Source organism: Pseudomonas sp. MDT1-16, from assembly GCF_054898115.1.
Map to the genome: position 1 here is coordinate 1,794,965 of NZ_CM142717.1, position 55,631 is coordinate 1,850,595.

The following is a 55,631-nucleotide window of genomic DNA, read 5'->3' on the forward strand; positions in this document are numbered from 1 at the left end:
CCGGCCCGAACCTGGCCCGAGAAATCGCCGAACACGCGCTGACCGCCACGGTGGTCGCCAGCGAAGACGAAGAACTCTGCCAGCGGGTCCAGGAGGCGTTGCATGGCCGGACCTTTCGCGTGTACGCCAGCGCCGACCGTTTTGGCGTGGAGTTGGGCGGCGCGTTGAAAAACGTCTACGCGATCATTGCCGGGATGGCGGTGGCGCTGGGCATGGGCGAAAACACCAAAAGCATGCTGATCACCCGGGCGTTGGCGGAAATGACCCGCTTTGCAGTGAATCAGGGCGCCAACCCGATGACCTTCCTCGGTTTGGCGGGCGTCGGCGATCTGATCGTCACGTGCTCGTCGCCGAAAAGCCGTAACTACCAGGTCGGGTTCGCCCTCGGCCAGGGCTTGAGTCTGGAAGATGCCGTGACGCGGCTGGGCGAAGTTGCCGAAGGGGTGAACACCCTCAAGGTGCTCAAGGCCAAGGCTCAGGAAGTGGGCGTGTATATGCCGCTGGTCGCCGGGCTCCACGCCATCCTGTTCGAAGGGCGCACGCTGGAGCAGGTGATCGGTCTATTGATGCGTGCCGAGCCTAAAACCGACGTCGACTTTATTTCCACCAGTGGTTTCAACTGAACACTCAATTGACAGGGGCAGGGAGCGAGACATGAACGATCCGAAAGAAGAAGCCAAGTACGAATCCATCCTGCTGCGTGTGTTGTGGATGATTGTCTACGTGCTGGTCTGGCAAGTGGCGCAATTCATCCTCGGCGCCGTGGTGCTGGTGCAGTTGATCTATCGTTTGATCTATGGTGCCCCAAGCGCCAGCCTGATGAATTTCGGCGACAGCCTGAGCCAGTTTCTGGCGCAGATCGGTCGTTTCGGCAGTTTCCACAGCGACCAGAAACCCTGGCCGTTCGCCGACTGGCCGACGCCGCGTACACCGGAAGGTGAAGCGCCGCATGTCGTGGCGCCAGCCCCGCACCCGGCACGAGATGAGGAGCCCAAGCTATGAAACTCTGGGTATTGCGTCATGGTGAAGCTGAACCACACGGCAAACGTCCTGATTCCGAGCGGACACTGACGGTCCATGGTCGTGAAGAAGTGCTGCGCACTGCCGCCGAGTTGATCGGCCAGCCGCTTACCGCGATCTATGCCAGTCCTTTCCTGCGGGCGCAGGAGACCGCGATGCTGGTACGTGAAGCCCTGGGCTTCCAACCGGAGATTCGCACCGTCGAGTGGCTGACCCCGGACAATCGGCCGCAAGCGGTGGCAGAGCAGTTGGTGTCTGTCGATCACGCGCTGCTGGTCAGTCATAACCCGCTGGTGGGCAATCTGCTGGGTTACCTTCAGCACGGTCATGTGCAGGGCCCGGAAGCGGTCCCCACCGCCGGCCTTGCCGAGCTTGAAGGCGAAGGGCCGTTGGCCGGCGCGATGAAGCTCAAGGGCATCAAACACCCATAAAAATAGTCAACCGAGCAACTGCTTGGTTGACTACGCTTGCTCCAGACCAAAAATAAAGGAGCGAGTCGCATGCCTGCTGCTTTTCGTTTGCCGCTGGACGTTTTTTACGAGCGTGAAGCGCGCCATCCCCGCCAGCGCTTTTTGGTCCAGCCCACGGGCGGCGGCCAGGTCGAAACGCTGACTTGGGAAGACGTCGGGCATCAGGCCCGTTGCGCCGCACACTGGTTGCGCGCGCGCGAACTGCCACAAGGCAGCCACATCGCCCTGATCTCGAAAAACTGCGCGCACTGGATCATCGCCGACCTGGCGATCTGGATGGCCGGCCATGTGTCGGTGCCGCTCTACCCGAACCTCACCGCCGAGACCGTGGCCCAGGTTCTTGAGCATTCGGAAGCGGCGCTGGTGTTTATCGGTAAACTCGATGACTGGCCTGGCATGTCTCGCGGGGTCAGCGCTGATCTGCCGACGATCAGCCTGCCGTTGCATCCGCCCGGCACGTTCGATTTCAGTTGGGCCGACCTGCAAAAGAGCTCACCGATCCAGGACGATCCCAAGCCGTCCGCCGACCAGTTGGCGACCATCATTTACACCTCCGGCACCACCGGCATGCCCAAGGGCGTGATGCACAGCTTCGCCAATCTGGGGTTTGCCACCACGCGCGGCACGCAGTTGTTCGGCCTGAATGAGTCGGATCGGCTGCTGTCCTACTTGCCGCTGTGCCATGTCGCTGAGCGGATGTTCGTCGAGCTGGCGTCGATCTACACCGGGCAAACGGTATTTTTTGCCGAGAGCCTGGACACCTTCCTGACCGATTTGCGCCGTGCACGACCGACTGCGCTGTTCGGCGTGCCGAGGATCTGGACCAAATTCCAGATGGGCGTGTACAGCAAGATCCCGGCAAAGCGTCTCGACTTCCTGCTCGGTCTGCCGATCATCGGCAAGCGGGTCGGGCACAAAGTCCTCGTCGGGCTCGGGCTGGATGCCTTGCGCATCGCCTTGTCCGGCGCCGCGCCAGTGCCGCAAACCTTGCTGTTGTGGTACCGCAAACTGGGCCTGGATGTGCTGGAGGTCTACGGCATGACCGAAAGCTGCGGCTATTCGCACGTGTGCCTGCCGGGCCAGAACAAACCCGGCTGGATCGGCAAGCCATGCCCGGAGGTCGAGGTGCGGATCGCCGAGTCGGGGGAGGTCATGGTGCGCAGCGGCGCAACCATGCTCGGGTATTTCAAGGAGCCTGAGAAAACCGCCGAAACCATCACCGAGGACGGCTTCCTGCGCACCGGCGACAAGGGTGAGGAGGACGCCGAAGGCAACCTGCGCCTGACCGGGCGCCTGAAAGAGATTTTCAAGACTAGCAAAGGCAAATACGTCGCCCCGGCACCGATCGAAAATCGTCTGGCGGAGCATTCGCGGATCGAGCAGGTGTGCGTGGTCGGCGATGGCCTGAGTGCGCCGCTGGGGTTGTGCGTGCTTTCGGCGGTCGGTCAGCAGGACGCCAGCGGAACGGCGCGCGCAGGTCTGCATTCAAGCCTGGAAAAACTTCTGGAGGAGGTCAACGGCGTCCTCGATAAACACGAACGCTTGCGTCGATTGGTGGTGGTCAAGGACAGTTGGGCGGTGGAAAACGGCTTCCTGACGCCGACCCTGAAGATCAAGCGCAACGTGATCGAAGCCGCGTACGGTGCCCGTTTCGAAGAATGGAGCGAGCGCAGTGAAGTGGTGCTGTGGCAGGATTGAGCCACGAATAACACTAACCAAGGAAAGCAACGATGAGTCTGTGGCGTACCACTCCCAACGTCGAGCAGCTGAACGCAATCCAGAAAAACACCATTGGCGAAGTGCTGGATATTCGCTTCGAAGCCTTCGACGAAGAGTCCCTGACCGCGAGCATGGCCATCGACCACCGCACTCACCAGCCTTACGGATTGCTACACGGAGGCGCCTCGGTGGTGCTGGCCGAAACCGTCGGCTCGATGGCCAGCTACCTGTGCATCGATGCCAGCAAGTTTTACTGCGTAGGCCTGGAAATCAACGCTAACCATTTGCGCGGCTTGCGCAGTGGGCGGGTCACGGCGGTGGCCAAGCCGATTCACATTGGCCGCACGACGCATGTTTGGGACATTCGGCTGAGCAGCGATGAAGGCAAAGCCAGTTGTGTGTCGCGGTTGACCATGGCGGTGGTGCCGTTGGGTGAGAATCCGCCAACCCGCTGAAACGCAATTCCTTGTAGCAGCTGGCGCAGCCTGCGTTCGGCTGCGCAGCAGTCGTAAAACCATTCACCGCGGTGTCTCAGGCAAATCGAGGTGGCAGGATTTACGACTGCTTCGCAGCCGAACGCAGGCTTCGCCAGCTGCTACAAGGATCGACATCACCCTGACCGGACTGTCATCATTCCTGGCACTTACGGTCATTGCGGTTCGCGACTGGCTTACAGACAATCAACCCCTGTTCTAGCTCATGGATCGACCGGTATGTCGCAGCAGATTTTTTTCGCCCACGCCAACGGTTTCCCCTCGGGCACCTATGGCAAGTTGTTCGCGGCGCTGGCGCCCGAGTATCAGGTGACGCATCTGGAGCAGCACGCCCACGACCCGCGTTTTCCGGCGGACGACAACTGGTACAACCTGGTGGACGAGCTGATTCATCACCTCAAGCAGCAACCGGAACCAGTCTGGGGCGTCGGCCATTCCTTCGGTGGCGTGCTGCACTTGCACGCGGCGTTGCGGTGCCCCGAGCTCTATCGCGGCGTGGTGATGCTTGATTCGCCGGTGCTGACCCGTGCCGATCAATGGGTGATCCGTGCGGCCAAACGCTTTGGTTTCATCGATCGCCTGACTCCGGCCGGTCGTACGTTGGGGCGGCGCGAAGAGTTCGCCGATCTGGAAGCGGCTCGACGGTATTTCGCTGGCAAAACCCTGTTCCGTGGCTTCGATCCGGAATGCTTCGACGCCTACCTGCAACACGGCTTGCACAAGGTGGGCGACACGCTGCGTTTGCGCTTCGACCCGGCGACGGAAATCAGCATCTACCGTGGCGTGCCGCACACCAGTCCGGGTCGCGCACGGCAGCTGAAAGTGCCCCTCGCCGTCGTTCGAGGGCACAAAAGCCGCGTGGTGATGCGTCATCACGCAAGCGCTGTGGGGCGCATGCCGCTGGGCGAGTCGCTGACCCTGCCCGGCGGCCACATGTTTCCCCTCGAGCGTCCCCAGGACACGGCCACGCTGCTGAAAAATCTGTTCAGCCGCTGGGAAGGTCGCCGCCTACGGGATTGCGCATGAGCAACGTCGTTGAGGAAGTCCGCCTTAGCCTGCCGCACATAGAGCTGGCAGCGCACCTGTTCGGTCCCGAAGACGGCATGCCGGTGATCGCTTTGCATGGCTGGCTGGACAACGCCAACAGCTTTGCCCGACTGGCGCCGAAGCTCAAAGGCTTGCGCATCGTTGCGCTGGACATGGCCGGTCACGGTCATTCCGGGCATCGTCCGACCGGTGCCGGTTACGCGCTGTGGGACTACGCCCATGACGTGCTGCAAGTCGCCGAACAACTGGGCTGGAAACGCTTCGCACTGCTGGGGCATTCCATGGGCGCGATTGTTTCGCTGGTGCTGGCCGGTTCGTTGCCGGAGCGAGTGACCCATCTGGCGTTGATCGACGGCATCATTCCTCCTACAGACAAAGGCGAAAACGCTGCCGAGCGGATGGGCATGGCCCTGCAAGCGCAGCTGGATTTGCGGGAGAAGCGCAAACCGGTCTACAAAACGCTCGACCGGGCCATCGAGGCGCGCATGAAAGGCTTGGTAGCGGTCAGTCGCGAAGCCGCGGAACTACTGGCCCAACGTGGATTGATGCCGGTGCCGGGTGGTTACACCTGGCGCACCGATAACCGCCTTACGTTACCGTCGCCGCTGCGTCTGACCACCGAACAGGCGATGGCCTTCGTCCTGCGGGTCAGTTGTCCTGCAAAACTGGTGGTGGCTGCCGACGGCATGCTAGCCAAACATCCCGAGTTGCTGGAGCGTCTACCCTTTAGCCGTGAACAGCTGCCTGGCGGCCATCATTTGCACCTGAATGACGAACCCGGCGCCGACCTTGTCGCAGACTGTTTCAATAGGTTCTTCGCCGTTCCTTGACTTGCGCCGGGCAACTGTCGAGGCTGGGCGGGTTGAAATGGGAGACAACCATGATAGATCTCTACACCGCTGCGACCCCGAATGGCCACAAGGTCTCTATCGTGCTCGAGGAACTCGGCTTGCCCTACACGGTGCACGCCCTGAGTTTCGATAAAAAGGAACAGAAGTCCAAGGACTTCCTCAAGATCAATCCCAATGGCCGGATACCGGCGATTGTCGACCGCGCCAACGGCGATTTTGCCGTGTTCGAATCCGGCGCCATCCTGATTTACCTCGCTGAACTGAGCGGCAAACTGTTACCCAAAGACCCCAAGGGGCGTTCGGTGGTCCTGCAATGGCTGATGTTCCAGATGGGTGGGATCGGCCCGATGCAAGGCCAGGCCAACGTGTTTTTCCGTTATTTCCCGGAGAAACTCCAGGGCGCCATCGACCGTTATCAGCATGAAACCCGTCGCCTCTATGAAGTACTCGACACGCGCCTGCAAGCCGTGGAGTTTCTGGCCGGTGAGTACAGCATTGCCGACATCGCCACTTTTCCGTGGGTTCGTGGTCACGAGTGGTCCGGTGTCGCGGTGGACGGCTTGCCAGCCTTGCAACGCTGGATGGCAGCCCTGGAGGCGCGTCCGGCGGTGCAGCGTGGTTTGCTGGTTCCCGAGCGCATCGATGACGCCAGTGTCGTCAAAGGTGCCCAGGCCATGCTGATCCGATGAGTCTATCCATGCGTTCACTCAGTCTGCTCACGCTGTGTTGTTTCAGTCCCCTGTTGTTTGCCGCCGATGTCCCGGGCAGCCAGGACCTGCCGATCGTGCCGCGTATGGCCGATGCGCAGATCGTCGACTATCGTCCGGTCGCCGAACTTGAGCGGATCTATCCACTGGGTTCGATCCGCAAAATCAGCGGCCAGTTGCGCTTCGATGGTCAGGTCAGCGCCGGTGGAACGGCCACCTCGGTAACCTACGAATTACCGCCGGAGCATTCGTCAACCGACGCCTTCACCGCCGCTCGTGAAACCTTGCAGAAGCAGGGCGCCCAACTGCTGTTCTGGTGCCAGGCCCGTGATTGCGGCGAAAGCAGCCTGTGGGCTAACGATGTCTTCGGCAATGCCAAGCTCTATGGCGCTGATGATCAGCAAGCGTATTTGCTGTTGCGCCTGGCGGCTCCGCAGGACAACACGCTGGTGGCGCTTTACAGCATCACGCGCGGCAATCGCAAAGCCTATTTGCACGTCGAACAGTTCGACGCCGCTGCGCCGCTGGGCGATTTGTTGCCGACGTCTGCCACCTTGCTTCGGGAGCTCAAAAGCACCGGTGAGCTCGATTTCCCCAAGCTGACCGGCGATCCTGACGATGCCTGGCTGCGCCTGATCTCCCGTGGATTGAATCTGGACACCACGTTGCGGGTCAGTGTTTCCGGGGCGAAGGCCGAAGCCTGGCGTCAGGCACTGATCGGGCAGGGTGTGCGTACCGCCAGGATGGAAGCCGGCAGCGTCGAGGGCGCAGGCTTGCACATCGAACTGTTGCGATAAGCTTTATCAGGCGAACGTGCAAGCCGCGTTCGCCTACTCTTTTGCGGACTGACTTTTTTCGAGATTTAGATGATCAATAACGATCGGCTGTTGGTGCAGATCCTGCTCCTGGTGCTGTTTGGCGCGAGCTTCTGGGTGATGGCACCGTTCTGGTCGGCGCTGTTCTGGGGCGCGGTGCTGGCGTTTGCCAGTTGGCCGCTGATGCGTTTGCTGACGCGTTGGCTCAATGGTCGCGAGTCGTTGGCGGCGGCATTGCTGACGCTGGGCTGGATGTTGCTGGTGGCGGTGCCGTTGGTGTGGCTGGGGTTCAACCTCGCGGACCATGTGCGCGATGCCACGGCGTTCATCAAGGATGTGCAGGTCGATGGGCTGCCGGAAGCGCCGACCTGGCTGGGCAGTGTTCCCCTGGTGGGCGAGCGGCTGGTGGGGATCTGGAACAGCATCGATCAGCAGGGCGCGGCGATGATGCTGGCGGTCAAACCTTATCTGGGCCAGGTCGGCAACTGGTTGCTGGCGCGCAGTGCGCAAATTGGCGGCGGGATTCTCGAGCTGACATTGAGTATCGTCTTCGTGTTCTTTTTCTACCGTGACGGGCCGCGTCTGGCGGCGTTTGTTCATGGGCTGCTGGAACGGCTGATTGGTGACCGTGCCGGGTATTACATCGAATTGGTGGCGGGCACGGTGCAGCGGGTGGTGAACGGTGTAATCGGGACGGCGGCGGCCCAGGCGGTTCTGGCGTTGATCGGGTTCTTGATTGCCGGGGTCCCAGGGGCACTGGTGCTAGGGATTGTTACATTTTTGCTGAGCCTGATTCCGATGGGCCCGCCACTGGTGTGGATTCCGGCCACGGCGTGGTTGGCGTGGAAGGGTGAGTACGGGATGGCGGTGTTTCTCGGAAGTTGGGGGACGTTCATCATCAGTGGCGTCGACAACGTGCTCAAACCGTACCTGATCAGCCGGGGCGGAAATTTGCCGTTGGTGATAGTGCTGCTCGGGGTGTTTGGCGGGCTGATTGCCTTTGGGTTTATTGGCTTGTTCATCGGCCCGACATTGTTGGCGGTGGCCTACAGCCTGCTGACCGACTGGAGCAAGAGCCAGTCTCGGGTTGAAGATCGGCGCCCTTGATCGTTCCCACTGAACCGGTGAAGGTCAGTGGGCTTTTGACTTAAGTGGCCACGTTCAGGTACTTGCCACGGTCGCCACATTGTCGAGCGAGTACTGCTTGCTCAGGTTAGCGATCATTTTGTTCAGGGCTTCGGTCACGTTCGACTGATCGGTGGAGCTGTCCGTATTCTCTCCCTGCTGACGCTACCGATCATTGGGCTCACTCCTTGGAATGGGTAACCGGTGGGTGCACCGGCTTATGCAGCCTCAAGGGGCAAGTTGTCGTGGGTATATGGGGTTTGTACCGAACGGTACACAGAGTTGTGATCAGGCTCGGGCCAGGCGAATCACTGCTGTCAGGCCACCACCGGGCGTTTCTTCCAGGCTCAACTGTCCACCCCTGTAGTCGTCGGCGCCCAGTTCCAGGCCGATGATCCGGTCGGTCGGTTCGCAACGGGCAGTGAGCATCAGGATAGGGATGTGGAAGTGCTGTAAGGACGTGTTGCGGCTGCCGAAGGTAACGTTGAAGGGTGTTGCAGGCGTGTCATGTGTGTATCTGACTCGACACAATTGACGCAAGGGCTAGTCTTGATTGAGCCGCCTCGACGAATTACCGATCATCGGGTCCCGTAGAGGCGCTGGTTCCGCTACAATGCGCGCCGATTTCGACCTGCCTGAGAGCCCACTCATGTCCGCCTGCCAGACTCCTATCATCGTCGCCCTGGATTTCCCCACCCGTGACGCCGCACTGAAGCTGGCCGATCAGTTGGACCCGAAGCTGTGCCGGGTCAAAGTCGGTAAAGAATTGTTCACCAGCTGCGCTTCGGAAATCGTTGGCACCTTGCGTGACAAAGGTTTCGAAGTATTCCTGGACCTCAAGTTCCATGACATCCCGAACACCACCGCCATGGCCGTCAAGGCGGCTGCGGAAATGGGCGTGTGGATGGTCAATGTGCACTGCTCCGGTGGTTTGCGCATGATGGCCGCGTGCCGCGAAGTGCTCGACCAGCGTACCGGTCCGAAACCATTGCTGATCGGCGTGACCGTGCTGACCAGCATGGAACGTGAGGATCTGGCGGGGATCGGTCTGGATATCGAGCCGCAGGAGCAAGTGTTGCGTCTGGCCGCGTTGGCGGAAAAAGCCGGGATGGATGGTCTGGTTTGCTCGGCTCTGGAAGCCCGGGCCCTGAAATCGGCACACCCGTCGCTGCAACTGGTCACTCCGGGGATTCGTCCAGCGGGCAGCGCCCAGGACGATCAGCGCCGCATTCTGACGCCGCGTCAGGCGCTGGATGCCGGTTCCGATTATCTGGTGATCGGCCGTCCGATCAGCCAGGCCGCGGATCCGGCCAAGGCGTTGGCGGCCGTAGTCGCCGAACTGGCTTAAGCAGCGCCTCCAAAATCATTCGCGGGCAAGCCTCGCTCCTACAAGTCATGGGTCGACCGACCCATGACTTGTAGGAGCGAGGCTTGCCCGCGAAGCTTTTAAACCTTCAACACTAACTTCCCAAAATTCTCGCCGCTGAACAACTTCATCAGCGTCTCCGGGAACGTCTCCAGTCCTTCAACAATATCTTCCTTGCTCTTGAGCTGCCCCTTGGCCATCCAGCCGGCCATTTCTTGCCCGGCGGCGGCGAACTGTGCGGCGTAGTCCATTACCACAAAGCCTTCCATCCGCGCGCGGTTGACCAGCAACGACAAGTAGTTGGCCGGGCCTTTGACCGCTTCCTTGTTGTTGTACTGGCTGATGGCGCCGCAAATCACCACCCGCGCCTTCATGTTCAGACGGCTCAATACCGCGTCGAGGATATCGCCGCCGACGTTATCGAAATACACGTCCACGCCTTTCGGGCATTCACGCTTGAGGCCGGCGTGGACGTCTTCGTTTTTGTAATCGATGGCACCGTCAAAACCCAGTTCGTCGATCAGGAATTTGCACTTGTCCGCGCCGCCCGCGATGCCGATCACGCGGCAACCTTTGATCTTGGCGATCTGCCCGGCAATGCTGCCCACCGCACCCGCAGCACCTGACAACACCACGGTGTCACCCGCCTTTGGCGCGCCGACATCGAGCAGGGCGAAATAAGCGGTCATCCCGGTCATGCCCAGCGCCGACAGATAACGCGGCAGAGGCGCGAGTTTCGGATCGACCTTGTAGAAACCGCGTGGCTCGCCGAGGAAGTAATCCTGCACACCCAGGGCACCGTTGACGTAGTCCCCGGCCGCAAAGCCCGGATTATTCGAGGCAACGACTTTGCCTACACCCAATGCGCGCATCACTTCGCCGATACCGACGGGTGGAATGTAGGACTTGCCCTCGTTCATCCAGCCACGCATGGCCGGGTCCAGGGACAGGTATTCGTTTTTGACCAGTATCTGACCCGCGGCCGGTTCGCCGACCGGTACTTCTTGATAGGTGAAGGTCTCACGGGTCGCCGCGCCCACCGGACGCTTGGCAAGCAGGAACTGGCGATTGGTCTGGGTAGTCATGACAGGCACTCAAGATGAATGAAGACTTGTTGATAGACCTTCATGATCGATGCCGCAAGTTTGGCTGATGCGGCGAATGCATATCGATCCAGTGCAGTGATAGTCAAACCGCCGGTTTTATCACTGTCACTCATGGGCGCCCAACCGGCCTTCTGATAGTGCTGCCGTGCCGCAGGCCCCTGTGGCTAGATTGCGAACACGCGATCCCCCGCATCTTCTCTTCGAGGACATAACAATGAGCATGACGTTTTCTGGCCAGGTCGCCGTTGTGACAGGCGCGGCCAATGGCATTGGCCGCGCGACCGCCCAGGCTTTCGCCGCTGAAGGCTTGAAAGTGGTAGTGGCCGACATGGACACGGCCGGGGGTGAAGGCACTGTGGCACTGATTCGTACGGCGGGCGGCGAAGCGACCTTCGTGCGTTGCAATGTCACGCTGGAAAGCGATGTAAAAAATCTGATGGACGAAGTGGTCAATACCTACGGCCGTCTCGACTATGCCTTCAACAACGCCGGCATCGAGATTGAGAAAGGCAAGCTGGCCGAAGGCACGGTCGATGAGTTCGACGCGATCATGGGCGTCAACGTCAAAGGCGTCTGGTTGTGCATGAAGTACCAGTTGCCATTGCTGCTGGCCCAAGGCGGCGGTGCGATCGTCAACACCGCTTCGGTAGCCGGCCTTGGGGCTGCGCCGAAGATGAGCATTTACGCGGCGTCGAAACACGCGGTGATCGGCCTGACCAAATCGGCGGCCATCGAATACGCCAAGAAAAAGATTCGGGTGAACGCAGTGTGTCCGGCCGTGATCGACACCGACATGTTCCGCCGTGCCTATGAAGCCGACCCGAAGAAAGGCGAGTTCGCCAATGCCATGCACCCGGTCGGGCGCATCGGCAAGGTCGAGGAAATTGCCAGTGCGGTGCTGTACCTGTGCAGCGATGGCGCAGCGTTCACCACGGGGCATTCACTGGCGGTAGACGGTGGCGTGACAGCGTTCTGAAACCAGGCGCTGCAACGTAGGAAAAAACCCGCATTTGTGCGGGTTTTTTTTCGGTTCCTTAAAGGGGCCGGCCAATGTGTTTCAAATGGTTAGAACCGAGGGTTTTGGCGGCGTTGTCGCACAGCTCATCGACCGCTCCTGTGATTAACTGTTTCCCGCAAAACGGACAGGAGTTTGCTTGCTCATGGAGTTGAGAATCGATCGACGGGCATTGGTGCCGGTCGTACAGCAAATCGTCGACGCGTTAGCCTGCTGGCTTCGCCGTGGCGAGGTGCCGCCGGGGACGCGTTTGCCTTCCGTGCGGCAAATCGCCCGGATCAATTTGCTTAGTCAGTCCTGCGTCTTTGAAGCCTGTGAGCGTCTGGTGGCTCAAGGGGTGCTGGCGTCGCGTCATGGCGCCGGTTTCATTGTCGCCATTCCAGCGCTGGCCACTCAGGTGCAACAGGATTGCCCCTGGTTCGAGGGGGCAGAAGTGAAGCAGGGCGGCACCTCGGGCGAACTTAAATTGGGGTGTGGTGGACTGCCCGAGAGCTGGCGCGAAACTGACGACCTTAGCTACGCGATCTGTCAGGTCAGCCGCACCGACATGGCTGGCTTGTTCAACTACAGCACGCCGCTGGGCCTGCCAGCCTTGCGCCAGCAGATCCACAAACGCCTGAAACAGCTGGATATCGTGGTGGAGGAAAGCCGGATCCTGACAACGGCGGGTGCCAGTCAGGGGCTTGACCTGATTGTGCGGACCTTGTTCAAGCCAGGTGATTGCGTGGTGGTAGAGAATCCCGGTTATTCCTTGCTGTTCGATCTGCTCAGGCTGCACGGTGTCAGCATGATCGAGGTGCCGCGAACCCCGCGCGGGCCGGACATTGAAGCGCTTGAGGCGCTGCTGGTGAAGGACCGACCTCGCGGGATATTCATCAATAGCTTCTATCACAATCCGACGGGCAGCAGCTTGGCGCCGGCGGTGGCGCAGCGGGTTCTGCAATTGGCCAAAACCTATGGCCTTCTGGTTATCGAAGACGACGTCTATGCGGATTTGCACAGCGGCCTCGGTACGCGGCTCGCCGCGCTCGATATTGATGACAACGTGATCTACGTCGGCAGCTATTCCAAAACCCTCAGCAGTTCGTTGCGGGTCGGTTTTGTCGTGGCCGGCGCCGGGGTTATTTCGCGTCTGGCCGAGGTCAAGATGATCAGCAGCATGGGTGCTTCACGGTTCTGCGAGTCGGTGCTGGCAAGCCTGTTGGCCAACGGTGCCTACCGCAAATTGGTACAGCGCCAGCGCCAGCGTTTGAGCAATGACAGGGAGGCGGCGTTGCAAGTGCTTGAAGACGCCGAGTGGGAGGTCTTTGGCAAGCCGGTCGGAGGCCTGTTCATCTGGGCGCGATCACGTAAGTCCGACTACGCTCAGGTGCGGACTCAGGCACAGCGCTTCGGTGTTCTGTTGTCTTCTGCGACGGCATTCAGTCCCACCGGAGAGGCCAATGACTGGCAGCGCATCAATGTGGCCTATGCCTGTGATCCGCGAGCCCGGGCATTTTTTCGAGCCACCTCTCTGGATCGACCTCAAGCGTTCTGAAAACGACGTGAGCGTAGCTTTTTGCCATTATTCAGACGCTAGAGACTTGTGTTGATACAGGCCCGTTGCGAATCTGCGTCAACAGACTATGTCAGGGGACTAAGTGCAATGAATTCGGCCGTGCAAGGACGTTTTGCCAACCTCGGTATGGCTAAAAAACTGAGTGTCGGGTTTGTATTGGTGCTGCTGTTGACAGCCTTGGTGGCGGCCATCGGCGTATGGTCGCTGCAAACCATCAGCCAGCGCTTCGACGGGCTCAAGCAGATGTCGTCGCTCAACAGCGGTTTGCTCAAGGTGAGACTGCTCGAGCAGGAATACGCCTTGCACGGTAATCCCAAAACCGCCGATGCCTTGCGCGAGGGCGTTGACGGCCTGATCGCTCTAGCAACCCAACTGAAAGCGGCGTCTGCGGCCAACGTGCCGGTGATGAATGACGTCGAGCAATCCCTGGGGGCCTACCGCAAGGCCTTTGATGAGTTCGTCTCGCTCAGCCAGGCCAAGGACCTGGCGCTGGAGATGGCCAGTTGGTCGGTGTCCAGCGTGGCCAATAACCTCGACGTGCTGCAGGCCGGGCTGGCCGATGACGGTGCTTATACCTTGAAAGAATCCGAAGGCAAGGACGGAGGGCAGTTCATCGAACAAGCCAATCAGGTCAGCCAGGTGTCGCGGTTGATGTTGCAAGCCATGAACGAAGCACGTGTGCGCCTGGACCTGAGCCGCAAGGGCGACGACAGCGCAGGGCAGGGCAAGATTGAGCAGGCCGATCAGGCCCTGAGCCAGGCCGGGCAACTGAAAACCACGGTCAAGGATGAGGGTTACCAAACTGTCCTCAATGAAGTGGTCGGGCACATTGGTGGATTCAGCGAAAAACTCGCCGAGTACACCGGCCTGTTGGCGCAGGAAAAGACTGTCTATCAACAACTGCATCAGCGCGCTGCGCAGGTGGTGGAACGGGTGGATCAGGCCTATGTCGCCGAAGATCAGTCGATGCAGACGGAGCTGAAAAAGAACTCGCTGCTGATCATCGGTTCCTCGGCGCTAGCGTTGCTGGTCGGGCTGATTGCGGCCTGGGTGATTACCCGTTTGATCGTGGCACCGCTGCGCAGTGTGATCCGTGTTGCTCAACAGATTGCCTCTGGCGATTTGAGTGCGACGGTCGAAGTGACCCGCCGTGACGAGATCGGGCAGTTGATGCAGGCCATGCAGCAGATGGGCGCTGGGCTGAGCAGTATTGTCAGCGGTTTGCAGGCGGGCATCGAACAGTTGGCCAGTTCGGCGCAGTCGCTGTCGGCGGTGACTGAGCAGACGAATCTTGAAGTCAGCAGCCAGAAGGAAGAAACCGAACAGGTCGCTACCGCGATGAATCAGATGACCGCCACCGTGCATGACGTTGCACGTAACGCGGAGGAGGCTGCCCAGGCGGCGCAAACGGCTGACGGTAAGGTTGAAAGTGGTCAGCAGGTGGTGCGCCAGAGCATGGCGCGGATCGAGCAGTTGGCGGATTCAGCCACCTCGGCCAGTTCGAGCATCGAAAGTTTGAGTGCGCAAATCCAGAACATCGGTACGGTGCTGAGCGTCATCAAGAGTGTGGCCGAGCAGACCAATCTGTTGGCCCTCAACGCCGCCATTGAAGCGGCTCGAGCCGGCGAGCAGGGCAGGGGCTTTGCGGTGGTGGCCGATGAAGTGCGGGCACTGGCCAAGCGCACTCAGCAATCGACCGAGGAGATCGAACGACTGGTGAGTGCCTTGCGCTCGGCGGCTCAGTCTTCTGTTCAGCAGATTCAGAACAGTGGGGAGTTGGTGAAGCTTGCGGTGAGTGATGCGTTGCAGACTGAGAGTGCGCTGGGGAGTATTGCGGCGGCAGTGTCATTGATTCAGCAGATGAACCAGCAGATTGCAGCGGCTGCCGAGGAGCAGAGTTCAGTGGCTGAGGAGATTAATCGCAGTGTCACGAGTATTCGGGCCAGTGCGGATCAGTCTTCGTTGGCGATGCAGGGGAATGCGGCTTCCAGTATTGAATTGGCGCAGTTGGGGGTTGAGTTGAAGGGGATGGTGGGGCACTTCAGGCTCTAGATGTACATGGACGAAGGCGGCCTGACGGCTGACCTAACTTTCCTGGGTGTACACGCCAAACTCAACGCAAAAACAAAGCCACCTGTTTAGGTGGCTTTGTTTTCTGCTTTCACTGATCAGTCGTAGATCACTTTTTTCTTCCAGTCCGCATCGGCCTCGACGTCTTTGAGGCCTTCGGTCAGTTGGTTCACTTCGCCTTCTACCGGGGCGATGTTGTCCATGACTTGTGCGTTGGCGCGAGCCAGGAGTTTTTCCAGGTATTCCAGCTGTTCGGCGTAGACCTGGGGTTCCTGTTGTTTGCGCAGGTATTGCACGCCGCGTTCGAACGCCAGGCGGGCCTGGCCGGGCTGGTTCTGTTGCAGGGCGTGCTGGCCGAGGTTGTTGAAGAATTCGATGTGCAGCAGGACAAGGATGTGGCGAACTTCGCGGATCCAGCGTTTGGCTTCGTTGGTCGGCAAGAAGCCGTCATGTGCGGCGCGGGTGATTTGGCCGTGCAGGGCTTCGAGCAGGAAGCGTACGTCCTTGGCTTTGGCTTCGGTCTGGATCGGTGCCGGCGGGTTGTTGACCGGGATCGATTCGCCCTGAGCGACCAAGGCGTTCAATTCGCCAATCCGTGCCTTAAGGTTGGAACTGGTTTTTTCCAGATGGAGCAGGCGTTGGCAGACGTTCAGTTCCAGGCGGGTCAACAGCAGCTTGAGTGCCGGTGTCATCAACTGGCCGGGAAAGGTTTCAGTGATTTCGCCGCAACGACGCAGACGATCGTTGAGCTCAACCTTGGTGCGGGCCTTTTCCAGCTTATTGTTTTCCACCACATGGTTCATGTAGCCAATGGTGATCAATAGTGCGATCCCGGCTACGACTAGCAGGGTGATCATGAGTGGTGTCACCGGTAAGACCTCTTTATGGGGTTCGCGTGCGAGTGTAGTGGCTTGGCATTGGGACGCATAGCGCCGCTTGGCGAGTTGAATCGGCTACTGCACTGCCTGTATCGGCCGCGTTCCTGCTTATATAAGTAATAGCGTGCGAGGTGCACATTGCCATCATCGTTGGCGTGGGTGGACTATAACGCCTTGGCGGATGTCAGAATATAGGCGTCAAACGCCGGGCGGCGGAAAAGCCGGATTAGGGTCTTAAAGCAGGGCGAAGTCATTGATTTAAATAAATTTATATCTGGGGGTTGACGACCCCTCAATCCATCCATAGAATGCGCGCCACTTACAGCGTAAAGCACACAGCGAAACGCGGTAGGGAGTGAACGTTGTACGTGTGTCCCCTTCGTCTAGTGGCCTAGGACACCGCCCTTTCACGGCGGTAACAGGGGTTCGAGTCCCCTAGGGGACGCCAATGCGGGAATAGCTCAGTTGGTAGAGCACGACCTTGCCAAGGTCGGGGTCGCGAGTTCGAGTCTCGTTTCCCGCTCCAATTTTAAACAGCGTTGCTTTTGGGCAGGGCTGAGTGAAACCAGAACCAGCATCTTCGGATGCGGATTTGGGCACTGAAATACACACCATGTGTTTCAGTTAGCGTGTCCCCTTCGTCTAGTGGCCTAGGACACCGCCCTTTCACGGCGGTAACAGGGGTTCGAGTCCCCTAGGGGACGCCATTTGCGGGAATAGCTCAGTTGGTAGAGCACGACCTTGCCAAGGTCGGGGTCGCGAGTTCGAGTCTCGTTTCCCGCTCCATATTTAACGAAAACGCCGCTCATTGAGCGGCGTTTTTGTTTGTGCGTCATCCATAAAAAAGGACCTTAAGGTCCTTTTTTTGTTTGTATTGGAATCAAGACGATCAACGCGTCGGACCCGCCTGAACAGCGGGTCCGAAGGAGAATCAGAGTTTCGGCAACTGCCCGATGCGCCCCATCATCTCGGTCACGATCTGCAGATCCAGCAGGAACTGGTCGACGGTCTTGAACTCGCTGTCGGTGTGGCCGGTGTACTTGACCTCGGGACGCGCCAAGCCGAATTGCACGCCATTGGGCAGTTCATGCACCGAGGTAGCGCCGGCGGAGGTGCCGAACTCTTGTTTCATACCGAGGTTTTCGCTGGCCACAGCCAGCAGCGCCTTGACCCATTCACCCTCAGGGTTGCGGTACATCGGCTCGGCGATCGAGTAGTCAAAGGTCGCGGCAACATGGGTTTTCTTGCTCCAGGCAGCAATCTTCTCGGCTATTTCCGCCTTGAGCGCTTCCGGCGATTTGCCTTTCGGCACCCGCAGGTTGACCGCGAGTTTGAAGGCTTTTTCATCCATCCCGACGTAGGTCAGGGACGTGGTCAGCGGGCCCATGAACGCATCGGAAAAACCGACGGCCAACTTGCCACCCTTGTAGTCCAGGCCCCAGTTGTCGGTGGCGTAGCGGGCCGCGTCCGTGATGTGGTTGTGCTTGAGCGCGACCTTGCCGTCCAGACCGTGGATGAAGTCCAGCATCCGAGCCACCGGGTTGACGCCTGATTCAGGTTCGGACGAGTGGGCGGAAACGCCGGTGACGGTCAGTTTGACGTCTTTGCCGTCGACCTTGGCGCTTACTTCGAAGTCGCCGCCATTGCGTTTGGCATAATCAGCGCCGGCCTTTTGCAGGCTGGCGGCCAGTTCGACGGGTTTGTCAGTCAGCAAGGTGACGACGGAAGCCGACGGAATCTGGTTGGTGGCCAGGCCGCCGGTCATCGAAATGATTTCCGCGCCCTTGCCCTCGGCTTTGCGTTTGGGGAAGTCCGCCATCACCGTGCCGTAGCCCTTCTCGGCAATCACCACCGGGTAGCCGCCATCCAGTGCCATGTTGTAGTTGGGGGTCGGGTTGTGTTCGAAGTAATAAGGAATGGCGTCGCCAGTGGTTTCTTCGGTGGTATCCACCAGCAGCTTGAAATTGCGCGCCAGCGGCAGCTTCTCTTCCTTGATCACCTTCATCGCGTACAGCGCCACGACGATGCCGTTCTTGTCATCTTCGGTGCCCCGGCCATACATGCGGTCGCCGATCAGGGTTATCTTGAATGGATCGAGTTTGGTGCCATCCTTCAGCACCCAGTTCTCCGGCGTCACCGGCACCACATCAGCGTGAGCATGGATGCCCACGACTTCATCGCTGCTGCCCTCAAGGGAGATTTCATAGACGCGATTGTCGATGTTGCGGAAGTTCAGGTTGAAAGCCTGGGCCAGGCCCTTGATCTTGTCGGCGATCTTGATGAATTCCGGATTGTCGTGCTGGTCAACGCCGTCCACACGAAAGGTCGGGATTGCCACCAGTTCACGCAGGGTCTCGGTGGCAGCGGCGCCGTACTTCACACGTGCGTAGAGGCCAAGCAGGCGATGGATTTCGTTCTGCTGTTCAGCGGAAAGCGGCTTGTTGTCGAGGAAGGCACTGATGGCCGGGCCGAGATCGTCGGTTTTGGCGAGGTCGCTCTTGGCCAGGCCTCCCAGGAACTGCCTGAAATCCGTTACCGATGCATCACTGAAGGTATTGAGGATGATCGCGCTCTGTTGCGGGGTGATGTTGGCGTGCGCTGTCAGGGTGAACGACGAAAAGCTGGCCAGTATCAGGGTTGACGCAGCCAGGTGCTTGAGTGAGAAATTCATTGCTGGGGGCATTCCTTTGCAGGCAGTTTGTGAGAAGTTTTTGATCGATGAGACAGAAACATTTCCAAGCTAACACCACGAGGGAGCGGTAGGGAGTCCCTGAAGTGGGATCTGTCGCACAGAAATGCAAAAGCGCCGCAGAAACGAAAAAGGCCCGCCAGTTTGATTGAGCGGGCCTTTTCCATTGGCGCAGGTGTTACATCGACAGAATCAAGCGTCCAGCGAACAAAATCAGAATCACCCCCATCGTCCGCTCGAACCAGTGCCCCATGCGCATGAACAGCAATCGTACCCGGGCGCTGGAAAAGAACAGCGCGACGATCACGAACCACAGCGCGTTCACAAAACACATCCACACTCCATACAGCGCCTGGATCTTCAGAGGTGTCGTGGCGCTGATGAGCGTGGTGAAAATCGCAAGGAAAAACAGCGTGGCCTTGGGGTTAGTAGCGTTGGTCAGGAAACCCGTGGTAAAGGCCTTCAGCAACGTTTGCTCGATAACCGGCTCGTCTGCGCCCTTGTCGCCCTCCAGTACGGTTTTGGGTTTGCTGCGCACCAGGCTGACGCCGAGGTACAGAATGTAGGCACCGCCCACCACCTTGGCTACCGTCAATAGCCAGGGCGTCGTGTGCATCAACGCGCCGACCCCGAGCAGGGTGTAAAGCACATGCACCGAAATGCCTGCGCCGATGCCCAGTGCCGTGCAAATCCCGACCAATCGACCGAAGCGCACGCTCTGACGGATGGTCACTGCGAAGTCTGGTCCGGGTGCGACCACGGCCAGAAAGTGGATAGTTGCCAGCGCCAGAAACTCGCCCAGGTAATTCGAAAGCATCTCAACTCCAGAAAGTAAGGGGTGAAGCATTGCCGCGATAGCCGACAAAGAACGAAAGGCTCAAGCGCGGATCGGCCACACCCGGTGTCACTGAGTGCATGCAGCGCGAATTGAACATGATGAAATCACCGGGTTCGGGAAGAATCTCCAGGGCCGGAGTGCCGAGCAGAGCCGGATCGATGCCGTAACTGTCGCCACGCATTTCGTCGAACTGATCCGGAGAAAGTCCGTGGTCCCACATCTGCAGTGCCCCCCCCTCGGTGGGCATGTTCAGGTAAACATTGCAGGCGAACTGCGCTTCCAGGCTTCTGGCCTGGTAACTGTCCGGCGCGTCCTTGGCGAAAATATCGTGGTGGGCCAGAAAACAGATCCCGGGTTTCACCACCCGAGACAACCCGACATACATCTTGCGACCGTAGAGGTTTTCCAGGTGCGCACCCGCCGGCCACGACTCATCGAGCATGCAGCGCAGGGTGTCGACAGGGGACGAATAAGGCGCACACCGGTTGCGCAGTTCCGCAATGTTGCGGGTAGCGCGTTCGAAATAATCTTCGATCAGCAGCGGCTGGTTTTCCGCTTCATAAAACGCCATGCCGATACGGCCGATGCTCGGCGCATTGACATAGCCTTCGAAGCCGGGGGCGAGGATCTTGTCGCCAATCTGAATCGCCAGCGGCTTGGGCAACAAGCCTTTGACGCGGATGGCGAGGACTTCTTCGTTGACCAGTTTTTTTATGCACGTCTCATCGAGACGCTCGACGTCAAGCATCATGTCTTAGGTCCATCTATCAGATAGTCAACAGAACCCGCGAACGCGGGCTCCCCCGGCTTAGGCGATGACGAAAGCGGCATCGCCCAAATGCTCAATCCACGCTGTAGTGGACTGACAGCGTGCCTTTCTTCTGCGAAAGGGACGCGATCGTGACCGTGCCCAAATCCTTCAGACTACGGACATGGGTGCCGCCGCAACCGTAGGCGGGCAGTTCACCGAAACCGATTTCCCGGGCGCCTTCGCGCAGTGACGTCAGACGCGGCAGGTCGTGGGCGATCCATTGCTCAATGCCGTACTGAAGGGTCTGGGCATCAACGTCCTGTGCTGAATCCGCCGGTTTGAACTGCACACGTCCTTCGCCCGGCCAGTGATGAGCCTTGATCGGCATCCAGCCCATGGCCTGGACGAAGTGGCCGATCAGATGGCCGGCAGAATGCATGTGGGTGTTTAACTGGCGGCGTTGTTCGTCGACCCGAATCTGGGTCATGCCGAGTTTTACCGGGTGGTCGACGAAATGGATGATCCGGTCCGGATCCTGAACCACGCGCAGCACCCGGCTTTCGCCGATCCAGCCGGTGTCAAAGGGCTGTCCTCCGCCTTGGGGGTGAAACAACGTGGCGCGAAGCACCACAGCAAATTCGTTCTCGTAGGGCGTGCAATCCAGGACTTCCACATTGGCCTTGAGGTCATCACTATGGAAAAAGAGGCGAAGCGTCATATTCCATGCCCTTATTAACAATTCTATTTTTATTATATGAAGCGTGGAATTGCGTGATAATCCGTTCAAACATCAAAGGACTGTTGCGTTGTGAGCATAAATCTTCCACTGCCGCTGCTCGGTGAAATGGCGACTTTCGTCAAGGTTGTCGAGACCGGCAGCTTCTCCGAGGCCGCTCGCCAGTTGGGTGCTTCACCCTCGGCGGTCAGTCGCAGCATTTCGCGTCTGGAGAAGGCGCTCGCCACTCGTTTGCTGCAACGAACCACGCGCAAGTTGCGCTTGAGCGACGGTGGCGAAGAGGTGTTCAAGCGTTGCCAGGAGATGGTCAGTGCAGCCAAGTCGGTGATGGAAATCAGCGGTCAGTTCACCCATGAAGCGCAAGGACTGGTGCGAGTCAGCGTGCCGAAGGCGGTGGGGCGGTTCGTGATTCATCCGCATATGCCGGAATTTTTGCGGCGTTATCCCAAAGTGGATGTGGAGTTGTTACTTGAAGACCGCCAGGTGGATTTGATCGACGACAACGTTGATCTGGCGATTCGTATTACTGATCGGCCACCCGCTGGACTGGTAGGGCGGCAATTGCTGACCATCGATCATTTACTCTGTGCAACCCCGCAATACCTGGCCGAACACGGCACACCGACTCATCCTCACGACTTGCTCAACCACAGCTGCATCTACCTGGGCGAAACCCCGAGCGATGCGCGCTGGAAATTCAAGAAAGGCACCAAGGCTGTAACCGTTGGTGTACGCGGACGTTATGCGGCCAATCACACCGGCGTGCGGTTAGGCGCGGTGTTGCAGCACATCGGGATTGGCAGCCTGCCGTACTTCACCGCGCGTTATGCGCTGGAGCAGGGGCTGATCGTGCAGGTGCTGCCGGACTGGACCTTTCTGGCGTCTTACCACGGCGGTGCCTGGTTGCTGCATTCGCCAACCCGCTATCTGCCACCGAAGTTACGGGTGCTGATCGACTATCTGGTGGAGTGCCTGGAAAAGGAACCGACCCTGAGCAAGCCAGGCAAGTTGAGTGATTCGGGCAAGGTCGCGGCGGAGTATGAGTTGCCGGAGAGTGATGGGTTGCTCTGAAGCGAAGGTCAAAAAAAGGCCCGCATGTTCAACCATACGGGCCTTTTGCATTTCTGACCGTGGATCAGTGCTTGCTGTCCTGGTTCGACATCGCCAGCAGCTGTTTTTCCTGGTTCCAGTCAAACGGTTCGTCGTTTTGTTCGGCTTCGAAGCGACGTTCTTCCAGCGCCTGGTACAGGTCGATTTCATCGTCGGGCATGTAATGCAGGCAGTCACCGGCGAAGTACCACAACAGGTCGCGAGGGACCAGGTGGGCAATTTGCGGATAGCGGGTGATCACCTGGCACAGAATGTCCTGGCCCAGGTATTGGCTTTCGATCGGGTCGACCGGCAGCAGCGCACGCAGTTCGTCGAAGCGCTCCAGGAACAAGGCATGGCTTTCTTCGGGAACCTGTTCGGCCTCACCCACGGCGACCAGGATGCTGCGCAAGTGGTCAAGCAAGACGAGATGGTCGGCAACGACATTGGACACGAGATAAGTCCTCAAGAGCAAAACGGGCGCAGGAGTATAAAGCTCCTGTGCCCTTTTTACATGACTTGCTGGATCAGCGGACCTTACCTTCCGCCAGCGCGAGCTCCTCTTTGTCGAAATCATCGACATCGATCACCTTGCGCCGCGCCGCTTCGGCGTCACGCAGGGTTTGCGCTTCCACTGGCTGCAACACGCCAGCCTCAAGCGCTGCATCGATGGCGTGTTCCCCGGCGACGGGTTTGACCTGACCGCTTTTGAGTGCGACATGAAGCTTTTTCTGCAGCGGTTGCGCGGAACTCAGCAGGTTGCACGCGTGTTGCAGGGCGCCGACCGGGTCCTCGCTCGATTGCGGACGGTAGCAACCGCCGAGCAACTCTTCCAGAGTTGGATCGCCTTTGGCGCGGCCGATCACCGCCGCCACTTCGGCGCCTAGTTTATCCGACGGCCCTTTGTGGCGGCGACCAAAGGGGAACACGATCACCCGCAGCAGGCAACCCAACACCTTGTTCGGGAAGTTGGTCAGCAGTTCATCCAGCGCACGCTCCGACTGACCAAGGCTTTCTTCCATGGCCCAGGTAAACAGCGGCGCCATGTGCTCCGGTGAATCGAGGTCGTGGTAACGCTTGAGCGCGGCAGAGGCGAGGTACATGTTGCTGAGCACATCCCCCAAGCGAGCTGATAGACGTTCGCGTCGTTTCAGTTCACCGCCCAGCAGCATCATGCTCAGGTCTGCGAGCATGGCGAACGCGGCAGCCTGCCGATTGAGGGCGCGGAAGTAACCCTGGCTGAGCCTGTTGCCCGGCATGTGTTCGAAATGGCCGAAACCCAGGTTCAGCACCAAGGTGCTGGCGGCGTTGCTCACGGCAAAACCGATGTGCTTGAGCAGCAGACCATCAAATTCGGTGAGGGCCTGATCCTTGTCCTCACGACCGGCGAGGGCCATTTCCTTGAGCACGAATGGATGGCTGCGAATCGCACCCTGACCGAAGATCATCAGGTTGCGCGAGAGAATGTTCGCGCCTTCCACGGTGATGAAAATCGGTGCGCCATTCCAGCTGCGACCGAGGTAGTTGTTCGGCCCCATGATGATTGCCTTGCCGCCATGAACATCCATGGCGTGACTGATGCACTCGCGGCCGCGTTCAGTGAGGTGATACTTGAGAATCGCCGACAGCACCGACGGTTTCTCGCCGAGGTCCACCGCGTTGGCGGTGAGCATCCGCGCGGCGTCCATCATCCAGGCGTTGCCGCCGATGCGAGCCATCGCTTCCTGAATCCCTTCAAATGCCGACAAAGGAACATTGAATTGCTCACGGACCTGAGCGTACTGGCCGGTCACCAGGCTGGTGAACTTGGCAGCACCGGTGCCGACCGCAGGCAGCGAAATCGAACGCCCTACAGACAGGCAGTTCATCAGCATCATCCAGCCTTTGCCGAGCATTTCCTGGCCGCCGATGAGGAACTCCAGCGGTACGAATACATCTTTGCCAGAGTTCGGGCCGTTCATGAATGACGCGCCCAACGGCAAGTGGCGGCGGCCGATTTCAACACCGGCGGTATCGGTCGGGATCAACGCCAGACTGATACCCAGGTCTTCCTCCTCACCCAGCAGGTGATCCGGGTCGTAGGCCTTGAAGGCCAGGCCGAGGAGGGTGGCGACCGGGCCCAGCGTGATGTAACGCTTTTCCCAGTTCAGGCGCAGGCCCAAGGTTTCCTTGCCTTCCCATTCACCTCTGCAGATCACCCCAGTGTCGGGCATGGCGCCGGCATCAGAGCCGGCCAGTGGACCGGTCAGTGCGAAGCACGGGATGTCGTCACCGCGCGCCAGTCGTGGCAGGTAATGGTTGCGTTGTTCGTCGGTGCCGTAATGCAGCAGCAATTCCGCGGGGCCGAGGGAGTTGGGGACCATCACGGTGGACGCGAGGTCGCCGCTGCGGGTCGCCAGTTTCATCGCCACCTGGGAGTGGGCATAGGCGGAGAAACCCTTGCCGCCGAACTCCTTGGGAATGATCAGGGCGAAGAAGCCGTTTTCCTTGATGAAGGTCCAGGCTTCGGCCGGCAGGTCCATGGTTTGACCGATCTTCCAGTCGCTGACCATGGCGCAGAGTTCTTCGGTCGGACCGTCGATAAAGGCCTGTTCCTCTTCGCTCAGCTGCGCTTTTGGGTAGGACAGCAGTGTGTTCCAGTCCGGGCGACCGCTGAACAGTTCGCCGTCCCACCACACGGTGCCGGCATCGATCGCATCGCGTTCGGTTTCCGACATCGGCGGCAAGGTTTTCTGGAACCAGCTGAACAGCGGCGCACTGAAATATTTACGGCGCAGGTCGGGGAGCAACAAGGGCGCTGCGACAGCCGCGATCAACACCCAGAGAACCAGCAGCAACCCGCCTGGCGCGCGGCTGAAAGCGCCCATCGCCACCACGTAAACGGCAACGACGCACAGGGCGGGCAGTGGGGCGATACGACGGTGGGCTAAATACGCAATCCCGACAACCAGAACCAGTATCCACAACAGCAGCATATTTAATCCTCCGTGAAACCAGGGCAAAACCAACCTTCAGAGCTTAGACGGCATCCGCAAAACAGGGTGGTCAGAGCGATGTGATTGAATTCGTGGGAAACCTTCGATGAGTTTTGTAGGACCGGTTGGCACCGGGCCGTGCAAATCGTTCGTTGGGCGGGCGGCAAAGCGTCCATGTTTGGCCGAAACGTCGTTATCTCTGTGCTGAACCTGTCGCTAGACTCGTGGCTTCCCCAGGAGATTGTTCTCATGCACGAGTATCTGAGTTCCGGCCGCTTCATCGATAGTGACCACCCGTCAGTGGTGGAGTTCGCCGAAAAACATCGCGGCAGCCGTCGTGACCCGCTCGAGCAGGCGATCAATCTCTATTACGCCGTGCGCGAAGCCGTGCGTTACAACCCTTATACCTTCAGTCGCGACCCAGACACCTTGCGTGGCAGTTATGCGTTGGCAGCGGGGGAGAGTTATTGCGTACCCAAAGCCACACTGCTGGCAGGCGCAGCCCGGCATTGCGGGATTCCCGCGCGGATCGGTCTGGCGGATGTGCGCAATCATTTGTCGACGCCGCGGTTGCTCGAGCTGCTCAAGAGCGACGTGTTCGCCATGCACGGCTATACGGAGCTACATCTGAACGGTCGCTGGGTCAAAGCCACGCCGGCGTTCAACCAAAAACTCTGCGAACTGTTCAACATCGCACCACTGGAATTCGACGGAATCAACGACAGCGTATTCCATCCTTTCAATCGCGACGGCGAGCAGTTGATGGAGTACCTGGTCGACCACGGTCAGTTCACCGACGTGCCTGAAGCGTTCTTTTTCGAGCACCTGGAGAAGTGCTATCCGCATCTGTTCGGCGACACACTGCCAGCGTTGCTGGGTGACATGCAGAGCGATTTGAGTCGCGCCTGATCCGGCGTATGCTGCCTGCGCGTTCATCCATAAAGAGGCGGTCATGCTGAAGATCTGGGGTCGGAAAAACTCATCGAATGTCAGAAAACCTTTGTGGGCCGCCGAGGAACTGGGCCTGGCTTATGAAGCCATCGATGCGGGCGGCGCCTTTGGTGTAGTCGATACGCTGGAGTTCCGCGCGATGAACCCCAATGGCCGCGTGCCGGCGATTGAAGACGATGGTTTCGTGCTGTGGGAATCGAACGCCATCGTGCGTTACCTGATGGCTCGCCACGCCAACGGCACAGCCTGGTATCCAGAGGATCTGCAGGCCCGCGCCATCGCCGATAAATGGATGGACTGGACCACTTCAAGTTTTGCCGGCCCGTTCCGTACGGTGTTCTGGGGCGTGTTGCGCACGCCGGCAGACCAGCAGGACTGGTCCGCCATCAAGGCTGCAATCAAGGAATGCGATGGCTTGCTGTCGATGGCCGACCAGGCGCTGGCGACCCAACCGTACCTGTCCGGCGATGAGATCGGCATGGGTGATATTCCTTTGGGCAGTTTCATTTATGCCTGGTTCGAGATGCCAATCGAGCGCGCGCCGCAGCCTCATCTGCAAGCCTGGTATGCACGCCTGAAACAGCGTCCGGCGTATCAGAAAGCGGTTATGACCGCGTTGACTTAATACTCACTATCGACACACTTGACTGTACTTGTGTGGCAGCGACAAGCACCATTGCGCTCACGCGCCGCGGTTGTATTCGTCGCCGCCCGCCCTTATTTGTCCCTTTCTTCCCTTCTTGGTGCGTAAATCCGATATGAGTTCCGCTCTGTCCATCCGGCAGCTAACCAAAACCTACGGCAACGGTTTCCAGGCCTTGAGTGGTATCGATCTGGACGTCGCCGAAGGTGACTTTTTCGCCTTGCTCGGCCCTAACGGCGCCGGCAAATCCACAACCATCGGCATTCTCTCGACCCTGGTGAACAAGACCAGCGGGACGGTGAATATCTTCGGTCACGACCTGGACAAGAATCCTGCGCAGCTCAAGCGCTCCATCGGCGTGGTGCCCCAGGAATTCAACTTCAACCAGTTCGAAAAGACCTTCGATATCGTCGTAACCCAGGCCGGTTACTACGGCATCCCGCCGAAAATCGCCAAGGAGCGCGCCGAGCAGTACCTGACCCAGCTCGGCCTGTGGGACAAGCGCGATACGCCGTCGCGTTCACTGTCCGGCGGCATGAAGCGTCGCCTGATGATCGCCCGTGCGCTGGTTCACGAACCGCGCCTGCTGATCCTCGACGAACCGACGGCGGGTGTGGACATCGAACTGCGTCGCTCGATGTGGACGTTCCTCACCGAGCTGAACAAGAAAGGCATCACCATCATCCTCACCACACACTACCTGGAAGAGGCTGAGCAGTTGTGCCGCAACATCGGCATCATCGACCACGGCACCATCGTCGAGAACACCAGCATGAAACAGTTGCTCGGCCAACTGCATGTGGAAACGTTCCTGCTAGACATCAAAAACACGCTGCAAACCGCGCCGCAGTTGCTCGGTTACCCGACCAAGCTGCTCGACAGCCACACCGTTGAAGTTCAGGTCGACAAGGCCATGGGCATCACCGCGCTGTTCACCCAATTGGCGCAGCAGAACATCGAAGTGTTGAGCCTGCGTAACAAAACCAATCGCCTCGAGGAGTTGTTCGTGTCCCTGGTGGAGAAAAATCTGTCGAAGGTGGCGGTATGAGTTCCGAGCTGCAACCCAACCTCGTTGCCCTCAATACCATCGTTTACCGAGAGGTCAAACGCTTTACCCGGATCTGGCCGCAGACGCTGCTGCCGCCGGCAATCACCATGGTTCTGTACTTCGTGATCTTCGGCAATCTGATTGGCCGGCAGATCGGTGACATGGGTGGTTTCACCTACATGGAGTACATCGTGCCGGGGCTGATCATGATGTCGGTGATCACCAACTCCTACGGCAACGTGGTCTCGAGTTTCTTCGGCAGCAAGTTCCAGCGTTCCATCGAAGAATTGATGGTGTCGCCGGTATCGCCGCATACGATTCTGATCGGCTACACCCTGGGCGGCGTGCTGCGCGGCTTGATGGTCGGGGTCATCGTGACGCTGCTGTCACTGTTCTTCACCGATTTGCAGGTGCATCACCTGGGCGTGACCATTCTGGTCGTGGTGCTGACGGCGACGATTTTCTCGCTACTGGGCTTCATCAACGCGGTGTTTGCACGCAACTTCGATGACATCTCGATCATCCCGACGTTCGTACTGACACCACTGACGTACCTGGGCGGGGTGTTCTACTCGATTTCCTTGCTGCCGCCGTTCTGGCAGACCGTGTCCCTGGCCAACCCGGTGCTGCACATGGTCAACGCGTTCCGCTATGGCATTCTTGGCGTTTCGGACATCAGGATCAGCGTGGCGATCACCTTCATGCTGGTGGCGACCGTCGTGTTGTATATCGGTTGCGCACGGCTGCTGGTCAGCGGTCGCGGGATGCGTACCTGATCAAGACAGTGGCGCGCCCTTCGCGGGCAAGCCTCGCTCCTACAAGGTTTGTGTCGTCGCCACTGACTTTGTAGGAGCGAGGCTTGCCCGCGAAGGCGTCAGTCCAGACACCACAAAAAAAACGGCCTCCCATGTGGAGGCCGTTTTGCGTTTACTGCATCCGGTTTTTCTTGCGCCGCTTCCATTGCCGCCCAACCCACCAGCGCCAGTACATCATGGTCAGGCAATAGGCGAGGGCACCCAGCACCAGCCCCATCACCACTGAACCGAGCAAAAACGGCTGCCACAGAGTAGAGAGTTCGCCGCTGATCCATTCCCAGGTCAATTCGTCCGGCAGGCTGCGGGCGGGTACGTTCATCAGCCAGGCGCCGGTTTGGTAGGTGCAAAAGAACACCGCTGGCATGGTGATCGGGTTGGTCAGCCAGACCAGGCTGACGGCAATCGGCATGTTGCCGCGCACCACGATGGCGAGGATGGCGGCGACCAGCATCTGCAACGGAATCGGCAGGAATGCCGCGAACAGACCCACAGCCATGGCCCGTGCGACGGAATGGCGGTTGAGGTGCCAGAGGTTCGGGTCATGCAGCAGCGTGCCGAGAAAGCGTAAGGATTTGTGTTCCCTGATGCTGGTCGGGTCTGGCATGTAACGTTTGAATAAGCGCCGGGGCATAAGGCTTCTCGGTCGGTTAAGGCGGCAAGTATGTCTGGATTCTATGAACCGCCCATTCAGACTTTGTGACAATTAATAACGATGCCCCTGCGGTTAGCCGTCTATGCCTAGGAGGGGACTCTCAAGGACGGGCGTATGCGCACAGGGATGATGGCGCTGGCGTTGGGTCTGTTGATCCTGCGTTTTTTACCGGTATTACCGCCGGTCTGGTTTTGGATGTTGCTGCCGGTCATAGGTTTGATGGTGCTGCCGTTTCGGAGCTATCCACTGGCATTTTTGCTGTTCGGCTTCAGTTGGGCGTGCGCGCAGGCGCAGTGGGCGCTGGATGATCGGCTGCCGATGAGCCTCGATGGTGAAACTCGTTGGGTTGAAGGGCGGGTGGTGGGATTGCCCCAGAACAATGAGGCCGTCGTGCGTTTCGAACTGGCGGACGCCCGGTCTCGACACGGTAAGTTGCCGCAACTGATACGCCTGGCCTGGTATGACGGACAGCCGGTGCACAGCGGCGAACGATGGCGATTGGCAATCAAGTTGAAGCGTCCTGCCGGGTTGCTCAATCCCCATGCCTTCGATTACGACGCCTGGTTGCTGGCACAACACATCGGGGCTACCGGGACGGTCAAGGATGGCGAGCGGCTGATGGAAACCCGGTGGGCCTGGCGCGACGGCATTCGCCAGCGTTTGCAGTCCGTGGATGCCCAAGGGCGAACGGGTGCGCTGACGGCGTTGGTGCTGGGGGATGGCGCCGGATTGAGTCGCGAAGACTGGCAGGTGCTGCAAGACACCGGCACCGTCCATCTGTTGGTGATTTCCGGACAGCACATCGGGTTGCTGGCAGGGCTGGTGTATCTGCTGATCGCCGGGTTGGCCCGTTATGGCCTGTGGCCAAAACGCTTGCCTTGGCTGCCGTGGGCCTGTGGACTGGCGTTCGTGGCTGCTCTCGGTTATGGGCTGCTGGCCGGTTTCGAGGTGCCGGTGCGGCGGGCCTGCGTGATGATCGGCCTGGTGCTGTTGTGGCGGCTGCGATTTCGTCACCTCGGTGCCTGGTGGCCATTGTTGTTGGCGCTCAATGGCGTTTTGCTGCTCGACCCGCTGGCGAGCCTGCAACCGGGTTTCTGGTTGTCATTCGCGGCGGTGGCGGTGTTGATCTTCACCTTCGGTGGTCGGTTGGGCCCATGGCGTTGGTGGCAAACGTGGACCCGTGCCCAATGGCTGATCGCGATCGGTCTGTGCCCCTTGCTGCTGGTGCTCGGGTTGCCGATCAGTCTCAGCGGGCCAGTGGCCAATTTGCTGGCGGTACCGTGGATCAGTCTGGTCGTGCTGCCCCCGGCGTTGCTGGGTACGTTGTTTTTAGCCCTTCCTTATGTGGGTGAAGGTCTGCTGTGGTTGGCAGGCGGTTTGATCGACCTTTTGTTCAAGGGCCTGGCGCTGATGGCCGGGTACTTGCCCGCGTGGGTGCCGGTGGCGATCCCGTTGTGGATATGGGCACTCGGCACACTGGGTGCCTTTCTATTATTAATGCCTCGAGGTGTGCCGTTTCGCTCGTTGGGCTGGCCGATGCTGCTGTTGCTGGTTTTTCCGCCCCGGCAAATCTTGCCTGAAGGCATCGCCGAAGTCTGGCAACTGGATGTCGGCCAGGGTTTGGCAATCCTGGTGCGCACCCGTCATCACACGCTGTTGTATGACACCGGGCCACGTTTCGGCGATTTCGACCTGGGCGAGCGGGTGGTGCTGCCTTCGTTGCGCAAACTGGGCGTGAACGACCTCGATCTGATGCTGATCAGCCACGCCGACGCCGATCATGCTGGCGGTGCCCGGGCCGTTGCCACTGGCTTGCCGGTGAAGCGGGTCATCAGTGGCGATCCCCTGGCGCTGCCAGCCGAGTTGCAGGCAGAGGGCTGCGAGAGCGGCAAGCAATGGGTCTGGGACGATGTAAGGTTCCAGCTCTGGCAATGGTCTTTCGCCCGCGACAGCAATCAAAAATCCTGCGTCCTGCAGATAGAAGCCAACGGTGAGCGTATGTTGCTGACCGGTGATATAGACGCAGCAGCCGAGGGAGCCCTGCTCGACAGTCCGCTGGCGGTACCTACGGACTGGCTGCAGGCGCCGCATCACGGCAGTCGCAGTTCATCTTCAATGACGCTGCTCAAAGGGCTGCAACCCAAAGCGGTGTTGATCTCCCGCGGCCAGGGCAATTCATTCGGTCATCCCCATCCTACGGTCATGGCGCGCTATCAAAAGCGCGGCATCTTGATCTATGACAGCGCCGAACAGGGTGCCATGCGTCTGCAACTGGGACGCTTCAAGCCGCCATGGACGATGCGTCAAGAACAGCGTTTCTGGCGCTCTGCGCAATAACCCGGAGTTATTAAAGCCCGACCGGATGCGACATCACGGTCTTCGGTGCGCTCACCCCCTATGTTAGAGTGGCGCACTTTTTCGAGGGGACTGTCACTGTGTGGGAATTGGTCAAATCCGGCGGATGGATGATGATACCGATCATTCTGAGTTCCATCGCAGCCATGGCGATCGTCGCCGAACGTCTCTGGACCCTGCGAGCCAGCCGTGTGACCCCGGAGCATTTGCTCGGGCAGGTCTGGGTCTGGATCAAGGACAAACAACTTAATAAAGACAAACTCAAGGAACTGCGCGCCAACTCGCCGTTGGGCGAGATCCTGGCTGCCGGCCTGGCCAACTCCAGGCATGGTCGCGAGATCATGAAAGAGTGCATCGAAGAGGCCGCCGCGCGAGTGGTTCACGAGCTCGAACGCTACATCAATGCGCTGGGCACCATCGCCGCCATGGCCCCGTTGCTGGGTCTGTTGGGTACGGTGTTGGGCATGATCGATATCTTCAGTGCATTCATGGGTTCGGGCATGACCACCAACGCTGCCGTGTTGGCCGGTGGTATCTCCAAAGCCCTGATTACTACGGCCGCAGGCTTGATGGTCGGCATCCCGGCGGTATTCTTCCACCGCTTCCTGCAACGCCGGATCGATGAACTGGTGGTGGGCATGGAGCAGGAAGCGATCAAACTGGTTGAGGTGGTACAGGGTGACCGTGATGTTGACCTGAATGGGGGCAAAGCGTGAAATTCCGCCGCAAGCAACGGGAGAATGTAGACATCAACCTCGCGTCGCTGATCGACGTGGTGTTTATCCTGCTGCTGTTTTTCGTTGTCACCACCACGTTTACCCGTGAAACCCAGTTGCGTGTTGAGCTGCCGGAAGCGGTCAGCGGTTCACCTGCTGAAGACCAGCAGGTCAAACATCTGGACGTTGCCATCAGTGCCGAAGGCGTGTTTTCGGTGAACAACCAGTTGTTGCCGAAAAACGATCTGGCCACTCTGATGGACGCGCTGCAGAAGGAGTCCAATGGCGACACCAACCTGCCGCTGTCCATCAGCGCTGATGGCAAGACTCAGCATCAGTCCGTCATCATCGCCATGGACGCCGCCGGCAAGCTTGGTTTCAGCCACCTGCGCATGACCACTGTCGAGGCGGCGCCGCCCGCGCCCTGATGGCCATGTCCGATCGCTTGCTCACCGCGTGGTACGAAGGTCATCCGGCCCTGAAGCTGTTACAGCCGCTGGAGTGGCTGTATCGGCGCGTGGTCATGAGCAAGCGCAAGCGCTTCCTGGCGGGTGAGGGCGAGATCTATCAGCCTCCGGTGCCGCTGATCGTCGTCGGTAACATCACCGTCGGCGGCACCGGCAAGACGCCGCTGATTCTGTGGATGATCCAGCACTGCCAGCGCAGCGGCCTGCGGGTCGGTGTGGTCAGTCGGGGTTACGGCGCCAGGCCGGCGCAATTGCCGTGGCGGGTTGAGGCGGATCAAAGCGCCGAGATCGCAGGAGACGAGCCGCTGTTGATCGTCCAGCGCACCGGCGTGCCGTTGATGATTGACCCGGACCGCAGCCGTGCAGTCAAGGCGCTGCTGGCGAGTGAACCGCTGGACCTGATCCTCTCCGACGACGGCATGCAGCATTACCGGTTGGCCCGCGACCTGGAACTGGTACTGATCGACGCCGCCCGCGGCCTGGGTAACCAGCGTTGCCTGCCCGCCGGGCCATTGCGCGAACCGGTCGAGCGCCTGCAAAGCGTCGACGCTGTGCTCTACAACGGCGCTACTGCCGATCGCGACGGCGGTTTTGCCTTCCAGCTTCAACCCACCGAACTGGTCAATCTGCACAGCGGCGAACGGCGTTCCCTCGACCACTTTCCCGCTGGCCAGGCGCTGCACGCCGTGGCCGGGATCGGCAATCCGCAGCGTTTCTTCACGACCCTCGAAACGCTACACTGGCAGCCAGTCCCGCATGCGTTTGCCGACCACGCCGACTACAGCGTGCAGGCCTTGAATTTCACACCGTCATTGCCGTTGGTGATGACCGAAAAGGACGCGGTGAAGTGCCGTGCCTTCGCCGCCGCCGATTGGTGGTACCTGGCGGTCGATGCTGCGCCATCGCCGGCCTTCGTGGCCTGGTTCGATACGCAGCTGATGCGCCTGTTACCGGCTCGTCTTTTGCCTTAAATCCGTTTTTATCCAGGGAATGCTCATGGACACCAAATTGCTCGATATCCTCGCTTGCCCGGTCTGCAAAGGCCCGCTCAAGCTCAGTGCCGACAAAACCGAGCTGATCAGCAAGGGCGCAGGTCTCGCTTACCCGATTCGCGACGGCATCCCGGTGATGCTCGAAACCGAAGCCCGCACCCTGACCACCGACGAGCGTCTGGATAAATGACCACAGCCTTCACCGTTGTCATTCCATCGCGCTACGCCTCCACCCGCTTGCCGGGCAAGCCGCTGCTGCTGATCGCCGGCAAGCCGATGATCCAGCACGTCTGGGAACAGGCGAGCAAAAGCAGCGCCCAGCGCGTGGTGGTTGCCACTGACGATGCGCGCATCGTTGAGGCCTGCAAAGGGTTTGGTGCCGAAGTGGTGCTGACCCGCGAAGATCACAATTCCGGTACCGATCGCCTGGCCGAAGTCGCCACGAAACTGGGCCTGGCGCCGGACGCCATTGTGGTCAACGTTCAGGGCGACGAACCGTTGATCCCGCCGAGCGTCATCGATCAGGTGGCTGCCAACCTGGCCGCTCACACCGAAGCGCGCATGGCCACGTTGGCCGAGCCGATCGAAGACGTGGAAACCCTGTTCAATCCCAACGTGGTCAAGGTCGTCAGCGACTTCAATGGCCTGGCGCTGACCTTCAGTCGTGCCACGTTGCCGTGGGCCCGGGATGCGTTCGCCAAAAGCCGCGACCAATTGCCGGAAGGCGTGCCGTATCGTCGCCACATCGGCATTTATGCCTACCGCGCCGGTTTCCTGCATGACTTCGTCAGCTGGGGCCCGTGCTGGCTGGAAAACACCGAATCCCTGGAACAGCTGCGTGCCCTGTGGCACGGCGTGCGGATTCACGTTGCCGACGCGCTGATCGCACCGCCCACTGGCGTCGACACCGTTGAAGACCTCGAGCGCGTTCGTCGCCTGCTGGAGGCCTGATGCGGGTTTTGTTCGTCTGCCTGGGCAACATCTGCCGTTCACCCACGGCCGAAGGTGTGCTGCGACACAAACTGCGCGAAGCGGGGCTGGCCGATCAAATCGAGGTCGCCTCCGCCGGCACCGGTGACTGGCATGTCGGCAAGGCCCCGGACAAGCGCAGCCAGGCTGCGGCGAAACTGCGCGGGTATGACCTGTCCGCTCAGCGCGCCCAGCAAGTGAATCGTGCGGATTTCGCCACCTACGACCTGATTCTGGCGATGGACAACAGCAATCTGCGCAACCTAAAGGCCCTGCAACCTTCCAAGGGTAAGGCCGAACTGGATCTGTTCCTGCGTCGCTATCAGTCGCAAATCGATGAAGTGCCGGATCCGTATTACGACGGCGACCAAGGCTTTGAGCAGGTGCTGGACCTGATCGAGGGCGCCAGTGATTTGCTGGTGATCGAATTGAAGGGGCGGTTATGAGTTTGCAGGTTCAACCCCAGGTTTCGCTCAAACCGTTCAACAGTTTCGGTGTCGACGTTCAAGCCCGGTTATTTGCCGAAGCCCATAGCGATGCTGACGTGCGTGAAGCCCTGGCCTATGCGGCGGAACATGACGTGCCGCTGCTGGTGATTGGCGGGGGCAGCAACCTGCTGCTGACGGCCGATATCCAGTCGCTGGTGCTGCGCATGGCCACGCGCGGGATTCGCATCCTGAGTGATGACGGCAGCAAGGTCGTTATAGAAGCCGAGGCGGGCGAGCCGTGGCATCCGTTTGTGCAGCACACGCTGGCGCAGGGTTTGTCCGGTCTGGAAAACCTCAGCCTGATCCCCGGCACCGTCGGCGCGACACCTATTCAGAACATCGGCGCCTATGGTGTGGAGATCAAGGATGTTTTCGCCGGCCTGACCGCTTTGGATCGCAAGAGCGGCGAACTGCGGGACTTCACCCTGGAAGAATGCAACTTTGCCTACCGCGACAGCCTGTTCAAACAGCAACCGGGGCGCTGGTTGATCCTGCGGGTACGATTCATCCTGGACCGCGCCACGCACCTGCATCTGGAGTACGGCCCGGTTCGTCAGCGCCTGGCCGAGCAAGGCATCGATCACCCGACCGCCACCGATGTCAGCCGGGCGATTTGCAGTATCCGCAATGAAAAGCTCCCGGACCCGGCGGTGCTGGGCAATGCCGGCAGCTTTTTCAAAAATCCGTTGGTGCCCGCCGCGCTAGTCGCACAACTCAAGGCGCAATACCCGGACCTGGTGGCCTACGCGCAACCCAACGGACAAATGAAACTGGCGGCGGGCTGGCTGATCGAACGGGCCGGCTGGAAAGGTTTCCGTGACGCCGATGCCGGCGTGCATAAACTGCAGGCGTTGGTGCTGGTCAACTACGGCAACGCGACCGGACTGCAATTGCTGAACCTGGCGCAACGTATCCAGAAAGACATTTCAGAACATTTCCATGTCGACCTGGAAATGGAGCCTAATCGGTATTGAGGCTAAGCTTTCAAGACTGGATCCAAAGCCCTGCACATCTTCTAGTGTGCAGGGCTTTTTTGTTAATGCTGGGTTAACTTAGCCACCTAACGATGCAAACGTTTGCTCCACCAAAGGCCCAATGCAGACGCTACCGTCCGCATAAAGAGAGCCTCATTAGCCTGAGCCGATCTGCGTGATGCCAACCGCCAACCCCTGGCGGCAGATTGCTCGACCCCATAACCAATAACTATGCGGGCGTGCCCATGATTACCCTGAAGCTCAATGGTCAAGACCATCAACTTGATGTCACCGAGGACATGCCGCTGCTCTGGGCGATCCGCGACGTGGCCGGTTACAACGGCACCAAATTTGGCTGCGGCATGGGCCTGTGCGGCGCCTGCACCCTTCATATCGAAGGTGCTCCGGCGCGCAGTTGCATCACGCCGATCGGTTCGGTCGTTGGCCAAAACGTCACCACCATCGATAACCTGCACGCCGACCCGGTCGGGCAAATCGTTCAGCAAGCCTGGCTCGACACCGCCGTGGCCCAGTGCGGTTTCTGCCAGGGTGGGCAGATCATGTCCGCCACGGCGCTACTCAAGACCAACCCGAACCCCAGTGACGCACAGATCGAAGAGGCGATGGTCGGCAATATTTGCCGCTGCGGCACCTACAATCGCATCAAGACCGCCATCCGTCAGGCATCCACTCACCTGAAGGAGGCCAAGGCATGAGCCCGTTACCGAATGATTTTGCGCTGAGCAACCTCAGTCGCCGTGGCTTCCTTAAAGGCGTCGGTGCGACCAGCGCGCTGGTGCTGGCGGCGAGTTGGGGCTGGCAAGACGCGTTTGCCGAAGAAAAAGAGAAGCAGTTCGGCGCCGACGGCATGCCCCATGGCTGGATCGATGATCCGAAGGTGTACATCAGCATCGCCGCTGACGGCAGGGTGACCGTGGTCTGCAACCGTTCGGAAATGGGCCAGGGTGTGCGCACCAGCCTGACGATGGTGGTGGCCGATGAGCTGGACGCGGACTGGGCGATGATGAAGGTGCAACAGGCACCGGGCGACGAAGTGCGCTTCGGCAACCAGGATACTGATGGTTCGCGCAGCATGCGCCACTGGTACGAGCCGATGCGTCGCTGCGGTGCTGCCGCACGGACCATGCTCGAGCAAGCGGCTGCCGAACAGTGGAACGTGCCGGTCAGCGAATGCCATGCACAGCTGCATAAAGTCATCCATAAACCGTCCGGTCGTGAACTGGGTTACGGTGCCCTGGCCGCCGCTGCCGGTGCGTTGGCGGTTCCTGCTCGTGACAGTGTGCGGCTCAAACAGCCATCGGAATTCCGCTACATCGGCAAAGAAGGCACCAAGGCAATCGACGGTGACGACATCGTCAACGGTCGTGCAGTCTACGGCGCCGACGTGCATTTCGATGGCATGCTCTACGCCACTATTGCCCGTCCTGCGGTGTATGGCGGCAAGGTCAAGTCCGTCGATTCCAGCGCGGCGATGAAAGTCCCGGGCGTGATCAAAATCATCCAGATCGAAGATCGTCCGCTGCCGTTGGAGTTTCAACCGTTGGGCGGTGTGGCCGTTGTAGCCAGCAATACCTGGGCGGCAATCAAAGGCCGCGACGCGCTGAAAATCGAGTGGGACGACGGCCCGCACGCCAGTTACGACTCGATCGCCTACCGCAAGGAGTTGGAAGCTTCATCCCTCAAACCCGGCAAAGTGGTGCGCAATACCGGCGACATCGACGGGGCCATGGGCAGCGCCGACAGCACGCTCGAAGCGTCCTATTACTTGCCGCACCTGACGCAAGCGCCAATGGAACCGATGGTCGCCATCGCCCGCTTCAAGGACGGTGTGTGCGAAGCCTGGGCCCCCAGCCAGGCACCCCAAGTCACCCGCGAACGCATTGGCGAACGCCTCGGCATTCCGTTCGATAACGTCAGCTTTAACGTCACCTTGCTGGGCGGCGGCTTCGGTCGCAAGTCCAAGCCGGACTTCATCATCGAAGCCGCGATCCTTGCCAAGGAATTCCCCGGCAAGGCGGTGCGGGTGCAATGGACGCGTGAAGACGACATCCACTGTTCCTACTTCCACACGGTGTCGGCCGAATACCTGAAGGCCAGCCTGAACAAGGACGGTCTGCCGTCCGGCTGGTTGCACCGCACCGTGGCGCCGAGCATCACCGCGCTGTTTGCGCCGGGCATGAACCACGAGGCGGCCTTCGAGCTGGGCATGGGCTTTACCAACATGGCTTACGCGATCCCCAACGTGCGCCTGGAAAACCCGGAAGCGGCGATTCACACGCGAGTTGGCTGGTATCGCTCGGTGTCGAACATTCCTCACGGTTTTGCGATTCAGAGCTTTGTCGATGAACTGGCGCACAAGGCCGGCCAGGATCCGCTCAAGTACCAGATCAAATTGCTCGGCCCGGACCGACATATCGATCCGCGTACCTTGAGTGAAGAGTGGAACTACGGCGAATCGCCCGAGCGGTATCCGATCGACACTGCACGGCTGCGCACGGTGCTGGAAACTGCTGCCAAAGCCGCAGGTTGGGGGCGTGAAATGCCCAAGGGCCGAGGCTTGGGTCTGGCGGTGCATTACAGCTTCGTCACCTATGTGGCGGCGGTGCTCGAGGTTGAAGTCAAAGACGACGGCACGCTGATCGTGCACAAGGCCGATATCGCCGTGGATTGCGGTCCGCAGATCAACCCCGAGCGGATTCGTGCGCAGTTCGAAGGCGCCTGCGTCATGGGTCTGGGCAACGCGGTGCTGGGGGAAATCAGTTTCAAGGACGGCAAGGTTCAGCAGGACAACTTCCACATGTACGAAGTGGCGCGCATGTCCCTGGCGCCGAAGGAAGTTGCGGTTCATCTGGTCACACCACCGGGCGTAGTGCCATTAGGCGGTGTCGGTGAGCCGGGCGTGCCACCGATTGCGCCAGCGTTGTGCAACGCAATCTTTGCCGCCACCGGCAAGCGCATCCGCGACCTGCCGGTTCGCTATCAGCTGCAAGGTTGGCAGAAGGCGCAGGCCTGATGGACAGCGTCGATCTGAATGTCCTGCGCAGCGTGCTGGAATGGCGCCGCGCCGGTCAGCGGGTGGTGTTGTACAGCGTGGTCCAGACCTGGGGCACCGCGCCTCGGGCGCCTGGCGCGATGCTGGCCTTGCGTGAAGACGGCGTGGTGATTGGCTCGGTGTCCGGTGGCTGTGTCGAGGACGATCTGATCGCCCGGTTGCACGACGGCCGGATTCCTGCGGATGGACCGCCGGTGCAGTTGATCACCTATGGCGTCACCCGTGAGGAAGCGGCGCGATTTGGTTTGCCGTGCGGCGGCACCTTGCGCCTGACCGAGGAGCGAGTCGGTGACCCGGCTTGGGTCGCCGAGTTGCTGGCGCGTTGCGAGGCGCATGAAATCGTTGCGCGAGCGCTGAATATCGAGACCGGTGAAGTGGTTTTGCAGTCGGCCAACAAGACTGATGTGCTGACGTTTGACGGGCGGACCTTGCGCGCCATCTACGGCCCGCGTTGGCGCTTGTTGCTGATCGGCGCCGGGCAACTGTCCCGTTATGTCGCCGAGATGGCGCGGCTGCTGGATTTTGAAGTGCTGATCTGCGACCCACGCACCGAGTTCGTTTACGGCTGGGAAGAGCAACACGGTCGATTTGTCTCGGGCATGCCCGATGACGCGGTGCTTAGCATCCAGACCGACGAGCGTACGGCCATCGTCGCACTGACCCACGATCCTCGACTGGATGACATGGCATTGCTCACGGCCCTGGACTCCAAGGCGTTTTATGTCGGTGCGCTGGGCTCGCGGATCAACAGCTTGAAGCGCCGGGAGAACCTGGCTCAGCTAGGCTTGTCACAGCAGGCCATCAATCGTCTGCATGGCCCGATCGGTTTGCACATTGGCAGCCACACACCGGCGGAAATCGCCTTGTCGCTACTGGCCGAAATTGTCGCGATCAAGAACGGCGTCGAGCTCAAGCAGAAGAAGCTGTTGCAGGAGGTCGTATGAGCGAACCTATCGGCGTCATCGTGTTGGCGGCGGGGCAGGGCAGTCGGTTTCGACAGGCGGCAGGTGCCGAGAAGGACAAGCTGCTGGCGGATTGTACCGGGCGCGAAGGGGCTGTTCGTTCAGTAATAGAGCAAGTGCTGTTGAATTTGCCGGCTTCCCTTGAGAAGCGCGTCCTGGTCACCACCGACGATCGACCGCAATTGAGTCGTATGGCTCAGGCCTATGGCTGCGAGATTGTGCTGATCGAGTCGACGGGGATGGGAGACAGCATCGCGGCCGGGGTGGCGGCATGTCCGCGGCTCGGTGGCTGGCTGATTGTGCTGGGGGATATGCCGTTTATCCTTGCGTCGAGTATTGAGCGTGTGGTGGTGGGGATTGCTGATGACGCCGTCAGTGTTCCTGTGCATCAAGGCGAGTATGGGCATCCGGTGGGGTTCGGACGAACGTTTGGGCCGGGGTTGATGGCGCTATCGGGTGATCGTGGGGCCAAGGCGTTGTTTGCGTCGGCGAGGGTAGTTGAAGTGGCAGTGGAGGATGCCGGCGTGTTGTGGGATGTGGATGTGCCAGAGAAGTTATTGTTTGTCTGAGTGATTGCCCGCGAAGAACGATAACGCGGTCCACCTGTTTTACCCGCAGACATAAAAAAAGCCCCGCCTGGATCACCAGACGGGGCTTTTTAATGGCCGATGGAGTCAGACGAGAGGTTTAGGCTCGTGTTCTTTTTCCAGGGCTTGTTCGTGTTGCTCGACCGCTTCCTGTACGGAGCGCGGCGCTTCTTCGATGACCGACTCAGCAGCAGGAGCAGCCTCGACCACTTCAGCAACAACCGGTGCAGGCTCGGCAGCGACAACCGCTTCAACGGGTGCAGCAGCGGCAGTCAGTTCGGCTTCCTTCTGCAGACGCTCGGCTTCACGCTGGCGACGACGCACTTCACGCGGGTCATTCGGCGCACGGCCACTTGGCGTCAGCGCGCTGACAGGGGCGGCTTCGACTTCCGGTGCAGCCACTTCGGCAACAACCGGCGCTTCAACCACCGGGGCAGGCTCGGCAGCAGCAACCACTGGCTCGGAAACCATGGCCTCGGCTTCTGGTGCTTCGGCGGCGGCTGGCTCGGCAACCCAGTTGAACGCGGTTTGCTCTTCGCGAACTTCACGGACAGCTTCGGTCACTGTTTCGGTTGATGTTTCGACAACCGGTTCTGCGGCAACCACTGGCTCAGCGGCAGCTTCAAATACAGGCTGTGCTTCACGAACCGGGGCCACTTCGATTTCCGGAGCAGCGGTGGCTTCGACCGGAGTCGTTGCTTCAACCACTGGCGCTTCCACTGGCGCAGTTTCCAGGGTGGCAGCAGTAGCGCGTTCGGCTTGCTCGTTAGCCTGTGCTTCGGCTGGAGCGCTGATCACGGTGCTGGCAACGGCTGCGGTAACTGCCAGGCCGGCGGCCAGATCGGCAGCGCTTGGCGCTTCGTCGGTGTCGGCAGCTTCGCTACCTTCGGCAGACTCGGATTCTTCCGAACCCTCGATCACATTACCGTTGGCATCACGCTGACGCTCACGACGGTTGCTGCGACGACGCTGACCACGGGAACGGCGGCGTGGACGATCGCCTTCGACGCCTTCCTGACCGTCTTCCTGCAGTTGCTCTTCGTTGGTGATCAGCTCTTCTTCAGCGACTGCGGCTGGGGCTTGTTCTGCACGTGGCTGACGTTCTTCACGCGGTGGGCGTGGAGCACGTTCTTCACGTGGCTGACGAGCTGGACGCTCTTCAGCGGTAGCGGCGGCGGCCGGAGCGCCATCCAGAGGTTCACGCAGTTCACGAACCGGACGCTCTTCACGATCGCCGCGTGGCTTGCGATCTTCGCGAGGAGCGCGCGGTGCACGTTCTTCACCGCGCGGTGCACGTTCTTCACGAGGGGCGCGTGGGGCGCGTTCTTCGCGGGCTACAACAGCTGGAGTTTCTTCGCGTGGTTCACGTGGTGCGCGTTCTTCACGCGGTGCACGTTCCTCACGAGGCTTGCGTTCTTCATCGCGGCGACCGTTACGGTTGCGGCTCTGCTGACGACCGTTGCGACGCTCTTCGTTGCGGGCCGGACGCTCGGCGGCCGGTTTTTCAACCACAACCGGAGCGACTGGCTCTTCCTTGGTCGCAAACAGGCTGACCAGCGACTTCACCAGGCCTTTGAACAGGCTTGGCTCTGGCACGGCGATCGGTGCTGCAACAGGTGCGGCAGCGACGACTTCGGCTGGAACCGGAGCGTTGGCGCGGGCCGGTGCAGTCTTGACCGCGGCTTCCTGGCGAACCAGGGTGCGGGTCGCAGCGGCTGGCTGGACTTCTTCGACGTCGGCAGCGGCAGCAGCGATTTCGTAGCTGGACTGATTGATGCTGGCTTCCGGGCTGTCATCGCGCAGACGCTGAACTTCGAAGTGTGGCGTTTCGAGGTGATCGTTCGGCAGAATGACGATGCGGGCACGGGTGCGCAGTTCGATCTTGGTGATCGAGTTGCGTTTTTCGTTGAGCAGGAACGCTGCCACCGGGATCGGCACTTGAGCACGAACTTCGGCGGTACGGTCTTTCAGGGCTTCTTCTTCGATCAGGCGCAGGATCGCCAGCGACAGCGATTCAACGTCACGGATGATGCCGGTGCCGTTGCAACGCGGGCACACGATGCCGCTGCTTTCGCCCAGCGATGGACGCAGGCGCTGACGGGACATTTCCAGCAGGCCGAAGCGCGAGATACGACCGACTTGCACACGAGCGCGGTCGGCTTCCAGGCATTCGCGGACTTTCTCTTCCACGGCGCGCTGGTTCTTGGCAGGGGTCATGTCGATGAAGTCGATGACGATCAGGCCGCCGATGTCGCGCAGGCGCAACTGACGGGCGATTTCTTCGGCGGCTTCAAGGTTGGTCTGCAGGGCGGTTTCTTCGATGTCGCTGCCTTTGGTGGCGCGCGCCGAGTTGATGTCGATGGACACCAGGGCTTCGGTCGGATCGATAACGATGGAGCCGCCGGAAGGCAGTTCAACGACGCGCTGGAAAGCGGTCTCGATCTGGCTTTCGATCTGGAAACGGTTAAACAGCGGAACGCTGTCTTCGTACAGTTTGATTTTGCTGGCGTACTGCGGCATCACCTGGCGAATGAAGGTCAGGGCTTCGTCCTGGGCTTCAACGCTGTCGATCAGCACTTCGCCGATGTCCTGGCGCAGGTAATCGCGGATGGCGCGGATGATCACGTTGCTTTCCTGGTAGATCAGGAACGGCGCGGAACGATCCAGCGAAGCTTCTTTGATGGCGGTCCAGAGTTGCAGCAGGTAATCGAGGTCCCACTGCATTTCTTCGCTGCTGCGGCCCAGGCCGGCAGTGCGAACGATCAGACCCATGTCGGCTGGCGCAACCAGACCATTCAGGGCTTCACGCAGTTCGTTGCGCTCTTCACCTTCGATGCGACGGGAGATACCGCCGGCACGCGGGTTGTTCGGCATCAGTACCAGGTAACGACCAGCCAGGCTGATGAAGGTGGTCAGGGCGGCGCCCTTGTTGCCACGTTCTTCTTTTTCGACCTGAACGATGACTTCCTGGCCTTCGGTCAGGACGTCCTTGATGTTGACGCGGCCTTCGGGGGCTTTCTTGAAGTATTCGCGGGAGATTTCTTTGAGGGGCAGGAAGCCGTGGCGCTCAGAGCCGAAATCGACAAAGGCAGCCTCAAGGCTTGGTTCGATGCGAGTAATCCGGCCTTTATAGATGTTGGCCTTTTTCTGCTCGCGTGCACCGGATTCGATGTCCAGGTCGTAGAGGCGCTGGCCATCTACCAGTGCAACACGCAACTCTTCGGGTTGAGTTGCGTTAATCAGCATTCTTTTCATGTAGTACCGTCGGTTTCCGGGCTGCCGGAAACGGCGTTCGGCACACACGACTTCTCATGGTCGGTGTCAGGTGCGTCAGGAGTGGTTGGACACTCCAGTGTCTAGCGAACCCCGGCCAATTGGGCCAGCGTCGCGACGTACGCGTCCTGCTTGCTGTGGCTACTTAAGCACTCAGTCAGGAGGAGGAATCAACCAGCGGCTGTGGACGAGATGAAGCGTCTTGATAAAGCCTATTGCTACACAGTCCAGCGGTTGTGCATCTCCACCCTACACGTATCCCTGATAATTCGGGTGCTGCCGCGCGCAGAATCCGCAGCGGGTTGGCATTTACCGTGAGCTCCGAAAGGGGAGGTCACGCATCATGGCTAATTTAGGCGTTGTTTCCGAAGCGTTCGCTCGGGGTTGTTCGTCGCTGACTGCACTTTGTGAACTGGCCGTGAATATTTGCTCGCAAGGCGAGTGAAAACTCTGCTTTGCGGCATGCTTCAGGCCTCATGTCACCTGCGCTCGTTACAACTGCAAACTCTACCGTTTCGTAGCGAAAGCCCCGTAGGACGGCCTCTCGTCCTCGTGAATTGCGTTGGTCAGGGCCGGTTTTTGACCGTTAGTCCGCTGTCCAGGCCACTTTTGGCGGCGTTCGCGACTATAGCAGCAATGATTAAGTGCTTCAATTCCATAAAAAATTGTTATCATTCGCGCCATGACGACTACTGCCCCTTCGACCCCAGCCGTACAACTGCTGGAGGTCTCGCCGGAATATGCCGGCCAACGTATTGATAACTTCCTTCTCGCTCGGCTCAAAGGCGTGCCCAAGACCTTGATTTACCGCATTTTGCGCAAGGGCGAAGTGCGGGTGAACAAAGGTCGGATCAAGCCAGAATACAAGCTGCAGGCGGGCGATATCGTGCGCGTGCCGCCGGTTCGCGTGCCTGAGCGAGACGAGCCTGTGCCACTGGCCCAAGGCCTGCTGCAGCGCCTCGAAGCCTCGATTGTCTTCGAGGACAAGGCGCTGATCGTGATCAACAAGCCTTGCGGCATCGCGGTTCATGGCGGCAGCGGCCTGACTTACGGGGTGATCGAAGCCTTTCGTCAGTTGCGTCCGGATTGCAAGGAGCTCGAGCTGGTTCACCGTCTCGACCGTGACACCTCCGGCCTGCTGATGATCGCCAAGAAGCGCAGCATGCTGCGTCACTTGCACACGGCATTGCGCGGTGATGGCGTTGATAAGCGCTATATGGCGTTGGTTCGCGGTAACTGGGCGGCTTCGATCAAGCAAGTTCGTGCGTCGCTCGGCAAGAGCAATCTGCGCTCCGGCGAGCGCATGGTCGAGGTCGACGAGGAGGAGGGCAAGGAGTCTGTGACCGTGTTCAAGGTCCTGCGTCGCTTTGGCGACTTTGCGACCCTGATCGAAGCGAAACCGATCACCGGCCGGACTCACCAGATCCGCGTCCACACCCTGCACGCCGGGCATTGCATCGCTGGCGATACCAAGTACGGTGATGACGGTTTCAGTAAAGAAATTCGTGACCTGGGCGGTAAGCGCCTGTTCCTGCACGCCTATATGCTGACCGTGCCGCTGCCCGATGGCGGTGAGCTGAAATTGCAGGCGCCCGTGGATGAGATGTGGGCCAAAACCGTGGAGCGCCTGAGTGCACCCCTCTGATTACAAGTTGCTGATTTTCGACTGGGACGGCACATTGGCTGATTCCATTGGTCGGATTGTCGAGGCCATGCATGTCGCGTCCGAGCGCTCCGGATTTCAGTTGTGTGATGATTTTGCCGTCAAGGGCATCATCGGTCTGGGCTTGCCGGAAGCGATTCGTACCTTGTATCCGGACATTGGCGATGCCGAGCTGATCGCCTTTCGCGAGCACTACGCCGATCACTACATTGCGTCAGAAGCCGTGCCTTCACCTTTGTTTGAAGGCGTTTTCGAGTCGATGGAGGTGTTTCGTGCCGAGGGTTATCACTTGGCGGTCGCAACCGGCAAGGCTCGTCGCGGGCTGGACCGGGTGCTGAAGGCGCATGGCTGGGAGGATTATTTCGATATCACCCGCGCGGCCGACGAAACCGCCAGCAAGCCCCATCCGCTGATGCTTGAGCAGATCCTCGCTCACTGCAAAGTTCGCCCGGAGCAGGCGCTGATGGTGGGCGATTCGTCCTTCGACCTGCAGATGGCGCGCAACGCCGGCATGGACTCCGTGGCAGTCAGCTATGGCGCTCAATCGATCGAGGCGTTGAAGCTGTTCGAGCCGCGGCTGGCCATTGATCGTTTTTCAGAATTGCATGCCTGGCTGAATCAGCGGGCTTAATACGTTTTTGCAGGGGTAGAAGTCATGACCGACGAATGGAAAGCGCCCGCCAAGGCGAGCGCAGAGAGCGGTGACGAGAAAAGCTGGAAGCTGCTGGAAAAGACCCTGCTGGCCGGCGTGCAGGAGCAGCGCCGGTCCCGTCGCTGGGGAATTTTCTTCAAGTTGCTGACCTTTGTGTACCTGTTGGGTGCGCTGGTCCTGTTCACGCCGTTGATGGACATGGAGAAAGCCGCCACTCGCAGTGCCCATTACACCGCGTTGATCAACGTGATCGGCGTGATCGCTGACAAGGAGTCTGCCAGCGCAGACAACATCGTCGGCAGTCTGCGTGCGGCTTTCGAGGACGAGAAGGTCAAGGGTGTGATCCTGCGGATCAACAGCCCGGGCGGCAGTCCGGTGCAGTCGGGTTATGTGTATGACGAAATTGTCCGTCTGCGCGGCTTGCACCCGGATACCAAGGTGTACGCGGTGATCTCGGATCTTGGGGCTTCCGGTGCTTACTACATCGCCAGCGCGGCCGATCAGATTTACGCCGACAAGGCGAGTCTGGTCGGTTCCATTGGTGTGACAGCGGCCGGTTACGGCTTTGTCGGCACCATGGAGAAGCTCGGTGTCGAGCGTCGGACTTACACGTCGGGCGAACACAAGTCGTTCCTCGACCCGTTCCAGCCGCAAAAGCCTGAGGAGACTCGGTTCTGGCAGGGCGTGCTGGATACGACACACCAGCAGTTCATCAATAGCGTGAAAAAGGGCCGTGGCGACCGTCTCAAGGACAAAGAGCATCCGGAGTTGTTCTCCGGGTTGGTCTGGAACGGGGAGCAGGCGTTGCCGCTGGGCCTGATCGATGCTCTGGGGAGTGCCAGTTCGGTGGCGCGTGATGTGATCGGCGAGAAAGAACTGGTGGACTTCACCGTTCAGGAATCGCCGTTCGATCGCTTCTCGAAAAAGCTCGGTGCCAGCGTGGCTGAGCATCTGGCGATGTGGATGGGCTTCCAGGGGCCTTCGTTGCGCTGATTCTTCCGGCAGCATGAAAAACCGACCTTCGTGGTCGGTTTTTTACGTCTGCGCGGTCTCTGTAATTGGATGGACTCGCCCAAGCCGAGGCGTCAATGCGCCACGGTGGCAGTCTAAACAGCCAACGACAGCGAGGGCGAGTCCATGAAAAAGCATACTTCGATTGATCAATCCCTGTCTTCTTCCGATTTGTCGGCCTGCACAACTGTGGCGGTCGATCTGGCCAAGCAGGTCTTTCAGGTCGCCGGTGAAGACGTCTTCGGCCAGGTGCACTACGAGCGACGGATCAAGTCGCGCGAGGCGTTTTATGAGTTTCTCCGCCAGTTGCCGCCTCATGTCGTGGTTCTGATGGAGACCGGTCCGGGTGCTCAAGCCTGGGCCCGGCAGTTGCAAGAGCAAGGCAATCTGGCGCGGATTCTTCCAGCCGGTTTGGTGGCCACCCATCGCAGCGGGCCTAAAAATGATCGCAACGATGCGCTGGCGATTCTGCGGGCTGGTCGCGATGAAAAGATCTACGCAGTGCCGGTCAAAAGCGTTGCGGCGCTGGCAATGCAGGCGTTGCATCGCGCCCGCCAAGGCTATGTGCGTCGACGCACGGCGGTGAGTAATCAGATGCGCGGCCTGCTGCTCGAGCACGGCGTGGCCTTGGCGCAGGGCGATGTTGCGATCAGCCAGAAAATTCCGCGGGTACTGGAAGATGCCACCCAGCCGGTGCCGGGCCTGCTGCGTGAACTGATCGACGAACTGTTGGCCGAGTGGCGCCATTTGGGCGAACGCATCAGCGTGCTGACGGGGCGCCTGGAAGTGGCCGCCAACGCCGACATGACGGCGAAGCGACTGATGACTGTGCGCGGCATCGGCCCAGTCACTGCCACGGCACTGGTGGCCAAGGAAACCAAGCCTGAGCGATTTCCCAATGCCCGCAAGTTTGCCGCGTACTTTGGCATGGTGCCTGACCAGCACAGCAGCGGGCAGACGGTCCGGCTGGGGGACATGACCAAGCGAGGCGATGTTTATTTACGCAGCCTGATGATCCAGGGAGCTCATGCGGTACTGCAACAACTACGACCTGATTCCCAGCAACCCGATGACCGCCGCTTGTTGCGCTGGATGAGCCGACTGGGCCGTAAGGAGGCTGCGGTCAGGTTAGCCAACCGCAACCTGCGAATCGTCTGGGTGCTTCTACAGAATGACCAGACTTATCGTCGCCAGGCTGGTGATGGCCAGCAAGCGACGATGAGCCACTGAGCGACAGAGTTCTGCCACCGAGGTACTAACTGTCCGGCCCTTTGCTGAAAAAAAATTGACCCCAGGTAAGACCGGCGTGGATTGATGCCTTAGCTGCTACTGGCCTTCGAGGCCTGACTGTAATCGGCATACCACGAGCTCTTCCAATTTTGGCCAGAAGCCGAAGACGGTTTCCTCGAATAGGCCTAATACATAGATGCAACGGGGCGGCGGTTTTTCAAAAGCGGGTAGACAGTGGGGGCGAGTCCATACATAGCAGCTGGCGAAGCCTGCGTTCGAGTGCGCAGCGCTCGCAAATCAGGAGTGCGAGGTTTACCTGAGCGGTCGCGGCATAGGGTTTGGCGAGCGCTGCGCACTCGAACGCAGGCTTCGCCAGCTGCTACACGATTGCGGTGTTCAGGGGATTTGCACGCCTTCGGCCAGCAGCATGTCGACCAAGCGAATCAATGGCAGGCCTATCAGGCTGGTGGCGTCAGGGCCTTCGGTGCTTTGAAACAGGCTCACCCCTAAACCTTCGGCTTTGAAGCTGCCAGCGCAGTCGTAGGGTTGTTCAGCGTGCAGGTAGCGTTCGATGCGCGATGGGTCGAGTGTGCGCATGTGTACGGTGAAGGGCACGCAGTCGTCCTGGCAGACGCCGGTCTGGCTGTTAAACAGTGCGAGGCCGGTGAGGAAGGTCACGCGGGTGCCACTTGCAGCCAGCAGCTGCTCGCGGGCCTTTTCGAAGGTGTGCGGTTTGCCGATAATCCGGTCGCCGAGCACCGCGACCTGGTCGGAGCCGATGATCAGATGAGCGGGGTGGCTGCCGGCCAATGCGCGTGCTTTTTCCTCGGCGAGGCGCTTTACCAGCTCGATGGCGGACTCGCCCAGGCGATGGCTTTCGTCGATATTCGGCGAGCTGCAGGTAAACGGTAGCTGCAAGCGGGCCAGCAATTCCCGGCGATAAACCGAGCTTGAAGCGAGTAATAAAGGCAGCATGCGCATCTCCAGAAGACAGGCGCGAATTCTAGCGAGGCTTCCAAGTGACGGACAGGGCTGAATTTCCTTTGACATGGCTGGGTGCATCCCTATAATGCTGCGCCTATGTTGAATGACCCGATTCCACCTCACGTTGACCCGCGCAAATTGGCTGATCGTGGCACCACCCTTCAAGGTGAACTGCTGCTGGCCGATTTGGAGAGACTCTGCGACCCGCTTTCCGACACTGTCGGTACGGTGCAGGCTAAATTCGTTTTTGAGCGAGATGAACGTAAGTCTGTGGTAATCCACAGCTTTATCGACACCGAAGTCAAAATGGTTTGCCAGCGTTGTCTTGAGCTGGTCACCCTGCCGATCCATAGCGAATGCAGTTATGCTGTGGTGAAGGAGGGTGCGAATACCCAGTCGTTGCCGAAAGGTTATGACGTGCTGGAACTGGGCGAAGATCCATTGGATCTGCAGTCACTGATCGAGGAGGAGCTTCTGCTCGCCTTGCCCATTGTGCCTGCTCATCATCCGGAAGAATGCCAGCAGCCGGCGGGTCTCGATGAGCCCGAACCGAGCGAGGACGAGGTAACGCGGTCCAACCCGTTCAGTGTATTGGCGCAGTTAAAGCGTGACCCAAACGTTTAGGAGTTAATCAATTATGGCTGTTCAGCAGAACAAAAAATCCCGCTCTGCCCGTGACATGCGTCGTTCGCACGACGCCCTGACGGCAAGCACTCTGTCTGTAGAAAAAACCACCGGTGAAATTCACCTGCGTCACCACGTATCGCCAGAAGGCGTATACCGTGGCCGTAAAGTGATCGACAAGGGCGCTGACGAGTAATCACTTGTCTGCTCAAGTCATCGCGATTGACGCAATGGGCGGGGACTTCGGTCCCCGCAGCATTGTTCAGGCCAGCCTTGCTTGTCTGTCTGCTACACCCTCGCTGCACCTGACCCTCGTCGGTCAACCCTCTCTTCTTGAAGAATTGCTCTCTGGCCAATCGGCTGTGGATCGCTCGCGCCTGTCGATTGTGGCGGCGTCCGAAGTCATCACCATGGACGAAAAGCCTGCCCAGGCCTTGCGCGGCAAGCCCGATTCGTCGATGCGTGTGGCGCTGGAGTTACTGCGAGACGGCAAGGTCCAGGCCTGTGTCAGCGCCGGCAATACCGGTGCGCTGATGGCGTTGTCGCGGTTCGTGCTCAAGACCTTGCCGGGCATTGATCGGCCGGCGATGGTTGCGGCGATTCCGACGCAGAAGGGCTACTGTCAGTTGCTCGATCTGGGCGCCAATGTCGATTGCAGCGCCGAGCATCTGTTGCAGTTCGCCGTGATGGGGTCGGTGGCGGCGGAAACCCTGGGCATCGTTCGTCCGCGAGTGGCGCTGCTGAACATCGGTACTGAAGACATCAAGGGCAATCAGCAGGTCAAGCTGGCGGCAACCTTGTTGCAGAGCGCTCGCGGCATCAACTACATCGGTTTTGTCGAAGGTGACGGTGTGTACCGTGGCGAGGCGGATGTGGTGGTATGTGACGGTTTTGTCGGCAATATCCTGCTCAAGTCCAGCGAAGGCCTGGCGACTATGATTGCCGGACGCATCGAAGCCTTGTTCAAGAAAAATCTCGCGTCGAGAGTGGTCGGTGCTCTGGCATTGCCGCTGATGAAGCGTTTGCAAGCCGATCTGGCGCCTGCGCGACATAATGGCGCGAGCTTCCTTGGTTTGCAGGGGATTGTGGTCAAAAGTCATGGTTCAGCGGGGGTTCAGGGCTTCCAGAGTGCGATTCAGCGCGCCTTGATCGAGATCCAGGAAAACCTGCCGGAACGCATTCATGGTCGTCTGGAGGATTTGTTGCTTTAGGCGTTTTCGTCGGACAATGCTTAAATGTGACCGCTCAGTTCAATTTGCCATCCAACTGTCAGTTTCTTGCGTTCCTCCAAGCGGGACGTCAATTCTCCGACGACAAGATCATTAGGGGCTTGTTACATGTCTGCTTCCCTCGCATTCGTCTTTCCGGGACAGGGTTCGCAGTCCCTCGGCATGCTGGCCGAGTTGGGCGCGCAACATCCGGTTGTCCTCGACACTTTCAAAGAAGCTTCCGATGCTCTGGGTTACGACCTGTGGGCACTGACCCAGCAAGGGCCGGAAGAGCAACTCAATCAAACCGATAAAACCCAGCCGGCCATTCTGACCGCCTCGATTGCCTTGTGGCGTCTGTGGCTGGCTGAAGGCGGCGCGCGTCCGGCTTATGTTGCCGGTCACAGCCTGGGCGAATACAGCGCTTTGGTCGCCGCAGGCAGTCTGAGCCTGGGCGACGCGGTGAAGCTGGTTGAGCGCCGTGGTCTGTTGATGCAGGAAGCCGTTCCGGCCGGGCAAGGTGGCATGGCCGCCATTCTCGGTCTGGACGATGCTGATGTGCTGGCAGCCTGTGCCGAAGCGGCGCAAGGCGAAGTGGTCAGTGCGGTCAACTTCAACTCCCCTGGCCAGGTGGTCATCGCCGGTGGCAAGGCAGCGGTCGAGCGCGCCATCGAAGGCTGCAAGGCCCGTGGTGCCAAGCGCGCCATGCCATTACCGGTCAGCGTGCCGTCCCATTGCGAGCTGATGCGTCCAGCGGCCGAGCGTTTCGCCGAATCGATCGCAGCGATCGACTGGCAGGCGCCGCAGATTCCCGTGGTTCAGAACGTCAGCGCCAGCGTGCCGGCGGATCTGGAAACCCTCAAGCGCGATCTGCTTGAGCAGCTTTACAAGCCTGTACGCTGGGTCGAATCGGTTCAGGCGCTGGCTGCCGCAGGTGCTACCCAATTGGTCGAATGCGGCCCTGGCAAAGTGCTGGCGGGTCTGAACAAGCGTTGCGCCGAAGGCGTGTCGACATCCAACCTCAATACCCCCGACGCCTTCGCTGCCGCCCGCGCAGCGCTGGCCTGAATCAGGAGAAGCCTGCATGAGTCTGCAAGGTAAAGTTGCATTGGTCACCGGCGCGAGCCGCGGTATCGGCCAGGCTATCGCCCTGGAACTGGGTCGTCAGGGCGCCATCGTCATCGGCACCGCGACCTCCGCCTCGGGTGCCGAGCGCATTGCCGCTACCCTGAAAGAAAACGGTATTCAAGGCACTGGCCTGGAACTCAATGTCACCAGCGACGAGTCCGTTGCTGCGGTACTGGCGAGCATCACTTCGCAGTTCGGTGCGCCGGCGATCCTGGTCAACAATGCCGGCATCACCCGCGATAATCTGATGTTGCGCATGAAAGATGACGAATGGCATGACGTTGTCGATACCAACCTGAACAGTCTGTTCCGCCTGTCCAAGGGCGTTTTGCGCGGCATGACCAAAGCCCGTTGGGGACGAATTATCAGTATTGGCTCGGTTGTGGGTGCCATGGGCAACGCAGGCCAAGTAAACTACGCAGCCGCCAAGGCCGGTCTGGAAGGTTTCAGCCGTTCACTGGCGCGTGAAGTCGGTTCGCGTTCGATTACGGTAAACTCGGTGGCTCCTGGGTTCATCGACACCGATATGACCCGCGAACTGCCCGATGCACAGCGTGAAGCCTTGCAGACGCAGATTCCGCTGGGCCGTCTGGGGCAAGCTCAAGAGATCGCGTCTGTGGTCGCTTTTCTTGCATCCGACGGTGCGGCTTATGTTACTGGGGCTACAATCCCGGTGAACGGCGGGATGTACATGAGTTAAATGTGACGGGTTGCTTCAAAAAAATGTCATACGAGCTGTCTAAAATCCGTTATAAAGCTGCAATCTATTTATAGGCAGAGGGCCGCCGGGTTTGAGGAGTGAAGCTTTCAGTTGAAAAACTGAAAAGTCTTTCTATACACTTACCCACTGGCCAGCTGCCTGAATTTGTCCATTAGGAGTGAAAACAAGGTATGAGCACCATCGAAGAGCGCGTCAAGAAAATCGTTGCTGAGCAACTGGGCGTTAAAGAAGAAGAAGTGGTCAACACTGCTTCCTTCGTTGAAGACCTGGGTGCCGACTCCCTTGACACCGTTGAGCTGGTGATGGCTCTGGAAGAGGAATTCGAGACCGAAATCCCTGACGAAGAAGCTGAGAAGATCACTACTGTACAAGCCGCAATCGATTACGTTACTAACCACCAGGCTTAATAGCTTGTAATCGTTGCTTGCTGTCATGGAAAAACCGCACTGCCATCACGGCGTGCGGTTTTTTCTTTAGGCCTGATGCAAAGTCGTCATTTGAAAAAGGAGAGTGCTGTGTCGCGTAGACGCGTCGTAGTCACCGGTATGGGTATGTTGTCGCCACTGGGCACGGATGTGCCGAGCAGTTGGCAGGGCATTCTGGCTGGCCGCAGTGGCATTGGTCTGATCGAACACACCGACCTTTCTGCCTATTCCACCCGTTTTGGCGGCTCGGTAAAGGGCTTCAATGTCGAGGAATACCTGTCGGTCAAGGAAGCTCGAAAGCTCGACCTGTTTATTCAATACGGTCTGGCCGCAGGTTTTCAGGCAGTTCGTAACGCCGGTCTGGAAGTCACCGACGCCAACCGTGAGCGCATCGGCGTGGCCATGGGGTCGGGTATTGGCGGACTGACCAATATCGAAGAAACCAGCCGCACGCTGCATGATTCCGGCCCACGACGGATTTCCCCGTTTTTCGTGCCTGGCTCGATCATCAATATGATTTCCGGTTTCCTGTCCATCCACCTGGGTGCACAGGGACCTAACTACGCCATCGCCACTGCGTGTACCACCGGTACGCACTGCATTGGCATGGCGGCCCGCAACATCATGTACGACGAAGCCGACGTGATGATTGCCGGCGGCGCCGAGATGGCGGCTTGCGGTCTGGGCATGGGCGGCTTCGGAGCCTCCCGCGCACTGTCGACCCGCAACGACGAGCCGACCCGCGCCAGCCGACCATGGGACAAGGGCCGTGATGGCTTCGTGCTGTCCGACGGCGCCGGTGCGCTGGTTCTGGAGGAGTTGGAGCACGCCAAGGCCCGCGGCGCGACCATCTACGCCGAGCTAATCGGCTTTGGCACCAGTGGCGATGCCTACCACATGACTTCACCTCCGGCCGATGGCGCGGGTGCTGCGCGTTGCATCACCAATGCCTTGCGCGATGCCAAGATCAATGGCGATCAGGTTCAGTACGTAAACGCTCACGGCACCTCGACGTCGGCGGGCGACCTTGCCGAAGCCTGTGCGATCAAGTCGGTGTTCGGCGATCACGCTTACAAACTGGCGGTCAGTTCGACCAAGTCCATGACCGGCCACCTGTTGGGTGCGGCGGGCGCGGTCGAAGCGATCTTCAGTGTGCTGGCGATCAACAGTCAGGTAGCGCCGCCGACCATCAACCTCGATGAGCCAGACGAAGGTTGCGACCTCGATTTTGTACCGCATACCGCGCGCAATATGAATATCGATGTGGTGCTGTCCAACTCCTTCGGGTTTGGCGGTACCAACGGCTCGCTGGTGTTCCGCCGGTTCGCTGACTGATGGACAGCTGGGTCGACGGTCAGCCGGCTGACGCTTTGTCGCTGAAGGATCGCGGCCTGGCTTATGGTGATGGTCTGTTTGAGACCATCGCTGTGCGCAACGGCACTCTGGTATTGCTGGATCGGCATCTGCTGCGTTTGGTCACAGGTTGCCAGCGGTTGGCAATTAATCTCGACCATGCGGCTGTGTGCACTGAGTTACTGACCTATGCCCAAGCGTTGGGCGAAGGTGTGCTCAAGCTCATCATCACGCGTGGCGAAAGCTTGCGCGGTTATGCGCCCGATCCTTCGGCTCAGGCGCGACGCATTATGCTGGGCAACCCTCCTGCGGTTTATCCCGCCGCCAATGCGGAGCAGGGCGTTCGCC

Annotated in this window: 55 protein-coding genes, 4 tRNA genes and 3 pseudogenes (2 of these 62 running past the window's edge); 48 read left to right on the plus strand and 14 right to left on the minus strand. The window is 59.6% G+C overall.

The features are described 5' to 3' along the window. The 10 genes from ACYZT3_RS08080 to ACYZT3_RS08125 all read left to right on the plus strand — a co-directional run. A protein-coding gene (locus ACYZT3_RS08080) for an NAD(P)H-dependent glycerol-3-phosphate dehydrogenase (RefSeq protein ID WP_282375661.1) crosses the window boundary here: on the plus strand, window positions 1-623 show its 3' portion. Its footprint begins 403 nt before the window's first position; the window shows 623 of its 1,026 coding nt (coding positions 404-1,026); the start codon falls outside the window, past its left edge; its stop codon occupies window positions 621-623. A 31-nt stretch (window positions 624-654) separates the two neighbouring features. Then, window positions 655-1,002, plus strand: a complete 348-nt coding sequence (locus ACYZT3_RS08085; RefSeq protein ID WP_462031833.1) for a DUF4389 domain-containing protein — start codon at window positions 655-657, stop codon at window positions 1,000-1,002. Beyond that, entirely contained in the window at window positions 999-1,451 is a 453-nt protein-coding gene (gene sixA, locus ACYZT3_RS08090; protein ID WP_282375663.1) for a phosphohistidine phosphatase SixA, read from the plus strand. Before ACYZT3_RS08085 ends, sixA begins: the two co-directional genes overlap by 4 nt. Window positions 1,452-1,520: 69 nt before the next feature. Beyond that, window positions 1,521-3,188: an AMP-binding protein gene (locus ACYZT3_RS08095; RefSeq protein ID WP_462031834.1), complete on the plus strand. Its 1,668-nt coding sequence runs from the start codon at window positions 1,521-1,523 to the stop codon at window positions 3,186-3,188. A 32-nt stretch (window positions 3,189-3,220) separates the two neighbouring features. Next, a complete protein-coding gene (locus ACYZT3_RS08100; protein WP_282375665.1) occupies window positions 3,221-3,664 on the plus strand; it encodes a hotdog fold thioesterase in 444 nt (147 codons plus the stop codon). A 258-nt stretch (window positions 3,665-3,922) separates the two neighbouring features. Further along, window positions 3,923-4,729 (plus strand): alpha/beta fold hydrolase, encoded by an 807-nt coding sequence (locus tag ACYZT3_RS08105; protein WP_282375666.1) that lies wholly within the window; start codon window positions 3,923-3,925, stop codon window positions 4,727-4,729. Further along, window positions 4,726-5,580 carry an alpha/beta hydrolase gene (locus ACYZT3_RS08110; RefSeq protein ID WP_462031835.1) on the plus strand — a complete coding sequence of 285 codons (855 nt, stop codon included), beginning with the start codon at window positions 4,726-4,728 and terminating at the stop codon, window positions 5,578-5,580. Before ACYZT3_RS08105 ends, ACYZT3_RS08110 begins: the two co-directional genes overlap by 4 nt. Before the next feature lie 50 nt (window positions 5,581-5,630). Further along, complete coding sequence (locus tag ACYZT3_RS08115; protein ID WP_462031836.1) at window positions 5,631-6,290, plus strand: glutathione S-transferase family protein; 660 nt, start codon at window positions 5,631-5,633, stop codon at window positions 6,288-6,290. Window positions 6,291-6,298: 8 nt separating this feature from the next. Beyond that, a complete protein-coding gene (locus tag ACYZT3_RS08120; RefSeq protein ID WP_462031837.1) occupies window positions 6,299-7,105 on the plus strand; it encodes a DUF4892 domain-containing protein in 807 nt (268 codons plus the stop codon). A 69-nt stretch (window positions 7,106-7,174) separates the two neighbouring features. Further along, window positions 7,175-8,230 carry an AI-2E family transporter gene (locus tag ACYZT3_RS08125; protein ID WP_282375670.1) on the plus strand — a complete coding sequence of 352 codons (1,056 nt, stop codon included), beginning with the start codon at window positions 7,175-7,177 and terminating at the stop codon, window positions 8,228-8,230. Between the two features lie 40 nt (window positions 8,231-8,270). On the opposite strand, the pseudogene ACYZT3_RS08130 reads toward ACYZT3_RS08125, so the two are convergent. Together ACYZT3_RS08130 and ACYZT3_RS08135 are read right to left on the minus strand one after the other, a co-directional pair. Next, a pseudogene (locus tag ACYZT3_RS08130) lies at window positions 8,271-8,401 on the minus strand (histidine kinase); the annotation flags it as partial. Between the two features lie 210 nt (window positions 8,402-8,611). Continuing rightward, window positions 8,612-8,689, minus strand: a pseudogene (locus tag ACYZT3_RS08135) (DNA-binding response regulator); the annotation flags it as partial. A 208-nt stretch (window positions 8,690-8,897) separates the two neighbouring features. Between ACYZT3_RS08135 and pyrF the strand changes: the two are divergent. Beyond that, window positions 8,898-9,596, plus strand: coding sequence for an orotidine-5'-phosphate decarboxylase (pyrF, locus tag ACYZT3_RS08140; RefSeq protein WP_185752715.1), 699 nt, complete (start codon window positions 8,898-8,900; stop codon window positions 9,594-9,596). Between the two features lie 98 nt (window positions 9,597-9,694). Here pyrF and ACYZT3_RS08145 read toward each other — a convergent pair whose 3' ends face one another. Continuing rightward, the gene (locus tag ACYZT3_RS08145) at window positions 9,695-10,699 is read right to left on the minus strand and encodes an NADP-dependent oxidoreductase (RefSeq protein ID WP_462031838.1); all 1,005 of its coding nucleotides are present in this window, start codon (window positions 10,697-10,699) and stop codon (window positions 9,695-9,697) included. Next, the gene (locus ACYZT3_RS08150; RefSeq protein ID WP_282375672.1) at window positions 10,696-10,833 is read right to left on the minus strand and encodes a hypothetical protein; all 138 of its coding nucleotides are present in this window, start codon (window positions 10,831-10,833) and stop codon (window positions 10,696-10,698) included. The genes ACYZT3_RS08145 and ACYZT3_RS08150 overlap by 4 nt, the downstream gene beginning before the upstream one ends. Before the next feature lie 101 nt (window positions 10,834-10,934). Between ACYZT3_RS08150 and ACYZT3_RS08155 the strand changes: the two genes are divergently transcribed. The 4 genes and pseudogenes from ACYZT3_RS08155 to ACYZT3_RS08170 all read left to right on the plus strand — a co-directional run bounded on the left by ACYZT3_RS08155 (window position 10,935) and on the right by ACYZT3_RS08170 (window position 15,345). Next, entirely contained in the window at window positions 10,935-11,696 is a 762-nt protein-coding gene (locus ACYZT3_RS08155; protein WP_150631761.1) for an SDR family oxidoreductase, read from the plus strand. 184 nt (window positions 11,697-11,880) lie between these two features. Further along, on the plus strand, window positions 11,881-13,272 hold the full coding sequence (locus tag ACYZT3_RS08160) for an aminotransferase-like domain-containing protein (protein ID WP_462031839.1): 1,392 nt from the start codon (window positions 11,881-11,883) through the stop codon (window positions 13,270-13,272). A gap of 147 nt (window positions 13,273-13,419) precedes the next feature. After that, window positions 13,420-14,484 (plus strand): annotated as a pseudogene (locus ACYZT3_RS08165) (HAMP domain-containing protein); the annotation flags it as partial. Then, window positions 14,482-15,345, plus strand: a complete 864-nt coding sequence (locus ACYZT3_RS08170) for a methyl-accepting chemotaxis protein (protein ID WP_462032351.1) — start codon at window positions 14,482-14,484, stop codon at window positions 15,343-15,345. The pseudogene ACYZT3_RS08165 and the gene ACYZT3_RS08170, both read left to right, overlap by 3 nt. 116 nt (window positions 15,346-15,461) lie before the next feature. Here ACYZT3_RS08170 and ACYZT3_RS08175 read toward each other — a convergent pair whose 3' ends face one another. Next, window positions 15,462-16,220 carry a hypothetical protein gene (locus ACYZT3_RS08175; protein ID WP_282375675.1) on the minus strand — a complete coding sequence of 253 codons (759 nt, stop codon included), beginning with the start codon at window positions 16,218-16,220 and terminating at the stop codon, window positions 15,462-15,464. Window positions 16,221-16,613: 393 nt separating this feature from the next. On the opposite strand from ACYZT3_RS08175, the gene ACYZT3_RS08180 reads away from it, so the two are divergent. The 4 genes from ACYZT3_RS08180 (at window position 16,614) to ACYZT3_RS08195 (ending at window position 17,027) form a co-directional block, all read left to right on the plus strand. Further along, window positions 16,614-16,689, plus strand: a tRNA-Glu gene (locus tag ACYZT3_RS08180). Window positions 16,690-16,691: 2 nt separating this feature from the next. Continuing rightward, window positions 16,692-16,767 (plus strand) — tRNA-Gly (locus tag ACYZT3_RS08185). Window positions 16,768-16,872: 105 nt separating this feature from the next. Beyond that, window positions 16,873-16,948: transfer RNA gene (locus tag ACYZT3_RS08190), tRNA-Glu, on the plus strand. Window positions 16,949-16,951: 3 nt separating this feature from the next. After that, window positions 16,952-17,027 (plus strand) — tRNA-Gly (locus tag ACYZT3_RS08195). 145 nt (window positions 17,028-17,172) lie between these two features. Here the strand turns inward: ACYZT3_RS08195 and ACYZT3_RS08200 are convergent. From ACYZT3_RS08200 to ACYZT3_RS08215, 4 genes are all read right to left on the minus strand, one after another. Continuing rightward, the gene (locus ACYZT3_RS08200; RefSeq protein WP_462031840.1) at window positions 17,173-18,912 is read right to left on the minus strand and encodes a dipeptidase; all 1,740 of its coding nucleotides are present in this window, start codon (window positions 18,910-18,912) and stop codon (window positions 17,173-17,175) included. A 196-nt stretch (window positions 18,913-19,108) separates the two neighbouring features. Beyond that, window positions 19,109-19,747: a LysE family translocator gene (locus tag ACYZT3_RS08205; protein WP_462031841.1), complete on the minus strand. Its 639-nt coding sequence runs from the start codon at window positions 19,745-19,747 to the stop codon at window positions 19,109-19,111. Window position 19,748: 1 nt separating this feature from the next. After that, entirely contained in the window at window positions 19,749-20,519 is a 771-nt protein-coding gene (locus ACYZT3_RS08210; RefSeq protein WP_282375678.1) for a 2OG-Fe(II) oxygenase, read from the minus strand. A gap of 91 nt (window positions 20,520-20,610) precedes the next feature. Then, on the minus strand, window positions 20,611-21,237 hold the full coding sequence (locus tag ACYZT3_RS08215) for an alanyl-tRNA editing protein (protein ID WP_282375679.1): 627 nt from the start codon (window positions 21,235-21,237) through the stop codon (window positions 20,611-20,613). A gap of 90 nt (window positions 21,238-21,327) precedes the next feature. Here ACYZT3_RS08215 and ACYZT3_RS08220 point away from each other — a divergent pair, with 90 nt between their 5' ends. Then, the gene (locus ACYZT3_RS08220; protein WP_282375680.1) at window positions 21,328-22,326 is read left to right on the plus strand and encodes a LysR family transcriptional regulator; all 999 of its coding nucleotides are present in this window, start codon (window positions 21,328-21,330) and stop codon (window positions 22,324-22,326) included. Window positions 22,327-22,390: 64 nt separating this feature from the next. Here ACYZT3_RS08220 and ACYZT3_RS08225 read toward each other — a convergent pair whose 3' ends face one another. Together ACYZT3_RS08225 and ACYZT3_RS08230 are read right to left on the minus strand one after the other, a co-directional pair. Then, the gene (locus ACYZT3_RS08225) at window positions 22,391-22,798 is read right to left on the minus strand and encodes a PA2817 family protein (RefSeq protein ID WP_007905217.1); all 408 of its coding nucleotides are present in this window, start codon (window positions 22,796-22,798) and stop codon (window positions 22,391-22,393) included. Between the two features lie 73 nt (window positions 22,799-22,871). Next, a complete protein-coding gene (locus ACYZT3_RS08230) occupies window positions 22,872-25,319 on the minus strand; it encodes an acyl-CoA dehydrogenase (protein WP_462031842.1) in 2,448 nt (815 codons plus the stop codon). A gap of 249 nt (window positions 25,320-25,568) precedes the next feature. On the opposite strand from ACYZT3_RS08230, the gene ACYZT3_RS08235 reads away from it, so the two are divergent. From ACYZT3_RS08235 to ACYZT3_RS08250, 4 genes are all read left to right on the plus strand, one after another. Then, the gene (locus tag ACYZT3_RS08235) at window positions 25,569-26,228 is read left to right on the plus strand and encodes a transglutaminase-like domain-containing protein (protein ID WP_282375683.1); all 660 of its coding nucleotides are present in this window, start codon (window positions 25,569-25,571) and stop codon (window positions 26,226-26,228) included. 43 nt (window positions 26,229-26,271) lie between these two features. Next, the gene (locus ACYZT3_RS08240; RefSeq protein ID WP_462031843.1) at window positions 26,272-26,895 is read left to right on the plus strand and encodes a glutathione S-transferase family protein; all 624 of its coding nucleotides are present in this window, start codon (window positions 26,272-26,274) and stop codon (window positions 26,893-26,895) included. Window positions 26,896-27,028: 133 nt separating this feature from the next. Continuing rightward, complete coding sequence (locus ACYZT3_RS08245) at window positions 27,029-27,961, plus strand: ABC transporter ATP-binding protein (protein WP_282375685.1); 933 nt, start codon at window positions 27,029-27,031, stop codon at window positions 27,959-27,961. After that, entirely contained in the window at window positions 27,958-28,737 is a 780-nt protein-coding gene (locus ACYZT3_RS08250) for an ABC transporter permease (RefSeq protein WP_462031844.1), read from the plus strand. The genes ACYZT3_RS08245 and ACYZT3_RS08250 overlap by 4 nt, the downstream gene beginning before the upstream one ends. 151 nt (window positions 28,738-28,888) lie before the next feature. Here ACYZT3_RS08250 and ACYZT3_RS08255 read toward each other — a convergent pair whose 3' ends face one another. Next, the gene (locus tag ACYZT3_RS08255; protein WP_462031845.1) at window positions 28,889-29,407 is read right to left on the minus strand and encodes a DUF2062 domain-containing protein; all 519 of its coding nucleotides are present in this window, start codon (window positions 29,405-29,407) and stop codon (window positions 28,889-28,891) included. A 135-nt stretch (window positions 29,408-29,542) separates the two neighbouring features. On the opposite strand from ACYZT3_RS08255, the gene ACYZT3_RS08260 reads away from it, so the two are divergent. From ACYZT3_RS08260 to ACYZT3_RS08315, 12 genes are all read left to right on the plus strand, one after another. Next, a complete protein-coding gene (locus ACYZT3_RS08260) occupies window positions 29,543-31,765 on the plus strand; it encodes a DNA internalization-related competence protein ComEC/Rec2 (RefSeq protein ID WP_462031846.1) in 2,223 nt (740 codons plus the stop codon). 98 nt (window positions 31,766-31,863) lie between these two features. Next, window positions 31,864-32,499 carry a MotA/TolQ/ExbB proton channel family protein gene (locus tag ACYZT3_RS08265; RefSeq protein ID WP_033056924.1) on the plus strand — a complete coding sequence of 212 codons (636 nt, stop codon included), beginning with the start codon at window positions 31,864-31,866 and terminating at the stop codon, window positions 32,497-32,499. Then, window positions 32,496-32,927 (plus strand): ExbD/TolR family protein, encoded by a 432-nt coding sequence (locus ACYZT3_RS08270; protein ID WP_282375690.1) that lies wholly within the window; start codon window positions 32,496-32,498, stop codon window positions 32,925-32,927. Before ACYZT3_RS08265 ends, ACYZT3_RS08270 begins: the two co-directional genes overlap by 4 nt. After that, window positions 32,927-33,937 carry a tetraacyldisaccharide 4'-kinase gene (gene lpxK / locus ACYZT3_RS08275; RefSeq protein ID WP_282375691.1) on the plus strand — a complete coding sequence of 337 codons (1,011 nt, stop codon included), beginning with the start codon at window positions 32,927-32,929 and terminating at the stop codon, window positions 33,935-33,937. The genes ACYZT3_RS08270 and lpxK overlap by 1 nt, the downstream gene beginning before the upstream one ends. A 25-nt stretch (window positions 33,938-33,962) precedes the next feature. Next, window positions 33,963-34,148, plus strand: coding sequence for a Trm112 family protein (locus ACYZT3_RS08280; protein ID WP_007945752.1), 186 nt, complete (start codon window positions 33,963-33,965; stop codon window positions 34,146-34,148). Continuing rightward, window positions 34,145-34,909 (plus strand): 3-deoxy-manno-octulosonate cytidylyltransferase, encoded by a 765-nt coding sequence (gene kdsB, locus ACYZT3_RS08285; protein ID WP_462031847.1) that lies wholly within the window; start codon window positions 34,145-34,147, stop codon window positions 34,907-34,909. The genes ACYZT3_RS08280 and kdsB overlap by 4 nt, the downstream gene beginning before the upstream one ends. After that, on the plus strand, window positions 34,909-35,373 hold the full coding sequence (locus tag ACYZT3_RS08290) for a low molecular weight protein-tyrosine-phosphatase (RefSeq protein ID WP_282375693.1): 465 nt from the start codon (window positions 34,909-34,911) through the stop codon (window positions 35,371-35,373). The genes kdsB and ACYZT3_RS08290 overlap by 1 nt, the downstream gene beginning before the upstream one ends. Then, window positions 35,370-36,389 carry a UDP-N-acetylmuramate dehydrogenase gene (gene murB / locus ACYZT3_RS08295; protein WP_462031848.1) on the plus strand — a complete coding sequence of 340 codons (1,020 nt, stop codon included), beginning with the start codon at window positions 35,370-35,372 and terminating at the stop codon, window positions 36,387-36,389. The genes ACYZT3_RS08290 and murB overlap by 4 nt, the downstream gene beginning before the upstream one ends. Before the next feature lie 245 nt (window positions 36,390-36,634). Then, window positions 36,635-37,105 carry a (2Fe-2S)-binding protein gene (locus ACYZT3_RS08300; RefSeq protein ID WP_282375695.1) on the plus strand — a complete coding sequence of 157 codons (471 nt, stop codon included), beginning with the start codon at window positions 36,635-36,637 and terminating at the stop codon, window positions 37,103-37,105. Beyond that, window positions 37,102-39,423, plus strand: a complete 2,322-nt coding sequence (locus ACYZT3_RS08305; protein ID WP_462031849.1) for a xanthine dehydrogenase family protein molybdopterin-binding subunit — start codon at window positions 37,102-37,104, stop codon at window positions 39,421-39,423. The genes ACYZT3_RS08300 and ACYZT3_RS08305 overlap by 4 nt, the downstream gene beginning before the upstream one ends. Further along, window positions 39,423-40,406 (plus strand): XdhC family protein, encoded by a 984-nt coding sequence (locus ACYZT3_RS08310; RefSeq protein ID WP_282375697.1) that lies wholly within the window; start codon window positions 39,423-39,425, stop codon window positions 40,404-40,406. The genes ACYZT3_RS08305 and ACYZT3_RS08310 overlap by 1 nt, the downstream gene beginning before the upstream one ends. Further along, a complete protein-coding gene (locus ACYZT3_RS08315; protein ID WP_462031850.1) occupies window positions 40,403-40,993 on the plus strand; it encodes a nucleotidyltransferase family protein in 591 nt (196 codons plus the stop codon). The genes ACYZT3_RS08310 and ACYZT3_RS08315 overlap by 4 nt, the downstream gene beginning before the upstream one ends. Before the next feature lie 105 nt (window positions 40,994-41,098). Here ACYZT3_RS08315 and rne read toward each other — a convergent pair whose 3' ends face one another. Next, complete coding sequence (gene rne / locus ACYZT3_RS08320; protein WP_462031851.1) at window positions 41,099-44,266, minus strand: ribonuclease E; 3,168 nt, start codon at window positions 44,264-44,266, stop codon at window positions 41,099-41,101. Window positions 44,267-44,966: 700 nt separating this feature from the next. On the opposite strand from rne, the gene rluC reads away from it, so the two are divergent. From rluC to ACYZT3_RS08340, 4 genes are all read left to right on the plus strand, one after another. Next, window positions 44,967-45,929, plus strand: a complete 963-nt coding sequence (gene rluC, locus ACYZT3_RS08325; protein ID WP_282375700.1) for a 23S rRNA pseudouridine(955/2504/2580) synthase RluC — start codon at window positions 44,967-44,969, stop codon at window positions 45,927-45,929. Beyond that, window positions 45,916-46,578, plus strand: a complete 663-nt coding sequence (locus tag ACYZT3_RS08330) for an HAD-IA family hydrolase (protein ID WP_282375701.1) — start codon at window positions 45,916-45,918, stop codon at window positions 46,576-46,578. The genes rluC and ACYZT3_RS08330 overlap by 14 nt, the downstream gene beginning before the upstream one ends. Before the next feature lie 24 nt (window positions 46,579-46,602). Then, window positions 46,603-47,592, plus strand: coding sequence for a S49 family peptidase (locus ACYZT3_RS08335; protein ID WP_462031852.1), 990 nt, complete (start codon window positions 46,603-46,605; stop codon window positions 47,590-47,592). Between the two features lie 189 nt (window positions 47,593-47,781). Next, a complete protein-coding gene (locus ACYZT3_RS08340; RefSeq protein ID WP_282383495.1) occupies window positions 47,782-48,840 on the plus strand; it encodes an IS110 family RNA-guided transposase in 1,059 nt (352 codons plus the stop codon). Window positions 48,841-49,236: 396 nt separating this feature from the next. Here the strand turns inward: ACYZT3_RS08340 and ACYZT3_RS08345 are convergent, their stop codons facing one another. Further along, window positions 49,237-49,815 carry a Maf family protein gene (locus ACYZT3_RS08345; RefSeq protein WP_462031853.1) on the minus strand — a complete coding sequence of 193 codons (579 nt, stop codon included), beginning with the start codon at window positions 49,813-49,815 and terminating at the stop codon, window positions 49,237-49,239. Window positions 49,816-49,920: 105 nt separating this feature from the next. Here ACYZT3_RS08345 and ACYZT3_RS08350 point away from each other — a divergent pair, with 105 nt between their 5' ends. The 8 genes from ACYZT3_RS08350 to pabC all read left to right on the plus strand — a co-directional run. After that, window positions 49,921-50,448 carry a YceD family protein gene (locus ACYZT3_RS08350; protein ID WP_004371317.1) on the plus strand — a complete coding sequence of 176 codons (528 nt, stop codon included), beginning with the start codon at window positions 49,921-49,923 and terminating at the stop codon, window positions 50,446-50,448. A gap of 13 nt (window positions 50,449-50,461) precedes the next feature. Then, window positions 50,462-50,644, plus strand: coding sequence for a 50S ribosomal protein L32 (rpmF, locus tag ACYZT3_RS08355; protein ID WP_008152339.1), 183 nt, complete (start codon window positions 50,462-50,464; stop codon window positions 50,642-50,644). A gap of 4 nt (window positions 50,645-50,648) precedes the next feature. Then, on the plus strand, window positions 50,649-51,659 hold the full coding sequence (gene plsX / locus ACYZT3_RS08360; protein WP_282375704.1) for a phosphate acyltransferase PlsX: 1,011 nt from the start codon (window positions 50,649-50,651) through the stop codon (window positions 51,657-51,659). Between the two features lie 126 nt (window positions 51,660-51,785). Next, window positions 51,786-52,724 carry an ACP S-malonyltransferase gene (gene fabD, locus ACYZT3_RS08365; RefSeq protein WP_282375705.1) on the plus strand — a complete coding sequence of 313 codons (939 nt, stop codon included), beginning with the start codon at window positions 51,786-51,788 and terminating at the stop codon, window positions 52,722-52,724. A gap of 16 nt (window positions 52,725-52,740) precedes the next feature. Next, window positions 52,741-53,484, plus strand: coding sequence for a 3-oxoacyl-ACP reductase FabG (fabG, locus tag ACYZT3_RS08370; protein ID WP_462031854.1), 744 nt, complete (start codon window positions 52,741-52,743; stop codon window positions 53,482-53,484). A gap of 191 nt (window positions 53,485-53,675) precedes the next feature. After that, a complete protein-coding gene (gene acpP / locus ACYZT3_RS08375) occupies window positions 53,676-53,912 on the plus strand; it encodes an acyl carrier protein (RefSeq protein WP_003442511.1) in 237 nt (78 codons plus the stop codon). Window positions 53,913-54,020: 108 nt separating this feature from the next. Continuing rightward, window positions 54,021-55,265 carry a beta-ketoacyl-ACP synthase II gene (gene fabF / locus ACYZT3_RS08380; RefSeq protein ID WP_282375707.1) on the plus strand — a complete coding sequence of 415 codons (1,245 nt, stop codon included), beginning with the start codon at window positions 54,021-54,023 and terminating at the stop codon, window positions 55,263-55,265. Continuing rightward, window positions 55,265-55,631, plus strand: the start of a protein-coding gene (gene pabC / locus ACYZT3_RS08385) for an aminodeoxychorismate lyase (protein WP_462031855.1). The gene runs 449 nt beyond the window's last position; 367 of the gene's 816 nt are visible here — the first part of the coding sequence; the start codon lies at window positions 55,265-55,267; its stop codon lies off the right edge, out of view. The genes fabF and pabC overlap by 1 nt, the downstream gene beginning before the upstream one ends.

Coding starts and splice junctions, on each gene's coding strand:
- ACYZT3_RS08085 (WP_462031833.1), top strand. CDS start 655: ATGAACGATCCGAAAGAAGAAGCCAAGTACGAATCCATCCTGCTGCGT.
- sixA (WP_282375663.1), top strand. CDS start 999: ATGAAACTCTGGGTATTGCGTCATGGTGAAGCTGAACCACACGGCAAA.
- ACYZT3_RS08095 (WP_462031834.1), top strand. CDS start 1,521: ATGCCTGCTGCTTTTCGTTTGCCGCTGGACGTTTTTTACGAGCGTGAA.
- ACYZT3_RS08100 (WP_282375665.1), top strand. CDS start 3,221: ATGAGTCTGTGGCGTACCACTCCCAACGTCGAGCAGCTGAACGCAATC.
- ACYZT3_RS08105 (WP_282375666.1), top strand. CDS start 3,923: ATGTCGCAGCAGATTTTTTTCGCCCACGCCAACGGTTTCCCCTCGGGC.
- ACYZT3_RS08110 (WP_462031835.1), top strand. CDS start 4,726: ATGAGCAACGTCGTTGAGGAAGTCCGCCTTAGCCTGCCGCACATAGAG.
- ACYZT3_RS08115 (WP_462031836.1), top strand. CDS start 5,631: ATGATAGATCTCTACACCGCTGCGACCCCGAATGGCCACAAGGTCTCT.
- ACYZT3_RS08120 (WP_462031837.1), top strand. CDS start 6,299: ATGCGTTCACTCAGTCTGCTCACGCTGTGTTGTTTCAGTCCCCTGTTG.
- ACYZT3_RS08125 (WP_282375670.1), top strand. CDS start 7,175: ATGATCAATAACGATCGGCTGTTGGTGCAGATCCTGCTCCTGGTGCTG.
- pyrF (WP_185752715.1), top strand. CDS start 8,898: ATGTCCGCCTGCCAGACTCCTATCATCGTCGCCCTGGATTTCCCCACC.
- ACYZT3_RS08145 (WP_462031838.1), bottom strand. CDS start 10,699: ATGACTACCCAGACCAATCGCCAGTTCCTGCTTGCCAAGCGTCCGGTG.
- ACYZT3_RS08150 (WP_282375672.1), bottom strand. CDS start 10,833: ATGAGTGACAGTGATAAAACCGGCGGTTTGACTATCACTGCACTGGAT.
- ACYZT3_RS08155 (WP_150631761.1), top strand. CDS start 10,935: ATGAGCATGACGTTTTCTGGCCAGGTCGCCGTTGTGACAGGCGCGGCC.
- ACYZT3_RS08160 (WP_462031839.1), top strand. CDS start 11,881: ATGGAGTTGAGAATCGATCGACGGGCATTGGTGCCGGTCGTACAGCAA.
- ACYZT3_RS08170 (WP_462032351.1), top strand. CDS start 14,482: ATGGGCGCTGGGCTGAGCAGTATTGTCAGCGGTTTGCAGGCGGGCATC.
- ACYZT3_RS08175 (WP_282375675.1), bottom strand. CDS start 16,220: ATGATCACCCTGCTAGTCGTAGCCGGGATCGCACTATTGATCACCATT.
- ACYZT3_RS08200 (WP_462031840.1), bottom strand. CDS start 18,912: ATGAATTTCTCACTCAAGCACCTGGCTGCGTCAACCCTGATACTGGCC.
- ACYZT3_RS08205 (WP_462031841.1), bottom strand. CDS start 19,747: ATGCTTTCGAATTACCTGGGCGAGTTTCTGGCGCTGGCAACTATCCAC.
- ACYZT3_RS08210 (WP_282375678.1), bottom strand. CDS start 20,519: ATGATGCTTGACGTCGAGCGTCTCGATGAGACGTGCATAAAAAAACTG.
- ACYZT3_RS08215 (WP_282375679.1), bottom strand. CDS start 21,237: ATGACGCTTCGCCTCTTTTTCCATAGTGATGACCTCAAGGCCAATGTG.
- ACYZT3_RS08230 (WP_462031842.1), bottom strand. CDS start 25,319: ATGCTGCTGTTGTGGATACTGGTTCTGGTTGTCGGGATTGCGTATTTA.
- ACYZT3_RS08235 (WP_282375683.1), top strand. CDS start 25,569: ATGCACGAGTATCTGAGTTCCGGCCGCTTCATCGATAGTGACCACCCG.
- ACYZT3_RS08240 (WP_462031843.1), top strand. CDS start 26,272: ATGCTGAAGATCTGGGGTCGGAAAAACTCATCGAATGTCAGAAAACCT.
- ACYZT3_RS08245 (WP_282375685.1), top strand. CDS start 27,029: ATGAGTTCCGCTCTGTCCATCCGGCAGCTAACCAAAACCTACGGCAAC.
- ACYZT3_RS08250 (WP_462031844.1), top strand. CDS start 27,958: ATGAGTTCCGAGCTGCAACCCAACCTCGTTGCCCTCAATACCATCGTT.
- ACYZT3_RS08255 (WP_462031845.1), bottom strand. CDS start 29,407: ATGCCCCGGCGCTTATTCAAACGTTACATGCCAGACCCGACCAGCATC.
- ACYZT3_RS08260 (WP_462031846.1), top strand. CDS start 29,543: ATGCGCACAGGGATGATGGCGCTGGCGTTGGGTCTGTTGATCCTGCGT.
- lpxK (WP_282375691.1), top strand. CDS start 32,927: ATGGCCATGTCCGATCGCTTGCTCACCGCGTGGTACGAAGGTCATCCG.
- ACYZT3_RS08280 (WP_007945752.1), top strand. CDS start 33,963: ATGGACACCAAATTGCTCGATATCCTCGCTTGCCCGGTCTGCAAAGGC.
- kdsB (WP_462031847.1), top strand. CDS start 34,145: ATGACCACAGCCTTCACCGTTGTCATTCCATCGCGCTACGCCTCCACC.
- ACYZT3_RS08290 (WP_282375693.1), top strand. CDS start 34,909: ATGCGGGTTTTGTTCGTCTGCCTGGGCAACATCTGCCGTTCACCCACG.
- murB (WP_462031848.1), top strand. CDS start 35,370: ATGAGTTTGCAGGTTCAACCCCAGGTTTCGCTCAAACCGTTCAACAGT.
- ACYZT3_RS08300 (WP_282375695.1), top strand. CDS start 36,635: ATGATTACCCTGAAGCTCAATGGTCAAGACCATCAACTTGATGTCACC.
- ACYZT3_RS08305 (WP_462031849.1), top strand. CDS start 37,102: ATGAGCCCGTTACCGAATGATTTTGCGCTGAGCAACCTCAGTCGCCGT.
- ACYZT3_RS08310 (WP_282375697.1), top strand. CDS start 39,423: ATGGACAGCGTCGATCTGAATGTCCTGCGCAGCGTGCTGGAATGGCGC.
- ACYZT3_RS08315 (WP_462031850.1), top strand. CDS start 40,403: ATGAGCGAACCTATCGGCGTCATCGTGTTGGCGGCGGGGCAGGGCAGT.
- rne (WP_462031851.1), bottom strand. CDS start 44,266: ATGAAAAGAATGCTGATTAACGCAACTCAACCCGAAGAGTTGCGTGTT.
- rluC (WP_282375700.1), top strand. CDS start 44,967: ATGACGACTACTGCCCCTTCGACCCCAGCCGTACAACTGCTGGAGGTC.
- ACYZT3_RS08335 (WP_462031852.1), top strand. CDS start 46,603: ATGACCGACGAATGGAAAGCGCCCGCCAAGGCGAGCGCAGAGAGCGGT.
- ACYZT3_RS08345 (WP_462031853.1), bottom strand. CDS start 49,815: ATGCTGCCTTTATTACTCGCTTCAAGCTCGGTTTATCGCCGGGAATTG.
- ACYZT3_RS08350 (WP_004371317.1), top strand. CDS start 49,921: ATGTTGAATGACCCGATTCCACCTCACGTTGACCCGCGCAAATTGGCT.
- rpmF (WP_008152339.1), top strand. CDS start 50,462: ATGGCTGTTCAGCAGAACAAAAAATCCCGCTCTGCCCGTGACATGCGT.
- fabD (WP_282375705.1), top strand. CDS start 51,786: ATGTCTGCTTCCCTCGCATTCGTCTTTCCGGGACAGGGTTCGCAGTCC.
- fabG (WP_462031854.1), top strand. CDS start 52,741: ATGAGTCTGCAAGGTAAAGTTGCATTGGTCACCGGCGCGAGCCGCGGT.
- acpP (WP_003442511.1), top strand. CDS start 53,676: ATGAGCACCATCGAAGAGCGCGTCAAGAAAATCGTTGCTGAGCAACTG.